The sequence below is a fragment of the Zoogloea sp. genome (assembly GCF_028693495.1).
Lineage (GTDB): Bacteria > Pseudomonadota > Gammaproteobacteria > Burkholderiales > Rhodocyclaceae > Zoogloea.
Genome location: NZ_JAQUVG010000011.1, coordinates 1 through 51,701 on the forward strand (window position 1 = coordinate 1; position 51,701 = coordinate 51,701).

42 protein-coding genes and 3 pseudogenes are annotated in these 51,701 nt (G+C 66.4%); 27 read left to right on the forward strand and 18 right to left on the reverse strand.

The window, feature by feature from the left end; translation table 11 throughout:
• Positions 1-330 (reverse strand): annotated as a pseudogene (locus PHD22_RS03365) (tRNA 2-thiocytidine(32) synthetase TtcA); the annotation flags it as partial.
• Positions 331-391: 61 nt separating this feature from the next.
• A complete protein-coding gene (locus PHD22_RS03370) occupies positions 392-1,141 on the reverse strand; it encodes a pteridine reductase (protein WP_299862285.1) in 750 nt (249 codons plus the stop codon).
• A 131-nt stretch (positions 1,142-1,272) separates the two neighbouring features.
• Here PHD22_RS03370 and PHD22_RS03375 point away from each other — a divergent pair, with 131 nt between their 5' ends.
• Positions 1,273-2,430 (forward strand): SAM-dependent methyltransferase, encoded by a 1,158-nt coding sequence (locus tag PHD22_RS03375; RefSeq protein WP_299862288.1) that lies wholly within the window; start codon positions 1,273-1,275, stop codon positions 2,428-2,430.
• A gap of 80 nt (positions 2,431-2,510) precedes the next feature.
• On the opposite strand, the gene PHD22_RS03380 is transcribed toward PHD22_RS03375, so the two are convergent.
• Positions 2,511-2,729, reverse strand: coding sequence for a hypothetical protein (locus PHD22_RS03380; protein ID WP_299862291.1), 219 nt, complete (start codon positions 2,727-2,729; stop codon positions 2,511-2,513).
• 195 nt (positions 2,730-2,924) lie between these two features.
• Positions 2,925-3,728 carry an alpha/beta hydrolase gene (locus PHD22_RS03385; protein ID WP_299862294.1) on the reverse strand — a complete coding sequence of 268 codons (804 nt, stop codon included), beginning with the start codon at positions 3,726-3,728 and terminating at the stop codon, positions 2,925-2,927.
• Between the two features lie 189 nt (positions 3,729-3,917).
• Here PHD22_RS03385 and PHD22_RS03390 point away from each other — a divergent pair, with 189 nt between their 5' ends.
• Complete coding sequence (locus tag PHD22_RS03390; RefSeq protein ID WP_299862297.1) at positions 3,918-4,115, forward strand: DUF2905 domain-containing protein; 198 nt, start codon at positions 3,918-3,920, stop codon at positions 4,113-4,115.
• Here PHD22_RS03390 and PHD22_RS03395 read toward each other — a convergent pair.
• The 4 genes from PHD22_RS03395 to PHD22_RS03410 form a co-directional block, all read right to left on the reverse strand.
• Entirely contained in the window at positions 4,112-6,124 is a 2,013-nt protein-coding gene (locus tag PHD22_RS03395) for a transglycosylase domain-containing protein (RefSeq protein WP_299862300.1), read from the reverse strand. The two genes, PHD22_RS03390 and PHD22_RS03395, sit on opposite strands and share 4 nt — an antisense overlap.
• 46 nt (positions 6,125-6,170) lie before the next feature.
• Positions 6,171-7,409, reverse strand: a complete 1,239-nt coding sequence (locus PHD22_RS03400; RefSeq protein ID WP_299862303.1) for a multifunctional CCA addition/repair protein — start codon at positions 7,407-7,409, stop codon at positions 6,171-6,173.
• Positions 7,406-8,362 (reverse strand): complex I NDUFA9 subunit family protein, encoded by a 957-nt coding sequence (locus PHD22_RS03405; RefSeq protein ID WP_299862306.1) that lies wholly within the window; start codon positions 8,360-8,362, stop codon positions 7,406-7,408. The genes PHD22_RS03400 and PHD22_RS03405 overlap by 4 nt, the downstream gene beginning before the upstream one ends.
• 69 nt (positions 8,363-8,431) lie before the next feature.
• On the reverse strand, positions 8,432-10,390 hold the full coding sequence (locus PHD22_RS03410) for a lytic transglycosylase domain-containing protein (protein ID WP_299862309.1): 1,959 nt from the start codon (positions 10,388-10,390) through the stop codon (positions 8,432-8,434).
• Positions 10,391-10,448: 58 nt separating this feature from the next.
• On the opposite strand from PHD22_RS03410, the gene PHD22_RS03415 reads away from it, so the two are divergent.
• On the forward strand, positions 10,449-11,054 hold the full coding sequence (locus PHD22_RS03415) for a 5-formyltetrahydrofolate cyclo-ligase (protein ID WP_366520676.1): 606 nt from the start codon (positions 10,449-10,451) through the stop codon (positions 11,052-11,054).
• A gap of 3 nt (positions 11,055-11,057) precedes the next feature.
• On the opposite strand, the gene PHD22_RS03420 is transcribed toward PHD22_RS03415, so the two are convergent.
• Positions 11,058-11,975 carry a hydrogen peroxide-inducible genes activator gene (locus PHD22_RS03420; protein ID WP_299862312.1) on the reverse strand — a complete coding sequence of 306 codons (918 nt, stop codon included), beginning with the start codon at positions 11,973-11,975 and terminating at the stop codon, positions 11,058-11,060.
• 196 nt (positions 11,976-12,171) lie between these two features.
• On the opposite strand from PHD22_RS03420, the gene PHD22_RS03425 reads away from it, so the two are divergent.
• Together PHD22_RS03425 and PHD22_RS03430 are read left to right on the forward strand one after the other, a co-directional pair.
• Positions 12,172-13,674, forward strand: coding sequence for a DegQ family serine endoprotease (locus PHD22_RS03425; RefSeq protein WP_299862315.1), 1,503 nt, complete (start codon positions 12,172-12,174; stop codon positions 13,672-13,674).
• Between the two features lie 170 nt (positions 13,675-13,844).
• Positions 13,845-15,872, forward strand: coding sequence for a TonB-dependent receptor (locus PHD22_RS03430; protein ID WP_299862318.1), 2,028 nt, complete (start codon positions 13,845-13,847; stop codon positions 15,870-15,872).
• 55 nt (positions 15,873-15,927) lie between these two features.
• Here PHD22_RS03430 and PHD22_RS03435 read toward each other — a convergent pair whose 3' ends face one another.
• The 5 genes from PHD22_RS03435 to PHD22_RS03455 form a co-directional block, all read right to left on the reverse strand.
• Positions 15,928-16,263, reverse strand: a complete 336-nt coding sequence (locus PHD22_RS03435) for a P-II family nitrogen regulator (protein ID WP_299862321.1) — start codon at positions 16,261-16,263, stop codon at positions 15,928-15,930.
• A 47-nt stretch (positions 16,264-16,310) separates the two neighbouring features.
• The gene (locus PHD22_RS03440; RefSeq protein ID WP_299862324.1) at positions 16,311-19,412 is read right to left on the reverse strand and encodes a CusA/CzcA family heavy metal efflux RND transporter; all 3,102 of its coding nucleotides are present in this window, start codon (positions 19,410-19,412) and stop codon (positions 16,311-16,313) included.
• Between the two features lie 9 nt (positions 19,413-19,421).
• A complete protein-coding gene (locus PHD22_RS03445) occupies positions 19,422-20,615 on the reverse strand; it encodes an efflux RND transporter periplasmic adaptor subunit (RefSeq protein ID WP_299862327.1) in 1,194 nt (397 codons plus the stop codon).
• Positions 20,616-20,629: 14 nt separating this feature from the next.
• Entirely contained in the window at positions 20,630-21,862 is a 1,233-nt protein-coding gene (locus PHD22_RS03450; protein WP_299862330.1) for a TolC family protein, read from the reverse strand.
• 119 nt (positions 21,863-21,981) lie between these two features.
• The gene (locus tag PHD22_RS03455) at positions 21,982-22,284 is read right to left on the reverse strand and encodes a hypothetical protein (RefSeq protein WP_299862333.1); all 303 of its coding nucleotides are present in this window, start codon (positions 22,282-22,284) and stop codon (positions 21,982-21,984) included.
• Between the two features lie 118 nt (positions 22,285-22,402).
• Between PHD22_RS03455 and PHD22_RS03460 the strand changes: the two genes are divergently transcribed.
• The 5 genes from PHD22_RS03460 to PHD22_RS03480 all read left to right on the forward strand — a co-directional run bounded on the left by PHD22_RS03460 (position 22,403) and on the right by PHD22_RS03480 (position 26,076).
• On the forward strand, positions 22,403-23,524 hold the full coding sequence (locus PHD22_RS03460) for a D-alanyl-D-alanine carboxypeptidase family protein (protein WP_299862397.1): 1,122 nt from the start codon (positions 22,403-22,405) through the stop codon (positions 23,522-23,524).
• Positions 23,525-23,534: 10 nt separating this feature from the next.
• Positions 23,535-23,804, forward strand: coding sequence for a DUF493 domain-containing protein (locus PHD22_RS03465; RefSeq protein WP_299862335.1), 270 nt, complete (start codon positions 23,535-23,537; stop codon positions 23,802-23,804).
• Positions 23,801-24,418, forward strand: coding sequence for a lipoyl(octanoyl) transferase LipB (gene lipB / locus PHD22_RS03470; RefSeq protein ID WP_299862337.1), 618 nt, complete (start codon positions 23,801-23,803; stop codon positions 24,416-24,418). The genes PHD22_RS03465 and lipB overlap by 4 nt, the downstream gene beginning before the upstream one ends.
• 18 nt (positions 24,419-24,436) lie before the next feature.
• Positions 24,437-25,384 (forward strand): lipoyl synthase, encoded by a 948-nt coding sequence (lipA, locus tag PHD22_RS03475; protein WP_299862340.1) that lies wholly within the window; start codon positions 24,437-24,439, stop codon positions 25,382-25,384.
• Positions 25,385-25,530: 146 nt separating this feature from the next.
• Positions 25,531-26,076, forward strand: coding sequence for a glutathione peroxidase (locus PHD22_RS03480; protein ID WP_299862343.1), 546 nt, complete (start codon positions 25,531-25,533; stop codon positions 26,074-26,076).
• Between the two features lie 3 nt (positions 26,077-26,079).
• On the opposite strand, the gene PHD22_RS03485 is transcribed toward PHD22_RS03480, so the two are convergent.
• Positions 26,080-27,117: an adenosine deaminase gene (locus tag PHD22_RS03485; RefSeq protein ID WP_299862346.1), complete on the reverse strand. Its 1,038-nt coding sequence runs from the start codon at positions 27,115-27,117 to the stop codon at positions 26,080-26,082.
• A 209-nt stretch (positions 27,118-27,326) separates the two neighbouring features.
• Here PHD22_RS03485 and PHD22_RS03490 point away from each other — a divergent pair, with 209 nt between their 5' ends.
• The 8 genes and pseudogenes from PHD22_RS03490 to PHD22_RS03525 form a co-directional block, all read left to right on the forward strand.
• A complete protein-coding gene (locus tag PHD22_RS03490) occupies positions 27,327-29,999 on the forward strand; it encodes a GNAT family N-acetyltransferase (protein ID WP_299862349.1) in 2,673 nt (890 codons plus the stop codon).
• 72 nt (positions 30,000-30,071) lie between these two features.
• Positions 30,072-30,815: an SDR family NAD(P)-dependent oxidoreductase gene (locus PHD22_RS03495; protein WP_299862352.1), complete on the forward strand. Its 744-nt coding sequence runs from the start codon at positions 30,072-30,074 to the stop codon at positions 30,813-30,815.
• Between the two features lie 197 nt (positions 30,816-31,012).
• Positions 31,013-33,997 carry an ATP-binding protein gene (locus tag PHD22_RS03500; RefSeq protein WP_299862354.1) on the forward strand — a complete coding sequence of 995 codons (2,985 nt, stop codon included), beginning with the start codon at positions 31,013-31,015 and terminating at the stop codon, positions 33,995-33,997.
• A gap of 132 nt (positions 33,998-34,129) precedes the next feature.
• The gene (gene xdhA / locus PHD22_RS03505; protein WP_299862356.1) at positions 34,130-35,596 is read left to right on the forward strand and encodes a xanthine dehydrogenase small subunit; all 1,467 of its coding nucleotides are present in this window, start codon (positions 34,130-34,132) and stop codon (positions 35,594-35,596) included.
• Positions 35,593-37,911 carry a xanthine dehydrogenase molybdopterin binding subunit gene (gene xdhB, locus PHD22_RS03510; RefSeq protein WP_299862358.1) on the forward strand — a complete coding sequence of 773 codons (2,319 nt, stop codon included), beginning with the start codon at positions 35,593-35,595 and terminating at the stop codon, positions 37,909-37,911. The genes xdhA and xdhB overlap by 4 nt, the downstream gene beginning before the upstream one ends.
• On the forward strand, positions 37,908-38,921 hold the full coding sequence (gene xdhC, locus PHD22_RS03515) for a xanthine dehydrogenase accessory protein XdhC (RefSeq protein ID WP_299862360.1): 1,014 nt from the start codon (positions 37,908-37,910) through the stop codon (positions 38,919-38,921). The genes xdhB and xdhC overlap by 4 nt, the downstream gene beginning before the upstream one ends.
• 64 nt (positions 38,922-38,985) lie before the next feature.
• Positions 38,986-40,287, forward strand: a pseudogene (gene guaD, locus PHD22_RS03520) (guanine deaminase); the annotation flags it as partial.
• A gap of 22 nt (positions 40,288-40,309) precedes the next feature.
• Positions 40,310-40,646 (forward strand): annotated as a pseudogene (locus PHD22_RS03525) (IS5/IS1182 family transposase); the annotation flags it as partial.
• Positions 40,647-40,683: 37 nt separating this feature from the next.
• Here the strand turns inward: PHD22_RS03525 and PHD22_RS03530 are convergent.
• A complete protein-coding gene (locus PHD22_RS03530) occupies positions 40,684-41,421 on the reverse strand; it encodes a pyridoxamine 5'-phosphate oxidase family protein (protein ID WP_299862363.1) in 738 nt (245 codons plus the stop codon).
• A gap of 24 nt (positions 41,422-41,445) precedes the next feature.
• Between PHD22_RS03530 and PHD22_RS03535 the strand changes: the two genes are divergently transcribed.
• Together PHD22_RS03535 and PHD22_RS03540 are read left to right on the forward strand one after the other, a co-directional pair.
• On the forward strand, positions 41,446-42,912 hold the full coding sequence (locus tag PHD22_RS03535) for a PLP-dependent aminotransferase family protein (RefSeq protein ID WP_299862366.1): 1,467 nt from the start codon (positions 41,446-41,448) through the stop codon (positions 42,910-42,912).
• A gap of 120 nt (positions 42,913-43,032) precedes the next feature.
• The gene (locus tag PHD22_RS03540) at positions 43,033-43,773 is read left to right on the forward strand and encodes a hypothetical protein (RefSeq protein WP_299862369.1); all 741 of its coding nucleotides are present in this window, start codon (positions 43,033-43,035) and stop codon (positions 43,771-43,773) included.
• On the opposite strand, the gene PHD22_RS03545 is transcribed toward PHD22_RS03540, so the two are convergent.
• Positions 43,677-43,946, reverse strand: a complete 270-nt coding sequence (locus tag PHD22_RS03545; RefSeq protein WP_299862372.1) for a hypothetical protein — start codon at positions 43,944-43,946, stop codon at positions 43,677-43,679. The genes PHD22_RS03540 and PHD22_RS03545 overlap by 97 nt on opposite strands.
• Positions 43,947-44,154: 208 nt before the next feature.
• Between PHD22_RS03545 and PHD22_RS03550 the strand changes: the two genes are divergently transcribed.
• The 3 genes from PHD22_RS03550 to PHD22_RS03560 all read left to right on the forward strand — a co-directional run bounded on the left by PHD22_RS03550 (position 44,155) and on the right by PHD22_RS03560 (position 47,559).
• Entirely contained in the window at positions 44,155-44,601 is a 447-nt protein-coding gene (locus PHD22_RS03550; RefSeq protein WP_299862374.1) for a GNAT family N-acetyltransferase, read from the forward strand.
• A 1,159-nt stretch (positions 44,602-45,760) separates the two neighbouring features.
• Positions 45,761-46,099 carry a P-II family nitrogen regulator gene (locus tag PHD22_RS03555; RefSeq protein ID WP_299862376.1) on the forward strand — a complete coding sequence of 113 codons (339 nt, stop codon included), beginning with the start codon at positions 45,761-45,763 and terminating at the stop codon, positions 46,097-46,099.
• An 11-nt stretch (positions 46,100-46,110) separates the two neighbouring features.
• The gene (locus PHD22_RS03560; protein WP_299862379.1) at positions 46,111-47,559 is read left to right on the forward strand and encodes an ammonium transporter; all 1,449 of its coding nucleotides are present in this window, start codon (positions 46,111-46,113) and stop codon (positions 47,557-47,559) included.
• Positions 47,560-47,703: 144 nt separating this feature from the next.
• On the opposite strand, the gene PHD22_RS03565 is transcribed toward PHD22_RS03560, so the two are convergent.
• Entirely contained in the window at positions 47,704-48,306 is a 603-nt protein-coding gene (locus tag PHD22_RS03565; RefSeq protein WP_299862381.1) for an XRE family transcriptional regulator, read from the reverse strand.
• 146 nt (positions 48,307-48,452) lie between these two features.
• Here PHD22_RS03565 and purU point away from each other — a divergent pair, with 146 nt between their 5' ends.
• From purU to PHD22_RS03585, 4 genes are all read left to right on the forward strand, one after another.
• The gene (purU, locus tag PHD22_RS03570; protein ID WP_299862382.1) at positions 48,453-49,313 is read left to right on the forward strand and encodes a formyltetrahydrofolate deformylase; all 861 of its coding nucleotides are present in this window, start codon (positions 48,453-48,455) and stop codon (positions 49,311-49,313) included.
• A 20-nt stretch (positions 49,314-49,333) separates the two neighbouring features.
• On the forward strand, positions 49,334-50,575 hold the full coding sequence (locus PHD22_RS03575) for an FAD-dependent oxidoreductase (protein WP_299862385.1): 1,242 nt from the start codon (positions 49,334-49,336) through the stop codon (positions 50,573-50,575).
• A gap of 24 nt (positions 50,576-50,599) precedes the next feature.
• Positions 50,600-50,857, forward strand: a complete 258-nt coding sequence (locus tag PHD22_RS03580) for a sarcosine oxidase subunit delta (protein WP_299862388.1) — start codon at positions 50,600-50,602, stop codon at positions 50,855-50,857.
• The coding region (locus tag PHD22_RS03585) for an FAD-dependent oxidoreductase (RefSeq protein WP_299862391.1) at positions 50,854-51,701 on the forward strand (848 nt) is incomplete at its 3' end. The genes PHD22_RS03580 and PHD22_RS03585, both read left to right, overlap by 4 nt.

Here is a 51,701-nt window from a genome sequence, read left to right on the forward strand (position 1 = left end):
CTCGACGCCGATGGATTCGAAATAGGCCGGAAGCACGTGGTCGGGAAAACCGGGCTGTTTCTGGTCTAGGTTCATCGCAACGATACGGAAATCGATCGGCGCCCGCTCCCGCAGGGCCGTCAGGATGGAAAGGAGCGTGAAGGAGTCCTTGCCACCGGAGCAGCACACCATCACCACATCTCCCTCGGAGATCATGTTGTAGTCACCGATAGCCTCCCCAACCTTGCGCTCAAGAAACTTCTTGAGTTTCAGGAAGGTGTTGGAATGACGGGACTCCTTCTCGGGAGGGAGGCCTGCCCCGGCTGCGGAAGGGCGCACTGCTGTATCCATGATGATCCAATGGCAAAATTATAGTCCGCCCGAATAAACACACCGGCGGATGTTGAAGAATTCAGAGATGGGCGCTGCGCCCGCCGTCCACGGCAATGATCTGCCCGGTCACATAGGGCGCATCAAGAAGCAGGAAGCGCACAGTGCGGGCAATGTCGGCCGGTGAGCCGACCCGCCCGAGAAGCGTGTGAGCCACGATAGCGTCCCGCTCCTCCGGGGAAAACTGGCCATCATCCGGCCATTCAATGGCGCCAGGCGAGACACCATTCACCCGAACCTCCGGGGCCAGCTCCATTGCCAGGGCCCGGGTCAGCCCCAGCAGGCCCGCCTTGGCGGCACAGTACAGGGGGTAGCCTTTCAAGGGACGCTCGGCGTGGATGTCCACGATATTGACGATCGCACCACGGCGGATCTTCAGGTGGGGCGCTACCGCCTGGGACAGGAAAAGGGGCGCCTTGAGGTTGGAGCCGATCAGATCAGTCCAGGCACCCTCGCCAATGTGCCCCAGGGCGGTCGGAAAGAAACTGGAGGCGTTGTTGACCAGCGCATCCAGGGCTCCAAAAGTCTCAAGCACCTCGGCCACAAGACCGGGCAGGCAATCCGTGTCCAGTAAATCGGCCTGAAACACCTGGGCAGAACCGGGGCGCTGACGATTGAACGACTGCACGAGCGCATCAGCGTCCGCTCGCGAGTTGCGGCAGTGGATGGCCAGAAGGGCCCCTGCGCCATGAAGATGCCGGGCAATTTCGGCTCCGACCCGGCGCGCAGCGCCGGTGACGAGAACGACAGGTCCCTGAGAGGAGGTGTTCATGGAATGCCTGGAAGGGTTGGAGAAGCAGACCGTTATGATACGGCGCCATCCCCCTCGACGGTGCACTGCAACGGAAAGGTAGAATGGGACCCTGACCACCCCGGCCCTTCTTCACCGTGTCTTCGCCTGCCATGAAACTGCCCCAGCCCTCGCCAGAAGCCCTCGACCAGAGCGCACGTCTCGTCGCGCGTCTGCGCAGCCTGATCGAAGCCGAAAATGGCTGGATCTCCTTCGCCACTTACATGGCTGAAGCCCTCTACGCCCCCGGCCTGGGGTACTACAGCGGTGGAGCCCGCAAGTTCGGAGCGGGCGGCGACTTCATCACCGCACCGGAACTCACCCCCCTGTTCGGACAGGCCCTGGCCAGCCAGATGCAGCAGATCATGGGTCTGTCCGCGCCTCACATCCTCGAGGCCGGCGCTGGCACCGGACTGCTGGCAGCCGACCTGCTGCTGGAACTAGAGCACCGCGACTGCCTGCCGGAGACTTACAGCATTCTGGAGGTCTCCGCCGAGCTCAAGGAACGCCAGTTCGACACCCTGGCCGAAAAAGCCCCCCACCTGGCCCATCGGGTCCGCTGGCTGGACGGCATGCCGGAACACTTCTCGGGCGCACTGGTGGCCAACGAGGTGCTGGACGTGCTGCCCGTACACCTGATGGCCTGGCGTCCGGAAGGCCTCTTTGAACGGGGCGTGACCCTGGGTGAAGAGGGTTTTGTGTGGGCGGACCAGCCTGCCAGCGGCAGGGTAGCCGAAGCCGCCATGGCCCTGGGGATTCCCTTCCCCTCCGCTGGCGAATACGTCAGCGAACTCAACCTGGCCGGCCGGGCCTGGATTGCCGAATGGGCCGCCCGCATCGACCGGGGCGCCATGCTGCTGGTGGACTACGGTTATCCCCGCGCCGAGTACTACCTGGGCAGCCGCAGTACCGGCACCCTGATGTGCTACTTCCGCCATCATGCCCACGGCGACCCCTTCCTGTGGCCGGGGCTCAACGACATAACGGCCTTCGTGGACTTCACCGCCGCCGCCGAGGCCGGCTTCGAAGCGGGTCTGGACGTGCTCGGTTATACCAACCAGGCAAGCCTGCTGCTGAACTGCGGCGTGCTCGAGTGCCTAGCCCGCCGCGCCCCCGAAGACGGCGTGGACTACATCCGGGCCTCCAAGGCAGTCCAGCGACTGACGGGCCCCCACGAGATGGGCGAACTCTTCAAGGTCATCGCCCTCGGAAAGGGTATCTCCCAGCCGCTGGTGGGTTTCCTGCGGGGAGACCGGCTGCACACCCTCTAGCACCTGGGGCATGACACAGAGGGCCTGCCAGCGCTTGGCCGGCAGGCCCTCCGTCACATCGCCGAGAGGTCCGCAGACCTCTACTCCTGATACAGGTAAACCGCGTTCAGGAAGGCATCTGCATCGGTTGGCACAAAATGCTTCCCGTGACTGGACACAGGAATTTCCTGGAGACCCAGGGCCAGCTCGGGGGGCAGGAGATTGGCGTTGAGGACTTCGTCCCCATAGGCGGCAACCTCGTCGGTCACCGGCTCGCCATAGCTGCGGGCACTGCTTTCCATATCCATGAAGATCACCATTTCGGCCTCCGTCGTGGGGCGGGAAAAAGCTTCCCTTGTTTTTCTTAACGACTGCAGCCTCCGGAAGTTGAGGGGAAGGCCGGCGGAGTATTCCGGTCGTGCTGCCACACAGCGCCGGTCACGCAGCTCCAGCATGCCCCCTCAGAACGCCCAGTGCAGTGAAGGAATGCACAGGCGGCAGCGTTTGGGAGCGTTCTAAAGTCCTTCGAGCTTCAGCCATGCCCGGATCGGGTCGGCCGCCCTGCGCCACTGGGACTCCATCATCATTCCGTGGCCAAGGCCAGGCAGGATCAGGGCCTCCGTATCGTAACGGCGGGCCGTCATGCGGACCTGATCCGGCGGGATCAACACATCATGCTCGGCCCCGAGCACCAGCATCGGCGGCACCTTCATCCGCGACAGGGAGGGCAGGTCAAACAGGGACATGTCCCAGATCGCCCGGTGGGATTCAGGCTGGCAGAGGTGGTAATAACGCTGCAGGCGCTCCATCTCGATCACTTCGTGGAACAGGGCCTGACGCAGCGTCTCCATGTGAGGCTGCCCTCCGCCCATCAGGCGGTTCAGATCCCCGAGCAGATTGGGCCGGGAAAAAGCCAGCCCGAAGGCCGAGCCAAGCAGCCCCTGGGGTGGCACCGACGCCATCAGGACAGCACCGGGCGCTCCGTGCCGCTCCAGATATTTCTGGACCACCATCCCCCCCATGGAATGACCGATCAGCACGGGAGCCACAGGCAGACTGGCCACCACCTCGGCCACGTCGTTCACGTAATCGGCAATCGAGAAGCTGTCCAGATAAGCGCCTCCGCGACTCTTGCCATGACCCGAGAGGGAGACGGCGTAGGCGTGATAACCCTGCTCGGCGAACCAGGAAAGGAAGTACTCGTCCCAGCACCAGGCACCGGTGTACGCCCCATGAACAAAAAGGAGCGGGGTCGCCTGGGCCGCTCCCTCGGGGGAACGATGAATCACTTCGAGCTTGCCGAGACGGGTGCGGTTCATCGGGAGGCTCCCGCTGCGGTGGACAACCGGCGCGGGCTGACGGACTTGGAAATCATGGGCGGTTATGGGACGGGATTTTTGTTGTGGAAAGGAACTTAACCCAGGTGCAGGCGGGAAGAAAGCAGAAAAACTGCAAATGCGCCGGTTTTCGCGGTTAAATCGGTATTTGGATCCTATCGGTACCTTGCAATGCTCAAGTGGTTGCTGGCCATCGTGGTACTGGCGATGATTTCCGGGCTGGGCTCCAGCCTGTCCCCCCGGCGCTGGCGTATCGGATACCTGCCCGGCGACCTGCATTTTCACGTGTTCAGGCGCCACATTCACATTCCCCTCACCAGCACCTTGCTGATGTCGCTGGCCGTCTGGCTGATCGTCCGGAGCTTCTAATTCAGGGGTGCCCGCACCGCAAACACCACGCTGTCGAGCACCCGTCCCTCGCTGGACATCAGCTCCAGCACATGGCGACCCGCTTCAGGCCGCCACCGGACCCGCAGCACCCCGCCATTGCCCGTCGTCCCCGGCAGGCGCTCGCCGTTGAGCCGCCACCAGGCACCGGCAGGGACGTGGGCAGCCTCCAGGGCAATCCGGAACTCCGGATCAACGGCCAGAGGCATCCCATCCACCAGCATGCCATTGGCAGGTACCTGAATGCGCGGCAAGGTCCGGGGAGGGCTCACCCGGTCCACTTCACTGCCCCTGATGAACCATTCCCGACGGGCACTCTCAAGGGGAGGCTCAAAGACAATCAGCGACGACACCACCCCGGGGGGGGGTGCGGGACGCTGGAGCGGCAGGTCGCGGTGAGCCTGGTGCAGCAACTCTTGCCAAAACTGCAGAGCCGACGCAGCCCCTCCCTTCGGAGCGGCCATCCAGAGCACCACCGTGAAGCGCTCGGTGGCACCAGCGATCAGGCTGTCCCGCCCCTCGCCGGCCTGCTGGCGCAGGAGCCAGGGCTGCACTCCGCCTTCCCCATCCGACGGGCTCAGCATGTCGCCGGTGATGAAGGCCGCCTCCGGGCGCAGCAGGCGCCTCGAAGTACGCTCGGGGCCTGGCAGCACCCGTGCCGGTTGCCACTGGCCGCTGCTGGCCAGGCTGCGGTAAAGACTGGCCAGGGGCAACAGGGCCACCTCGGAAGCCACCGTGCGGGCCAACTCCGGATCCACCTGGCGCAGACGCTCGGCCCAGCCCTCCCCCACCATGCGGTAGACCGCCAGGGTCGGTTCAGCCATGCCCTCGGCCAGAGCCCGTCGGGCACTGACCCACAGCCGGTCCTCCGGAGCGGTGGGCGCATGATTGGCGAGGGATTCCTCCAGCAGCGTGGCGGCGGTCAGCAGACGCCTCTCGAGGGCCAGTCCGAATACGAAGGGTGTCAGGAGCCCCCTCGACGGCCGGGGCTGGGCTGCCAGATCGGGGCGCAGACGATCTGCGCCACCGAAATAGGCCACCACCTCCCCCGTATGGTTGTCGAGCACCACGGCGGCCCCATCGGGCGTCCCGGATCGCCTCAGGCTGCTCACCAGGCTGCGCTGAAGCTCTGGGTCGAGCGTCGTCAGCAAGCGCTCCCCGGGATGCCCCAGCAACTGTCTGGCCAGATGAGGCGCCCAGTCCCAGCGCGGCCCCAGATGCTGCCGGTCGAGAGTGGCCTGGGCCAGGCGCTGGGCCTGCGCGCAGGCCCCCGGGGCTCCGATGCGTCCGGCCAGCACGCAGGCCCGGTGGGCCACAACGTCGGACCGGGCATTCGGACCGCGTAGCAGCACCGCCAGCACAAGGGCTTCGGGCCGGCCCAGCTCAGCCGGGGTTTTACCGAAAAAAGCCCGGGAAGCCGCATGAACGCCCTGCAGGTCCCCCCGGAAGGGCGCCAGGTTGAGGTAAGCCTCCAGGATCTGCTCCTTGGTCCAGCGGGCCTCCAAGGCCTGGGCGGCGAGTGCCTGATCCCACTTCTGGCCGATGGAGCGCCGCGGCGCTCCATCCCGGCCCAGGGCGAGCTCCGGATCCAGCAGTCCGGCCAGCTGCATCGACAAGGTGGAGGCGCCACGTTTTCGGTCGTACCACAGGTTGTGCCACAGGGCGGCGACAAAGGCCCGCCAATCCACGCCGGAGTGCTCGTAGAAGCGTTTGTCCTCGGCTGCCAGCAGCGCCTCCTTGAGGGCTGGAGACAGGCTCTGGAGGGCAACCCATTCCAGGCGCCGGACCCGAAGGTTCAAGCGCAGCTCCGACAGGGGAGAGCCATCCCGGCCCAGCAGCACCGCAGAAGACGGAGGGGTACCAGCCTTGACCTCAGCAAAGGCGGGAATGGGCTGGACCGCCCAGGCTCCCGAGGTGAGACACCCCAGCATCACCAGGGGCAGTAGCCTCAGCCAGGGGAGCAGACGGTGAACGGAATACGTCGCGGACATGGGAGACAGCAATTTTATGCCGCCGTCCAGAAGACGCAACGAAAGATTAATCGTGGCGCCCCCCGGCGGCATCCACCTGACCGAGGGCACGCACAGCCCTGACCCGGGCCCCATGGACCTCGGCGGGAATCCGTGATTTGTCCGTCAGTCCCCGGGCAATCGCGCCGGCATCCACCCCCCGCATGGCCGCCAGGGCCGCCAGCAACCGGGCCTGCTGGGGATAGGGGCAGGTCTCGTCGCCGCTCCGCCCCCGGTAGGCGGCGGCACAGGCTGCCAGCATCTGCTGGAAGCGCTCCGGCCGGCGCAGGCCGTCACACCGTTCAATCAGGCCAACCGTGGTTTCCGGCCGCAACTGCAGGGCCTGATGGACGATGCCATGTTCCCGGGCAGTCATCAGGGCCAGATCACGACACTCCGCCGGACACTTGAGACGCTCGCAGACCTGCCGGGCCAGTCGCTCACTGGCCACCTCATGACCGTCGTGGTGGGGTAGCACGTGCTCAGGCGTCACTCCTTTGCCCAGATCGTGAAGCAGGCAGGCAAAGCGCACCGGGAGAGATTCGCCACGGGTCGCCGCCTGATCGAGCACCCGCAGCAGATGGGTGCCGCACTCCCCCTCCGGGTGGTACTGCAGGGGCTGGGGCACCCCGAACAGCCGGTCCAGTTCGGGCAGCAGGCGGCCCAGGGCACCACACTCCCGCAATACCTGGATCATCCTGGAGGGACGAGCCTCCATCAGCCCCTTGGCGAGCTCCTGCCAGACCCGCTCGGGCACCAGGGCATCCACTTCACCCTGGGCCACCATCCCGCGCATCAGCGCGAGGGTTTCCGGTGCCACCGAAAAATCGCTAAAACGGGCCGCAAAACGGGCTAGCCGGAGAATGCGTACCGGATCCTCGGCAAAGGCCGGGCTCACATGACGGAAGATCCGGGCAGTCAGGTCGGCCTGGCCACCGTGGGGGTCCACCAGCACGCCCTCCTCGTCACGGGCCATCGCGTTGATGGTCAGGTCACGGCGGATGAGGTCCTCCTCCAGACTGACCGCCGGATCGGTATGAAAAACGAAGCCCGCATAGCCCGGTGCCGTCTTGCGCTCGGTCCGGGCCAAGGCGTATTCCTCCTGGGTCCGGGGATGCAGGAACACCGGAAAATCCTTGCCCACCGGCCGGTAGCCCCGGGCGACCAGCGCCTCTGGGGTCGCGCCGACGACAACCCAGTCCCGATCCTTCACCGGCAGGCCCAGAAGTTCATCCCGGATGGCACCCCCGACACAGTAGATCCTCATGGCCGGTGGAGCTGATAGCCGGCAAAACGGCAGCGCTTGTTGGCCTTGCCCAGATAGGTGGGAGCGATGGTTTCGAGGGGAGTCGGCGTCCTGCCCCAGGGCTGGGCGGGGCCGCTGGCCACGTTGTCGGCACGCATCGAGCGTACATTGTCCCGGCTCATCAGCGTGACCGGCAGCATTTCCAGGAAGCCCGCCTGCAGCATGGCCAGGCCTTCGGGGAGAGGCAGCACGGGACGACGGCAGCCCGTCAGGTCTCCCACATACTCCACCAGCTCCTGCAGGGTGTACTGGCGGGGACCTGCCATTTCGTAAATCTGGCCGACCGCATCCTCACGCTGCAGGGACTCGGCCACCACATCGGCCACATCCTCCACGTAGACCGGCTGAAAACGGGCCTTCGCTCCGCCCAGGGGCAACAGAGGAAAGCGCCTGACCAGGCTGGCAAAGAGGTTGAGGAAGCTGTCACCAGGCCCGAAGATCACCGAGGGACGCAGGATCGTCCAGGCCATCTCCGGCCCGCTGGCTCGAATGACGGCTTCGCCAGCGGCCTTGGAGCGCTGGTATTCGGAGGGACCATCAGGCCCGGCACCAAGGGCGCTCACGTGGACGATGCGCTGGACCCCGGCCTGGTGAGCCGCCGCAACGATGCGGGTGGGCAGCTCCACATGGGCCCTGGCAAAGTCGGAACCGTAAGGCGCGCCGGAACGGGAGTGCAGGACGCCCACCAGGCTCACCACCGCATCCACCCCCACCATCAGGCGAGCAAGGGTCGCGGGATCAAACACATCCGCCTCGACGACGTCGGCCGTCGGCAGGGGCAGCAGGTGACGGGCCCGGACACGCCGACGGGTCGGGATGAGCAGCTCGATGCCTTCCCGGGCCAGCCGGCTGGCAATGGCAGAACCGACAAAACCGCTGCCACCGATGAGCAGCACCTTACGAATGGAATTCATGACGTTCTCCTCGAGGTTTTCCTGGGCGTTCGGAGTCCAGGAACAACAAAGAATTCCCGTTGGCGCTCCTTATTCGAGTCCCGCCCCCGGAGCGGGGCTGGCATAGCCCGAGAAGTCGCCGTTGCTCGGGGAAATGGTACCCAGACGGGCCTTGAGGGAAGGCGCACGCCCTTCAAGCAGGGCACTGTAGATCACCGCGTTGGCCATCACCTTCTTGACGTAATCCCGGGTCTCGCCAAAAGGAATGGTTTCGGCGTAAATCGCTCCCTCCAGGGGCTTTGCGTCCTTCCAGCGTTTGGCCCGGCCGGGCCCCGCGTTGTAGGCTGCAGAGGCCAGAACCGGGTGGTTGTCCAGACCTTCGAGGACCATCCGCATGTACGTGGTGCCAAACATTACATTGGTATCCGGATCACGCAGCCAGCTCACGTTGTAGCCTTTCATGCCCAGTTTGCCGGCAATCCACTGGCCGGTGGACGGCATCACCTGCATGAGGCCCTGGGCGCCCACGCTGGAACGGGCAGAGGTGATGAAACGGCTTTCCTGGCGCATCAGACCGTACACCCAGGCGGTATCCAGATCCCGGCTGCGCGCATTCGGCTCGATGCGCTCGCGGTGGGGCGTCAGGTAACGCAGGCTGTAGTCGTGTTCATTGCGGGTCCGGTCAGCCGCGTAGATGGCCCGGTCATAGATGCCCAGGTCCTGGGCCAGTTGGGCCGCAGCCAGCAGGAAACGGTCATCCTTGTTGCGCAGGGTCCAGTTCCATTCCCGGATACCCTCGGTGCGCATGTCCAGACGAAGCAGCGCCAGGGCACGCTGCAGGCCCGGCGTCTGACGCACCTGCTCGAGCTCGTCACGGTGGATCGCGCGCGCTTTGCTCGGCAGGGTAAAGACCCGACCAAGTTCTTCGTCAGCGAGGATGGAATAGAAGGTCGGATGGCCGGCGATGCGCTCGAAGGCCTTGCGGGCCCCCTCCCGCTGACCCAGGGCCTGGAGCGCCCTGCCATACCAGTAGGACCAGTCGGGCAGATCCCGCTGGCCCGGAGCCATCGCCTCGACGCCTGCCCGGACCGTCTTCCAGTCGCCAGCCCGCAGCGCTGCGCGGACCCGCCAGGCCGCCTGTTCGTCGCTCATGGGTGTATCACCCGCAGCCTTGAACCACTCATGGGCCTCGGGCTGCAACTTGCTTGCCGCCTGCCACGCAATCTGGCCCAAGGCATAGCTGCGCTCCTCGGCGGAAAAACGCTCATCCAGCCGGGCGTAGCGCAGATAGGCCCCCTTGGGATCATCCCGGGCCACCCGGACCAAGGCGATCAGGGCCAGTTCCCGGCCGGGGCGACTGACCGCAAAGTTGGCAGGCATGCGATCGAGCCAGACTGCAGGATTGCTGCCTGCCCGCTCCAGATCGGACGGCAGGGGGGCCTGCTCGGGAGGCAACCAGGCCGCCACGGCCCTGGCGCCACTCAAGCGCTTGGCCTCCATCAGGCGCCGGACACGCAGCCAAATCTCATCGGGGCTGACCAGCGCTTCCTGAACCAGCGCGCGCAGCACGGGGATGCAGCTCTCGGGTGTATCCACGAGGGAGAACCACAAGGGCCGCACCTCGGCCAGCACCACGGGATCACCACTGCTGATGCGAACCTGGTGCTGATAACACTGGAGATCCTGCTCCGGCTGCTGCAGCTCGGAATACTCGGCGATGAAACGCCCCCACTCATTCCGCTTGCCCAGACCACGCAGCCACTCACCCCGAAGCTTCTCGGCCAGCCAGCTGTCCCGGTTGCGCTCAAGAAAATCCTTCAGGCGGGCCGGATCCGCCTCGTTGCGGGCAAGCTGGCTGGACAGGACCCAGTATTCTGGGTACGGGTCGAGGACGTGCCCCGTGGGCTGGGCCTGGGAGGCCAGGCGCACCCGGTCACCGGCCCGGGCGGCGTCCTTGGCCAGCAAGATGCGCTCATCCCCCGGGTCGCCGCCAGCGGGCATGGCCATCCACAGGACTGCCGCCAACGCGGCCCACAGGCTATTCTTCATCGTCTTGTGTCTTGCCACGCTTCACGCCCCACCAAAAATGCCGCCGGAGAATAGCACAGTGCTGCCCCCTGCCAGCCCCCCGGAAACAGAGATTGCTGCATTGCGCAAACGCCTGCGCCAGGAACGCCTGGCCGCCCGGGAGGCCCTCCCGGCAGAGCAGCGTCAGGAACTAACCCGCCACCTGGAAAAAAACCTCGACGCCCTTCTGGATCACCTGGCGCCCCGTCGGCTGGCCTTCTGCTGGCCGTGGCGGGCAGAGGCTGACCTGGTGGCCTGGGTCAGCCGCTGGCTGGCAGCCGACCCAGGCCGCCAGGCCGCCCTGCCGGTCGTGCGCCAGCCCGGACACACCATGGAATTTCTCGCCTGGGAACCGGATGCCGCGATGGACACGGACCACCATGGCATACCGATCCCTGCAAAGCAGGTGGTGATTCAGCCGGAAGTGGTGTTGGTACCCCTCAACGCCTTCGACGCGGCAGGCTTTCGCCTCGGCTACGGAGGAGGCTATTTTGACCGGACCCTGGCTGCGCTGAGACCCGCTCCGGTCTGCGTGGGGATCGCCTTTGAACTGGCCCGGGCCGCAAGCACCTGGCCGCAGACCCACGACCACCCCATGGACTGGATCGTCACCGAGGGAGGAGCCTGGGCTGCCCAGCGGGACTGAGGGTCAGCGGACGACCGGCCGCACCCCCTGCAGGGGACTGGACAGGATGGCCTGACGGATCACGTCGATGGCGCCACTGCGGGGATAGGTCACCCGCCACGCCAGCGCAATCCGGCGGAAAGGTTCGGGCGCCTCGAAGGGGCGCACGGTCAGGAGTGGATTACCTCCCGGCAACGGGTCGGCGGCGCTGCTGGGGAGCACCGTGACGCCGGCCCCGGTGGCCACCATGTGACGTATGGTCTCCAGGGAGCTGCCCTCCAGGGTGCGCTGCAGCCCTTCGCCGCCGCGGCACAGTGGGCAGACTTCCAGCACCTGATCCCGGAAGCAGTTGCCGGACCCGAGTAGCAAGAGGGGCGCTTCAGCCAGCTGGGTGGCAGAAACGGACTCTTTCTGCTCCCACGGGTGACCAGCAGGAAGCAGCACCCGGAAAGGCTCGTCATAGACCGCCTGAGTCACGATCCCCGGCTCCTCGAAGGGCAGTGCGATGACAATGACATCCAACTCACCGCGCTTGAGGGACTCGGCGAGGCGGGCCGTGTAGTTTTCCTGAATCAGCAGGGGCATCGACGGCGCGGCCGCGTGGACCCGGGGAATCAGATGGGGCAGCAGATAGGGGCCGATGGTGTAGATCACCCCCAGCTTGAGGGGACCGGACAGGGGGTCGCGACCGGCAGTGGCGATTTCCTTGATCTGACCGGCCTCCAGAAGCACCTTCTCGGCCTGGGCCACGATGCGGGCGCCGATATCGGTGATCTTCACATCGGCTGCGCTACGTTCAAAGAGGGTGACGTTCAGCTCGTCCTCCAGCTTCTTGATAGCAACCGAGAGGGTCGGTTGGCTGACGTTGCAGCGCTCGGCCGCATGGCCAAAGTGACGCTCCCGGGCCAGGGCGACGAGATAACGGAGGTCGGTCAGGGTCATGATTCACACCCACAATGACGATAGTGATTAACTATATACACAACACGCCCCCTGCGGGTGTCCGATTTGCCGATCACGCCCGGAGCCCCCTTGCACCGGCAGGGAAAGCCCCCACTTTTGTAATCATTTGTAGGACCGGGGAACAGGACGCTTTCTCCCGCGTCCACCCCCTCCGTCAAGAACCAAGGAGCAACGCATGAAATCTGCCGTGGTCCGCCCCACCCTCGTCTTCTCTGCCCTGTGCCTGGCCCTGGCAGGATGCCTGCAGGAAGAGGGCGCAATCCCCTCCTCCCACGCCGCCAACGGCACATCGGTCGTCGTCCCCGCAGCCCCGGCCGCAGCAGCGCCTCCCAGTGCCAGCCGCTACGGTCTCCCGGACTTTTCCGGACTGGTGGACCAGGTGGGGCCGGCTGTGGTGAATATCAGCGTGACCCAGAAGGTATCGCGGGGTGGCGTGTCCGGCGAAGACCCCCTTGCCGAGGACCCCCTCTACGATTTCCTGCGCCGTTTCGGGGTTCCGGTGCCGGGGATGCCTGGCAACCGGGGCGGGCGGATGCCCGAACAGATCCAGCAGGGGGTAGGTTCCGGCTTCATCGTCAGTCCCGACGGCTACGTGCTGACCAACGCCCACGTGGTCGATGGCGCCAGTGAAGTCACAGTCAAGCTGACGGATAAACGGGACTTCAAGGCCAAGGTGGTGGGTACCGACAAACGGACCGATGTGGCGCTGCTCAAGATCGATGCCACCGGCCTGCCCTTCGTCAGGACCGGCGATGCCGAGAAGGTCAGGGTGGGCGAATGGGTCGTCGCCATGGGCTCGCCGTTCGGCTTCGAGAACACGGTCACCGCCGGCATCATCAGCGCCAAGGCCCGCCGCCTGCCGGACGAAAACTACGTGCCTTTCCTCCAGACCGACGTGGCCATCAATCCGGGCAACTCCGGCGGCCCCCTGTTCAATCTGGCGGGCGAGGTCATCGGCATCAACTCCCAGATCTACTCCCGTTCCGGCGGCTTCATGGGCATCTCCTTTGCGATCCCCATCGATGTCGCCATGAAGGTCAAGGATCAGCTCCAGAAATACGGCAAGGTTTCCCGCGGCCGCCTGGGGGTCAGCATCCAGGGCATGGATGCCGAGCTGGCCCAGAACTTTGGACTCGACAAGCCTGGCGGCGCCCTGGTGGCCAACGTGGAACCCGGATCCCCCGCCGAGAAGGGCGGCCTCCTGCCGGGAGATGTCGTCACCGCCGTCAACGGCCAAAGGGTAGACAACTCCGCCGATCTGCCGAGGATCATTGGCGAACAAAAACCCGGCACAGCCGTACGCTTGTCGGTCTGGCGCGATCGCAAGAGCCGGGAAATCAGCATCACCCTCGGCGAGCAGGCCAGCGAAAGGGCCCTGGCCGCCGCCCCCGAGCGCAAAAGCGAGGGTGGCAGCAGCAAGCTGGGCCTGACCGGGCGGGCGCTGACCGCCCAGGAAGCCTCCCGCCTGGGCGTCCCCGGTGGCATCGTCGTGGAAAACACCAGCGGCCCCTCGGCCAAGGCGGGCCTGCAGTCCGGAGACGTGATCCTCGGCATCAACAACCAGGCCATCACGAGCATCGAGCAATTCCGCAAGTTGCTTGATGCCGCCGGCAACCGCTTCGCTCTGCTGGTCCAGCGTGGTGGCAGCCGGATCTTCGTGGCGGTCCGTCTGTCCTGACGCGCGCGCTCCGGGGAAGGGGCTGTCGGCAGCCGATTCCCCGGAAAGTGATCCAGCACACAGGTTTTCCGTTGCAGCCTGCACGTTGAGACAGAGAACTGCCCCTTATAATCGGGCGCTGGGGTGAGGGAATATTCCGGGAGCACCCCTTCTGTCATAACAAGAAAACCATGCCCCTGCTGCCTCTCCGGTCAGCCAGACGACTGGCTCTGGCCTGCCTGGCGCCATTCCTCTGTACCGTGAGCCATCGCGGCCTGGCCGAGGAGGCTCCGTTTTTCGAGGACCTGCCTACGGTCCTGTCTGCATCGCGCCTGCCGCAGGCCCTCAACGAAGCGCCGGGTGCCGTCACCATCCTCGACCGGGAATTCATTCAGGCCACCGGTTACCGGGACATCGCCCGCCTGCTGCGTCTGGTGCCGGGCATGCAGATCGGCCAGGAGCGCGGCCACTCCCAGTGGGTCACTTACCACGGTCTGGGCAGTGACTACCCCACCGAGATCCAGGTGCTGGTGGACGGTCGGTCGGTTTATTCCCCCAGCGCCTTCGGCGGGGTAGACTGGTCTGCCCTCCCCCTGACCCTCCAGGAGATCGAACGCATTGAGGTTGTGCGCGGCACCAACTCCAATGCCTATGGTGCCAATGCCTTCCTGGGTGTGATCAACATCATCACCCGCCACAGTCACCAGGAGCGGGGAGCCTCCGCTCAGGTAACGGCCGGCAACCGGGGCATCCGCGACCAGCACGCCAGTTGGACCGGGGGGGGCGACGGGCTTGGTGTCCGGCTCTCCGCCGCCCAGTTGCAGGACAAAGGCTTCCAGAACCTGAACGACGATCGCAGCAGCCAGACCGTCACCCTGCGCAGTGACTACCGGCTGAACGGGCTGGACGAAGTGAGCCTGTGGATGGGCTACAACCGGCTCGAACGGGGCATGGGCTATCAAGACTCCCTTTACGGCAACAACGCCGAACGGACGGCAGGCAGCGAGAGTGCCACCTTTCACCTGTCCTGGCGCCGGACCCTGAGCGCCGACGAGGAATGGCTGGTGAATTTTTATCGCAACCAGGAAAACAGCCGGGATCGCTGGCGGGCTGCGGCTCCGGGCTACGCCGACGTCCCCCTGGACCGGAGCCGCTCCAGCCACCGGACCAATCTGGAAATTCAGCACCGCCTGGCCCTGAACGCCCATACCCGCCTGGTCTGGGGCCTGGAGGCCCGGCGTGACCACAGCGATGCACCGGGCCTGTTCGCCGGAGGCAAGCCACCGCGGGCCGAGCTTTACCGGGCCTTTTCCAACCTGGACTGGCGCATCACCCCCAACTGGCAGCTCAACCTGGGGGGGCTCCTCGAGAAGAACGGGGATGTCGTGCCCCAGTTCATCCCCCGGGTCTTCGTCAACTGGCAGGCCGGTCAGGGCCACACCTTCCGGGCCGGTTACGCCCGTGCCTGGCAACAGCGCAATCTCTTTGAACTGTACGGAGACGTACGCGCTTATTCCGGCCCGGGCGAACGTTCCCGCCCGATCGCCTGGCCCTACGTTCCCAACCCAAATCTGCGCACCCCCCGGGTGGACACCGTCGAGGTCGGCTACCTGGGACGCCTGCCCTCCATGGACAGCACCCTGGACATCCGCATCTTCAACGAGCGGATAGCCGATTTCGTGGTCCGGGAGAACACGACTTCCCCGATCGGTGCGCTGGCCATCCCGCTGCCCTCCTCACGGTTCGTGAACCTGGACTCGTCCATCGTGCTGAGGGGGATCGAATACCAGCTCCGGACACGGCCGCGCCCGGGTACCGAGCTCCTGTTCAGCCACAGCCTGATCGACCGGCAAACGGACGACCCCCAGATGAGCAAGCGGGCCGCTCCCTATGCAGCCAGCTTCACCTGGCTGCAGAATTACGGGAACGGCTGGCGCAGCACGGCCAGCCTCCTGCGCATGGGCCCCCTCGCCGGGGGATACGGCTACGTACCCGGCTGCGACTACCTGGCCCGGGCCTACACCAGCCTGGATCTGCGACTTGCCAAAAGCTTCCGGATGGAAGGCCGGCGAGTGGACATGGCCATCAACGGAATCAACCTGGGGGAAAGACACCAGGAGATCGCCGACCGCTCCGAACAGTGCCTGTCCAGGAACATCAGCAAGCCAGCCAACCCTGCGGCAAGCACGGTGTGGCTGTCGGTGGCAGTGGAGCTCTGAGGCTGCCCTGAGGAAAGGGTCGAACGGACCCTTCCTCCTTGCCAGGCGCGAGCCTTCAACTGCTTTCCGTTCCCACCGTCTTGCGGATGAAGAGCGCCTTTTGAACATCGGTCACCCACACCAGGCCGTCACCCGTCTGACCCGTGGTGGCCACCTGAACGATGTGATCCAGGAGGAGATCCACCATCTCATCCGGCGCGATGATCTCCACCCGCACCTTGTCGGTGAAATCGGTAAGCTCCTCCTTGATGTTGTGAGGCACGTGGCGAACGGTCGAACCACAACCCAGTGCCTTGCTGATCGTCATCCCCGGGAAGCCCGGCAGTGCCCGCAGCACTTCCCGTAGACGCGGGATCTTCTGGGGGCGAATGATGGCGCGAATTTCCTTCATGTGCGTGTCCTTCCTTTAAAGGCGGGCCCCTCTGGGACCCGCCTGCATCAGGCTTCGTAGGGCGTATCGTCAAACCACTTATAGAGCGTCGGCAGCACCACCAGGGTCAACAGGGTGGAGGTTATCAGGCCGCCGATCACCACGATGGCCAGGGGGCGCTGGACTTCCGAACCTGGCCCCGTGGCGAAGAGGAAGGGAATCAGGGCCAGCAAGGCCACGGTCGCCGTCATCATCACCGGGCGAAAACGCAGGGTCGCTCCCTGAACCACCGCCTGGGCCTGGGGAATACCCTCGGTCCGGAGGCTGCGGATGTAGCTCACCAGCACCACCCCGTTCAGCACCGCAATCCCCCACAGGGCAATGAACCCCACCGAGGCGGGCACCGAAAGATACTCGCCGGTCACCAGCAAGCCGATCACTCCGCCAACGCTGGCAAAAGGCAGCACCAGGATGATCAGGCTGGCCAGCTTCAGAGAGCCGAAGAGCAGGAAGAGCAGGAAGAAGATCGCCGCCACCGTGACCGGAATGATGATGGTCAGGTGGCCCATGGCCCGCTCCAGATTCTGGAACTGCCCCCCCCACTCAAGATAGTAGCCTTCCTTCAGCTCCACCTTGGCGCCCACAACCTGCTGGAGTTCGGCGACAAAGCCGCCCAGGTCACGATCCTTCACATTGATGGCAACCACCACCCGACGCTTGGCCAGCTCGCGGGAAACCTGGGCAGGACCATCCATCACCTTGATGGAGGCGAGATTCTCCAGGGCAACCTGAGCGCCTCCCGGCGCGCTGACCAGAATGTTGCCGATCTTCTCCACGTTATTCCGGTAGTTCTCAGGCAGACGGACGACCGAAGCGAAGCGGCGTTCGCCTTCATAAATCTCGGTCGCCTGCTTGCCACCGATGGCAGCCTCGATCACATCGTTCACATCAGACACATTGAGCCCGTGACGGGCGATGGCCTGGCGGTCAATCTCGATGGACAAGTACTGCTGCCCGGTCACCCGCTCGACGCGGATGTCGGTCGCCCCCTGGACCGTGGCGGCCACCCGGGCAATCTCGTCGGCCTTCTGCTTGAGCAGATCCAGATCGTCCCCAAAGACCTTCACGGCGACGTCGGAACGGACACCGGTGACCATCTCGTCCACCCGGTCGGAAATGGGCTGGGCCATCACCACCTGGGCCCCCGGCAGCACCTTGAGCTTCTCGCGCATCGCATCGGCGATATCGTCCTGAGTCCAGCCTTCGGGCCACTCCTCCCGGGGCTTGAGACTCACGATGGGAGTCGATTCGTTCTGGCCCTGGGGATCCGCTGGCGACTCACCGCGCCCCACACCGGAGATGGCTGACTTGACGCCGGGGACTTCCATGACCAGCTTCATCGCCTGCATTTCCATGTTGATGGACTCTTCCAGGGAAATGTTGGGTACCCGGTTGATGCCGGGCACCACTGAACCCTCCTTCATTTCGGGGATGAAGGCGGTACCCAGCAACGGAAATACACCCAGGGTGCCCACCAGTAACAGGATGCCGCCGACAACCGTCTTGCGGCTGTTGGCCACTGACCAGTGGAGCATCTTGAGGTATGGCGCCTTGAGCTTGGCGATCAACCAGGTGTCGTGCTCCGCGCCCCCCTTCAGCAGGTAGGACGACAGCACGGGCGTGAGGGTCAGGGACAGGAACAGGGAGACGGCCAGAGCGATGGCAATGGTGTAGGCGAGGGGAGCAAACATCTTGCCCTCCATACCCTCCAGGGTCATCAGGGGCAGGAACACCAGAATGATGATGCTGACCCCGAAGATCACAGGCGTCGCCACCTCCTGAACAGCATCAAAAATGATCCGGGCCTTGCTGTCTCCCCGCTCGTTGGCATGACCCAGGCGGGCGAAGGCGTTTTCCACCACCACCACCGAGCCATCCACCATGAGGCCGATGGCAATCGCCAGCCCCCCCAGCGACATCAGGTTGGCAGAAATGCCATAGTGGTTCATGGCCATGAAGGTCAGCAAAGGCGTGAGGATGAGGGTGGCCACCACGATCAGGCTGGAACGCACATCCCCGAGGAAGAGGAACAGCACAACCACGACCAGTGCGACACCCTCCAACAGCACCTTGACCACCGTCCAGAGCGCTGCATCCACCAGCTCGGAACGATCGTAGTAAGGGACGATCTTCAATCCATCAGGGAGCATGCCTTTGTCGTTGATCTCGGCGACGCGAGTCTTGATGCGGCTGACCACTTCCTTGGCGTTCCCGCCCCGGAGCATCATCACCACACCCCCGACGGACTCGGTGACACCGTTCTTGACCACCGCCCCCTGCCGGACCTCATGGCCGAAGGTCACCTCGGCTACGTCACGCACATAAACCGGCGTACCACCCACCTCCTTGAGCACGATGGCGCCGATGTCTGACAGGCTCTTGACCAGCCCCACTCCACGAATCAGATACTGCTCCGCATACTGGGGCAGGATGCCACCGCCAGAGTTGGCGTTGTTGCGGGCCACCGCCTCGTAGACATCCCGGATGGTGAGCCGGTAGTGGCGCAAACGATCGGGGTTGACCAGCACCTGGTACTGACGGGCATAGCCCCCTTGCGAGTTGATCTCAGCCACACCGGGAATCGAGCGCAGCAGCGGTCTCACCACCCAGTCCTGAACGATGCGGCGCTCGGTGAGCTCCTTTTCGGTCAGCTTGCGGTCACCGTCCTCCGGGTGGTCAAGGGTGTACTGGTAAACCTCCCCCAGACCGGTGGACACCGGCCCCAGCACGGGCACGATGCCTTCCGGCATCCGGCTGCCCACCTCAAGAAGGCGCTCCATGACCAGCTGACGTGCAAAATAGACGTCCGTCTTTTCGGTAAATACCAGGGTGATCAGGGACAAACCCGGCTTGTTGAGGGAGCGCATTTCCTCCAGGCCCGGCAGGCCGGTCATGGAGATCTCGAGGGGTACCGTGACGAAACGCTCCACCTCTTCCGGCGAGCGCCCATTGGCCTCGGTCGCGATCTGGACCTGAACGTTGGTGACATCCGGGAAAGCGTCCACCGAAAGGCGCTGAGCGGCGTTGATGCCAAAGGCAAGCAGCACCACGGCCACCACCACCACCACCAGCCGCTGCTGGAGGGCGGTTCTGACTAGGGATTCGATCATGGCCGGTCCTTACTCCAGTTCCTTGCGCTTGCGCTCGTTGTTCAGGTGAAAGGCACCTTTCACGAGGATGTTCTGCTCGGGCTTGAGGCCGGACAGCACGGCACGCCGGCCATCCATGTCCGGCCCCAGACGCACCTGGGTCAGACGGAACTGGTTGGGGGCGGTTTCAATGAAGACATTGTCGTGATCCGCATCGCGGACCACTGCCTCGGACGGAATCACGATCCGCTCGGTGGGCGCAGCCTGAATCAGCATTGTCGCAAGCATCGCCGGCTTGAGTTTGCGCTCGGCGTTCTCGACCATACTGCGCACCGCGATGGTGCGGGTTTCCGGGTTGACCGTGTCGGATACAAAAATCAGCTTGCCGGTGATCCTGGAGCCTAGGGCCGGCACTTCGATATCAACGGTCTGACCGGCCTTGACCAGTGCAGCCTGCTGCTCCGGCACCTCGGCAGTCACCCACACCCGGGACAGGTCTGCCACCACATAGAGGGCGTCCGCCGGCTGAACCACCTGCCCCTGGGCCACCTGACGCTCGACCACCGTGCCGCCCATGGTGGACACCACGGAGGTCACCGAGTTGATCGCCCCGGTTGTGCCCAGTCGGTTGATCGCGGCAGAAGACATGCCCAACACCCGCAGCTGGTCAGCTGCGCCACGCTGCTCGGCAGAAGCAATCGAGAGCTCGCTTTCCCGGCGCTGCAGTTCGGCCTTGCCGATCACATCCGCGGCAAACAGCTGACGGGCCCGATCCACGCTGCGGGCCTGCAGGTCGGCGTGGGCCCGGGCCTTCAGGTAGGCCAGCTGAGTCTCTCCGAGTTCGGTACTGTTGATCACGGCAAGGCTGTCTCCGACCCGCACCTGCTGACCCAGATGGGCCTGGATCTCGATGACCCGCCCGGTCACAGTGGCGCCGATCCGGGTCACCCGGGTCTGGTCGAAATCCACCTTGCCGGCCACCCGCAAGGTATCCGAGACCTGGGTCTTGCCCGCCGGAAGGACCTTGATCTCGGCACCGAAACTGGGAGGAACGGACACCACCATCGGATCCGGTGGCGCAACCTTTATTTCAGTGCCGACACCTTCGCTGAGGAGAGTGCTGTCGCCGGCAGCCTGCGTGGCGGAGGACTGGGCGGGATCCTTGCAGGCACCAAGGGCGAGGGCAGCCACCAGGGCAGCCAGAGTAATGGGACTGAGCTTCATGGGAATGATCCGGATCATTGAACGGCGCGCAGGCGCTCGATTTCGATGGCAGCCACCCGCAATTCGTAGCGGGCGGCAATGAGTTCGTTACGGGCGGCGCGGAACACGCGCTGGGCATCCAGATAATCAAGGATGCCCCGCTCGCCAAAGCGGTAAGCTGCCTCAGCCACCTTCAGGGCCGCCTCGGCCTCCCGCAGGATGCCGGTTTCAAGGGCCGTCACCTGGGTCTGGGCAATCTCGTACTGACGGTAAGCGTTCTCAAGGGACTGAAGCAGGATCAGCTCCTGGCTGGCCCTGTCGCTGCGGCGCTTGAGCAGCAGGGCGCCTGCCTCAGCCACAGGCCCTCGGCGGCGATCCCACAGGGGCACACTGACCAACACGCCAAAACGACTGTCACGTATTTCCGGATCACGATCTTCAGCCACCCTCAGAGCCAGCTCGGGATGGCGGCGCAAACGCTCCAGTTCGAGCTGCTGCTCAGCCTGCAACACCTGGGCATCCGCTCGCTTGAGCTCCGGATTGCGCGCCAGCACTTCCGCCCGGAGGTCCTCAAGGGCAGGAACCGCCTGGGCCTTGGCAAGGGTGCCATCGACACGAAAACCCTCCGGCAGGCTCGGCCCCACCAGGCTCCGCAGCGCAGCCCTGGCCTGGGCAATGCGCAGGTTTGCGCTCTCCGCCGCCTTCTGGGCATTGAGGAATTCGGTGTCTGCCTTGATCAGCTCATAACGGGGAGCCTCACCCGTATCGACCCGCACCGCCACCCGGGCACGAATCTGCTCAGCCAGGTTCAGATCCTCGCGGGCAGCCTGCAGCTCGGCCTGACGACGCAGCAAGTCATAAAAGCGTGTATCCAGGCGGGCCAGCAGGTCAACCTCCAGGAAGCGCCGCTCAGCCTGAAGTGCGTCCAGGCCGAAGCCGGCGGCACCGATACGGACTTCGCGCTGCCAAGGATTGTCGATACGCTGGGTCAGTTCAAGGCTCTGGACATTCCCGGTGGCTGCACCCGGCACCCGGGCCCGGGAACGACCCGTCATGAACTCCACATCCGGGTTCGGGTAGGCTCCGGCGGTGATGACCTGCGCCTTGCCTGCCTCGACCATCGCCCGGGCGGACTCAAGGGAGGGGTGACTGGCCCGCGCGGCCTCACGCAGGGCCTGCAAGCTGAAGGAGGCATTGGCGTCGGCAGCCAGGACTGGCGAGGAGGCTGTCATGGAAAAGGCGACAGCCAGGAAAAGTTTCCTGAGCATGGAAATCCTCCGGCAGCGTCTTGCGCTGCCTGTTGTTCTGCTGGAATGGGGTGAACGTCGCCGCAGAGACGATCGGGAACAGCCCGGACCTGGACAGGATCCAGGCCGGGACAGCAGCGTCAAGTGCGCCTGGGGGGTGGGGAATGGAGCCGGGGTAGAAAAGACTGCCACTTAGGGAGGGGTTTCTCCGGACGAACATCCAGCAGGAGCCGGGCTGCCATTGGAAAGCGGCTGACGAAGCTGGGCGAATCGAACGGATCCACGTGCTCCAGCACTCCGTTGTATTCGGTGAGCTGGTCCACCTGAACCTGCTCCACCAGCTCGGTGGCAGACTCATAGGCCTCTTCGGCGCACGCCGCCCCTGCCCACAGAAGGACAAGCCAGGCCAGAACCAGCGAGAGGGATCGACGAATCAGGTGCATTGCAACAAGAGGACTGCCTTCACGCCGGGAAGTTCCGCATCCGCTCACAAATTGGAGGAGGCAGGACCGGCAGCCCCATGACTATAATCCGGTTTTCTGCGTTTTGTACCACATCATGCTGCGTCGCATCATCCTGCTCCTGCTGGCCCTGCCAGTCCTGGCCTTTGCCCAGATGACCCCTCCGACCGTGGCTGCCCGTGCCTGGCTGCTGCTGGACGTCAACTCCGGACAAATCCTGACCACCGCCAACCCGGACCAGCGCATCGAGCCGGCATCCCTCACCAAGCTGATGACGGCTTACCTGGCCTTCTCGGCGGTGAAGAACAAGACCATCACCCTCGACCAGGTCGTCCCGGTGTCTCCCCGGGCCTGGAAGGTGCCCGGCTCCAAGATGTTCATCGAACCCAACATGCCGGTCACGGTGGAACAGCTGCTCCATGGCATGATCATCCAGTCGGGCAACGACGCCTGCGTGGCGCTGGCCGAACTGATCGCCGGCTCCGAGGAAAACTTCGCCCAGCTGATGAACCGGGAGGCCAAGCGGCTCGGCCTCAGGAACACCCATTTCGAGAACGCCACCGGCCTGCCCCACCCCTCCCACCTGACCACGGTGAACGATCTGGCCACCCTGGCCAGCGCGATCATCCGGGATTTCCCCGAGTTCTACCCGATCTATTCCATCAAGGAATACAGCTACAACAAGATCAAGCAACCCAACCGCAATCGTCTGCTGTTCATCGACCCCACCGTCGATGGCGTCAAGACCGGCCACACGGACAGCGCCGGCTACTGCCTGATCGCCTCCGCCCAACGCAATGAACGCCGGCTGGTCTCCGTTGTGGTGGGCACCACCAGCGACAGCGTGCGCGCCCAGGAATCCCAGAAGCTCCTGAACTGGGGCTATCTGGCCTTCGATACGGCCAAGCTCTACACCGCCAATCAGGCCGTGCAGGAGTTCCGCATCTGGAAGGGCCAGGAAAACAAGATCAAGGCCGGCTTCCAGAAGGACTTCGTGATGTCCCTGCCCAAGGGAGACGCCGACAAGATCAAGGCCAATGTGGTCAGTCAGCAACCGATCATGGCCCCGGTCAGCAAGGGCCAGCCGATCGCCACGCTGCAGTTGAGCCTGAATGACAAGCCCCTGGGGGAATACCCCCTGGTTGCCCTGGACGACGTGCCCGAAGCCGGCTGGTTCGGCCGCCTGTGGGACGCGATCCGTCTGTGGTTCAAGAGTCTGTGAGGTCTGCACGATGACGGAAGAACGCCAAACCCTCCTCGAGTTTCCCTGCCAGTTTCCGATCAAGATCATGGGCGCCCGGGTGGATGGCTTTGCCCAGACCGTACTGGCAGTCGTGCTCCGGCACGCCCCGGACTTCGACGGTGGGACGATGCAGATGCGCCCCTCGGCCAAGGGCAATTACCTGGCCATCACCTGCACCCTCAACGCCACCTCCCAAAGCCAGCTGGACGCGCTTTACCGGGAGCTCTCGTCCCACCCCATGGTCAAGGTCGTGCTGTGATTGTCCGCCGCCTGGGCCTCGTGCCCTACGAGCCCACCTGGCGGGCCATGCAGGACTTCACCACCGGCCGCACCGGGGAGACGCCCGATGAACTCTGGCTGGTCCAGCATCCGCCGGTCTACACCCTGGGCCAGGCCGGCAAGCCCGAGCACCTGCTCCACCCCACCGGGATCCCCCTGGTAAAAATCGACCGGGGCGGCCAGATCACCTACCACGGTCCCGGCCAGGTGGTGGCCTACCTGCTCCTCGACCTGCACCGGCGCCACCTCAAGGTGCGCGAAATGGTGCACCTGCTGGAGCAGGCCCTCATCGACTGCATCGCCGACTTCGGCCTGGACGCCTGCCGCAAGGACGGCGCGCCTGGCGTGTACATCGGGGGTGACAAGGTCGCCGCGCTGGGCCTGCGGGTACGGAACGGCTGCAGCTATCACGGACTTTCCCTCAATGTCGATATGGATTTGACCCCGTTTACGTGGATCAATCCTTGCGGCTATAGTGGGCTCAAAACAATACAACTCAAGGACTTCGGTGTGACCGAGGGACCCGATGAGATCGCAGAACGACTCCTCGGCCACCTCCGGCAGCATTTCCCCGACGTCCCCCCCTCCGCTTGACCAAAGGACAGCAGCCCCATGGATTCCGAAAGCCGCAAACAACGCGGCGCTGAAAAAACCGCCCGCATCCCCATCAAGATCGTTCCCGCCGAACGCCTCAAGAAACCTGACTGGATCCGCATCCGGCTGGGCGCAGGCGCCGAAGTCGAACGCTTCAACGAGATCAAGGACACCCTGCGCGAGCACAAGCTCCACACGGTGTGCGAGGAAGCGTCCTGCCCCAACATCCACGAATGCTTCGGCAAGGGCACCGCCACCTTCATGATCATGGGGGACATCTGCACCCGCCGCTGCCCCTTCTGCGACGTCGGCCACGGCCGCCCCCTGCCCCTCGACGAGAACGAGCCCGCCAACCTGGCCAAGACCATCGCCGCCATGCGTCTCAACTACGTGGTGATCACCAGCGTGGACCGGGACGACCTGCGCGACGGCGGCGCCGACCACTTCGTGCAATGCATCAGCGCCACCCGCGAGGCCAGCCCCAGGACCACCATCGAAGTGCTGGTCCCCGACTTCCGCGGCCGCATGGAGATCGCCCTGGACATCTTCGACCAGGCCCCGCCGGACGTGATGAACCACAACCTGGAAACCGTACCGCGCCTCTACAAGCAGGCCCGCCCGGGGTCCGATTATGCCTACTCGCTGGAGCTGCTCAAGCAGTTCAAGGCCCGCCACCCGGAGGTGAACACCAAGTCCGGCCTGATGGTTGGTCTGGGCGAGACCGATGACGAGATCCTCGAAGTGATGCGTGACATGCGCGCCCACAACGTGGACATGCTCACCATCGGCCAGTACCTCCAGCCCTCCGGCGGCCACCTGCCGGTGCTGCGCTACGTTCATCCGGACACCTTCAAGATGTTCGAGACCGAAGCCCTCAAGATGGGCTTCAAGAACGCCGCCTGCGGCCCCATGGTGCGCTCCAGCTACTGGGCCGACCAGCAGGCTCACGGTGCCGGCGTGGTCTGAACCGCCGGCATCCTCCGGCCTGCACCCACCCCGCTCCGGCGGGGTGCCTCGTTGACGGCACCAGGGAACTCCCGACGCCTGTGCGTAGTCGGTGGAGGGTGGCCACCTCCGGCCACTCTCCCTGACAGCCAGACAAGGACCCCGACGTGAGCGAATCCCTTTATGCCATCCCCCTCCGGAAGATCGACGGCAGCCCCGCCACCCTGGCCGAACACCAGGGCAAGGTCCTGCTGGTGGTGAATGTGGCCTCGAAATGCGGTCTCACCCCCCAGTACACCGGCCTGGAGCGACTCCACGAAACCTATGCTGCCAGAGGACTGGCGGTGCTGGGCTTCCCCGCCAATGACTTTGCGGGCCAGGAGCCAGGCACGGACGCCGAGATCGCCCAGTTCTGCACCAGCACCTACGGGGTCCAGTTCCCCATGTACGGCAAGGTGGTGGCCACCGGGCCGGACAAGCATCCCCTGTACGCCCGTCTCACGGCGGCACAGCCGGACACCGAGGACCGGGAAGGCATGGAAACGGGCCTGCGCGGCTATGGCATCGAACCCACCCCTCGCCCCGAGGTGCTGTGGAACTTCGAGAAGTTCCTGATCGGCCGTGACGGCCGGGTGCTCCGCCGCTTCGCCCCGGACACCGCGCCGGACGCGGCGAAACTCGTCGAGGCCATCGAGGCGGCGCTGGCCGGCTGAAATTCAGGCAGGCAGCGCCCCGCGCTGCCGGAAAAACCCATCCAGGCGGGCAATCCAGCCCGCCTTTTCCGCGTCCGTCGCAAAGCTCGCCTCGAAGCTGTTGCGAGCCAGCCGGTACCAGGTGGCAGCATCGAAGCCGAAGGCGGCCTGCACCGCGCGGATGTTGTCGTTGAGATAGCCGCCAAAGTAGGCCGGGTCATCGCTGTTGATCGTCACCTTGACCCCCGCAGCGATGAGCCGGGGCAGGCTGTGCTCGGCCATCTCCCTGAACACGCACAGGCGCGTGTTCGACAGCGGGCAGACGGTGAGCGGCACACCCTCGCGGGCCAGCCGGGCGAGCACTTCCGGGTCATCCACCGCGCGCACACCATGGTCGATCCGGTGCACACCGAGGACGTCCAGAGCCTCGGTGATGTACTCGGGCGGCCCCTCCTCACCCGCATGGGCGACCAGAGGCTTGCCCAGCGCCCGGCAGCGGGCAAACAGGCGGGCGAACTTGGACGGCGGGTGGCCGCGCTCCGACGAATCCAGCCCGAAGCCGTGGATCCGCCCGAGCAAGGGCTCCGCTTCGTCCAGGCAGGCCAGGCACTCGTCCTCGCTCAGGTGGCGCAGGAAGCACAGGATCAGGCGGCCGCTGATCCCCCATCGCAGCTGACCCTCGACCAGGCCGTCCTCCAGGCCTCCCAGCAGCGTGGCCAGCGGAATGCCCCGGGCAGTGTGCGTCTGCGGATCGAAGAAGATCTCCGCGTGGATCACCCCGTCGGCGGCGGCCCGCGCCAGGTAGGCCGTCATCAGGTCGCGGAAGTCGGCCCGGGTGCGCAGCACGTCGGCACAGGCGTAATAGAGGTCAAGAAAGCGCTGGAGGTTGTCAAAATCGTAGGCAGCCTGGAGGCTGGCCTCGTCCGGGTAAGGGAGTGTGACTCCGTTGCGCCGGGCCAGTGCAAAGGCCAGTTCCGGCTCCAGGGTACCTTCGATATGGACATGCAGCTCGGCCTTGGGCATGCCGAGGGCCAGTTCAAGGGGTGTAGACACACTCATCATCGCGACTCCTGAAACGGGGAAATTTCCGAAGAGTGTAGGCCCGGCCGGGGGAAAAAAGGAGTCGTCGGGCACACGGCCAGCAGCAACGCTCCGAACCGCCGTGAGTGGAGCCCGCGACTCAGGACAAAACCGCTCTCGTTTTACCTGGATCAAAGCAGCCCGGCCTCACCTCTGCGATAAAGGCAGCCTTACCCTCGCCCCCGACGGATATGCCCCATTACCTGAGCACCCTGTTTGAGCCCGCCTCGATTGCGGTGATTGGCGCCTCCGAAGCACCCCAGTCCGTCGGGCGGGTGATTTTCGGCAACCTGCAGGAGGCCGGTTTCCGCGGTCGCCTCCACGCGGTCAATCCCAAGTACGAAAGTGTCTTCGGCCAGCCCTGCCACCGGTCGGTGGAAGACATCGGCGGCCGGGTCGATCTAGCCATCATCGCCACCCCAGCCCGGACGGTGCACAGCGTCATGGAACAGTGCGGACGCGCTGGCACACGCAATGCCGTGATCATCAGTTCGGGCTTCCACTCCGGCAGCAAGAGCGGCGCAGCCCAGGAAAAGCGCATCCTGGATACCGCCCGCGCTGCCGGGATCCGGGTGCTGGGCCCCAACAGCCTGGGCATCCTGCGCCCGGAGATCGGCCTCAATGCCGCCTTCACACGCATCAGCGCGTCCCCCGGCGAAACAGCCCTGATCTCCCAGTCCGGCGCCATGTGCTCGGTGGTCCTCGACTGGGCCGCCACCAATCAGGTGGGCTTCTCCTCGGTGATTTCCCTCACCAGCGGTACCGACGTGGACTTCGGGGAAATCCTCGATTACCTGATCCATGACAGCAGGACCCGCCACATCCTGCTCTACGTGGACTGCATCCGCAACGCCCGGCGTTTCATGAGCGCGCTGCGCTCCGCCGCCCGGGTCAAGCCGATCATCGTCCTCAAGGCTGGCCGGCATGACACGGGCACCCCGTCAGGCGAGGACGCTTCCGGTAGCGACGCAGTCTTCGACGCCGCCATGCGCCGGGCGGGTGTGGTGCGGGTGCAGAACATCAGCCAGCTGTTCTTTGCCGCCAAGGCCCTGGCCTCCAGCTTCCGCCCCCGGGGCGAGAGCCTGGCCATCGTCACCAACGGCAGCGGTCCAGCCGCCATGGCCGCCGACCGGGCCCTCGACCTGGGCACCCCCCTGGCCGACTTCTCCGCCACGACCCGGGAGGCCCTGGATCGCCTGAGGCCGGGCTGCGGGCGGGGAAGCAATCCGGTGGACCTGGGAGGTGATGCAACCCCGGAACGCTATCGGGACGCCCTGCTGGCCCTGGCCGCCGACCCGGCCATCGCAAACGTGCTGGTGATCCTCTCTCCCCATGCCATGACCGAACCGGTGGAGATCGCCCGAGCGGTGATCGACGTGGCCGGCCAGGTGAAACTCACCATCTGCTGCAGCTGGATGGGAGGCGGTCAGGTTGCGGAGGCCAGGGCCCTGCTGGACAAGGCCGGGATTCCAGCCTTTCGCACCCCGGAAACAGCCATTGAGCTGTTCCACAATGTTTCGCGCTTCTATCACCATCAGCGCCTGCTGCTCCAGACCGCCGGCCAGACCACCGACGCCCACTGGGGCAGTGGCGGCGGCGCCCGGATGCTGGTGGAAGCCCTGCTCAATCAACGGCGCAGCCTGCTCAGCAGCATGGAATCCAAAGCCCTGCTACGCAGCTTTGGCATCCCCACCGCCCAGACCATGGTGGCCCACTCGGATACCGAGGCCCTCTTCGTGGCTGAACAGATCGGCTTCCCGGTCGTGATGAAGATCGACTCGCCCGACGTGACCCACAAGTCGGACGCCGGAGGCGTCCGCCTCAACATCACCCGCACGGAATCTGTCTGGAACGCTTACCACGACATCGTCAAGACCGTGAAGCAACACCACCCGGAAGCCCGCATTCAGGGGGTGTCCATCGAGCCCCACCTGAGCCGTCCCCACGGACGCGAGCTGATGATCAGCATGTTTCGCGATCCGGTCTTCGGGCCGGTGCTCCGCTTCGGTGCCGGCGGGCGGGACGGGGGCATTCTCAGCGACCAGGCCCTGGCCCTGCCACCCCTCAACCCGGTGCTGGCCCGGGACCTGATCGACTCCACCCGAGTCGCCCATACCCTGGACGCCTTCCATGAACTGCCCGCCGTAAACCGCCAGGCCCTCGAGCAGGTCCTGGTGGCCGTCTCCGACATGGTGTGCGAACTACCGTGGATACGGGAGGTGGAAATCAATCCCCTGATCGTGGACGAGGCAGGCGCCATCGCCGCCGATGCCCGCATCCGGATCGATCACGGACTGCCCGCCGGCAGCGACCGCTACGCCCACATGGCCATCCATCCCTACCCGGCCCATCTGGCCCAGGACTGGAAAATGCCCGATGGCCGCACGGTTCGGGTGCGCCCGATCCGCCCGGAAGACGCCGGCCTGCTCCAGGGATTTTTCGACGGCATGAGCCCGGAAACCCGCTACTACCGGTTCATGGAATCCCTCCAGGAACTGCCGGCCAGCCTGATCACCCGCTTCACCCAGATCGACTACGACCGGGAAATGGCGCTGATCGCCATTGCCAGCGAAGGAGGCGCGGAATACCAGGTAGGCAGTGCCCGCTACACCCTGGCGCCCGACGGAGAGTCAGTTGAGTTCGCCCTGGTGGTGGCCGACGCCTGGCAGAAATGCGGGCTTGGGCGGCGCCTGATGGGCGCCCTGATCGACTGCGCCCGCAGCAAGGGCTACCGGCAGATCGTGGGGGACGTCCTCGGCGACAACCCGAAGATGCTGCGGCTGATGCACAGCCTGGGCTTCCATGTGCATCCCCACCCGGAAGAAAGCACCCTGCGGCAGGTCATCAAGCCCCTTCATGCCTGATGTCTTGCGGACAACGGAAGAACTTCCACCGATCCGCCCCGTCAGGAGAAAACCACCATCTCAAGGCCTCCCATGTCCCTGCCCCCTCCCGCACCTCCCCCCGCTCCGGGTGTCGTGAGCCTGTCCAGCCTGCGCGAGGGCTACCAGGCCCTGGTGATCGGCGCAACTGGAGCCATCGGCGGCGCCCTGTTCGCCCACCTGCAGGCGGACCCCCGCTGCCTCGGCGTGACCGGCCTGTCCCGCAGCTCCGACCCTCCGGTGATGCTGGAGGACGAAACCAGCCTGGCCCACGCTGCCAGAGCCCTGCGCAACCACCCCCCATTCCAGCTCGTCATCGACGCCACGGGCGCCCTGAGCCTGGATGGCATGGGCCCGGAAAAGCGCCTGGACGACCTGCAGTCGGAACGCCTGCAGCGCGCCCTGCTGGTCAATGCGGTCGGCCCCGTCCTGCTGCTGCGCCATTTCCTGCCCCTTCTGGCGGGCGGGGAACGGGTGATCTGGGCCAAGCTGTCAGCCCGGGTAGGCAGCATCGAAGACAACCACAAGGGCGGTTGGTATGGCTACCGAGCCGGCAAGGCCGCCCTCAACATGCTGCTCCAGACGGCGGCCATCGAGATCGCCCGGCGGCGCCCCCAGGCGGTAGTGGCCGCGCTCCAGCCCGGCACCGTCCGCTCACCCCTGAGCCGCCCCTTCGTTGGCGATGACGCCCTGGCGCCGGAAGAGTCCGGGCGCCGTCTGCTGGCCGTGCTGGACACCCTTCCCGCCTCCGGACGGGCCCATTTTGTGGACCATCAAGGGCAGAGCATTCCCTGGTGATGTCCGCCCCCGATCGCTACTCGCCCGTGGGTAAGGAGAACCGCACAACGCCCCAAGGGTGACCACGACGAGCCCAACCAGCCTGTTCTGTGCTGTAATGCGGTACACTTTGTCATGGGCAGGCCCCGAACCATGCAGCCTGTCCCGGTTGTGGGCCGATGCCATGGATGCTCCCGGACCACACACCCTGCCAGAGCATGCCAGACACCTCTCCCACACCCCACGCTTTCGCCGACCGGGCCCGTCAGCCCTGGGCCCGCTTCATCCTTCCCCTGCTCGCCCTGTCCCTGATCATCGCCGGACTGGGGACACTGGCCTACCGCTATCTGAGCGAGGAGATCCGCAAGGAAACCCATCGCACCCTGGCGGTGATCACCGAACAGAAACGCCAGCAGATCGAAAACTGGCTCGGGGGCATCCGGATCGATGCCGAACTCTACTTCTCCGGCCACTCCCAGTTCGAGATGCTCTACAGCCACTGGCTGCGGGGCGGGCGCAGGGAAAACGGCACCCTGCTGCGCATGCGGATGCTGATGGACGAGGTCGCTCAGGTGCGCGGCTGGGAAGGTGTTGCCGTCATCGATGCCCGCGGGACACCCGCCTTCGTGATCGGCCAGGCCGCTCCGGAGCGGCATGCGGTCCTGATCCGCGACATCCTCGCCCGGCCCCGCATCCAGCTGGTGGACCTGCACCGCACCGCCCGGGGCGACATCCAGTACGGTGTCCTGGCCCCGATCGGCCAGAGCGGCGCACCTGCCCTGGGGGTCGCCTACATCAGCCTCCGGGCAGACCGCAGCCTGTACCCCCTGGTGGAGTCCTGGCCAGTTCCCACCCGTAGCGCCGAAACCTACCTGGTCCGCCCGGAAGATCAGGCGGTCCGCTTCCTGACCCCCCTGCGTCACCAGCAGGACGCGGCCCTGAACCTGACCCGCAACCTCAACGCGCCCGAATTGCCTGCCGCCCGGGCGGCCTCTGGCAACAAGGGCATCCTTGCCGGAGGACGGGATTACCGGGGCATGAGTGTGCTGGCCTATGCCGCCCCGGTGGCCGGTACCCCCTGGCTGATGATCGCCGAAATGGACGAACAGGAAGCCTACGCAGGCATCCGCACAATGGCCTGGGCCACCGCGCTGGTGATGGGCCTGGGGCTGATCTTCGTCTATTCCGCCGGCTACCTGCTGTGGCGTCGCCAGCTCCAGTCCCAGGAACTCACTGCCCTCCGCGCCCAGCGCTCGGCGGAAGCCCGCTTCCGGGTGGTCTTCGAGCAGGCCCCCCTGGGCGTGGCCCTGCTGGACTCCCGCGACAACCGGATCATCGAAGCCAACTGCCGCTTTGCGGAGATCATCGGCCGCCGCCCGGAAGAAATCCCGGGGCTGGACCCGATGGTGATCACCCACCCGGACGATGTCCCCGTGAGCCGTCGCCAGCTGGGCAGGCTCCACACGGGCGAGCTCCACGACTACGGTCTCGCCAAGCGCTATCTGCGCCCGGATGGCACGGTGGTGTGGATCAACCTGAGCTGCGCCCCGGTTCAGGTGGAAAACGAGGAAACCCCCCGCTACCTGGCCATCGTCGAGGACATCACCGAACGACGGCAGATGGAAGGACGCCTGGAGGAGGCCCGCGCAGCCGCCGAGGCCGCGAACGCCGCCAAGAGCGAATTCCTGGCCCACATGAGCCACGAGATCCGGACCCCCATGAATGCCGTTCTGGGACTGGCCCAGGTACTGGAGCGGGACAACCTGAGCCCGTCCCAGCGAGAAATGGTCGAACGCATCCGGGGGGCAGGCCAGTCCCTTCTGGCCATCCTCAACGACGTGCTGGACCTGTCCAAGATCGAAGCCGGCCAGCTGCGCATCGAACCACGACCCTTCAATCTGGCGGGCCTCCTCGCCAACGTGGACAGCCTGATGGGCCAGGCTGCCCGGGCCAAGGGCCTGACCCTGCACATGGACCTGCCCCCTGCCGGGCTCGGCCTCCTGGTGGGGGATGGCCTCCGTCTGGAACAGATCCTGCTCAACCTGTGCGGGAACGCGATCAAATTCACCGCGCAAGGCGAAGTGGCCGTCGGCGTACGCCAGGTCTCTGGCGATACGGACGGAGTACGCCTGCGCTTCCAGGTCAGGGATACGGGCATCGGCATCGCGCCGGACGCCCTGGAGCGCCTCTTCACGCCCTTCACCCAGGCCGATGCGGGCATCGGCCGGCGCTTTGGCGGCACCGGTCTCGGGCTCTCCATCTGCAAGCGCCTGGTGGAAATGATGGGGGGCCGCATCGGTGTTCAGAGCGATGTGGGTGAAGGCAGCACCTTTTGGTTCGAGCTGCCCTTTGCCCGGGCCCGGAAAGACGCCGTGGCCCCCGCCGCAGTCCCGGCCCCCCCCGGGGCCCGTGGGCCCCGCCTCAGCGGCACCCACGTGCTGGTGGTGGACGACAGCGCCATGAACCGGGACTTGGTGGAGCGGGCTCTCCGGCTCGAAGGCGCGACCGCCACCCTTGCCGCCGACGGCCAGCAGGCCCTGCAGCTCCTGCGGACCCGCCCCGACGGTTTCGACGCCGTGCTCATGGACGTGCAGATGCCGGTCATGGACGGGCTCACTGCCACCCGCCTGATCCGCAGCGAGCTCGGCCTGCTGGAGTTGCCCGTGCTGGCCTTCACCGCCGGGGTCAGGGACGAGCAGCAGGCCGCGGTGCGGGCGGCCGGAGCCAATGACGTGCTGCCCAAGCCCATGGACCTGGAACAGATGACGACCCTGCTGGGCCGCTGGATTTCCCCCCGCGTGCGCCTCCCTGACCTCAGGGCACCGGCGGTTGAAGAAGACGGAGAGGGCATCCCGGCCATTCCCGGCATCGACCAGGCCCTTGCCTGCCAGCGCCTGGGCGGAGACCGGAGCATGTTCCTCAGCCTGCTGGCGCTTTTCATCGAAGACAACGCCCATGCGGCCCAGGATGCCCGCAAGGCACTGGCCTCCGGCGACCGGGAAGAAGCCAGCCGGCGCATGCACACCCTGCGCAGCAATGCCGGCTTCCTGGGCGCACTGGCCCTGATGGACGAGGCAAGACGCCTGGAGCGGGCCATCGAGGAGGGAGAAGACGACCTCGACCCACGCCTGGTCGCCCTCGACCAGCAGATCACCACCCTGATCGATGCCAGCAGTCCCTGGCGGGAAGTCGCCAGCGCCTGAGGTCCAGGGCGGGCTCAACGCACTCACCGCTTTGTTCCGACACCCCTCTGATGCGTGCCTGGCAGCAGCAGGACGCCGCACCATGTGTTAACTTGAACGCTCCCGGCGACACCGGATGAGCGAGGCAGACCCATGAGCGAACGTCCCATCCATTTCTATTTCCGTGGCACGGTACAGAGGATCGAAGGGGTTTCTCCCACCCGCACCCTGCTCCAGTACCTGCGCGAGGATGTCCATGTCACGGGCACCAAGGAAGGCTGCGCGGAAGGAGACTGCGGTGCCTGCACCGTGGTACTGGGCGAAAAGGTGGGCGACGCCCTGCAGTTGAAGGCGGTGAACGCCTGCATCCAGTTTTTGCCCACCCTGGATGGCAAAGCCTTGTTTACGGTCGAAGACCTGACCCGCCTGGGCGAGCGGACGGCGCAGCTTCACCCGGTCCAGCAGGCCCTGCTGGACACCCATGCCTCCCAGTGCGGGTTCTGTACGCCGGGCTTTGCCATGTCCCTGTTCGCCCTGTACGAGAACAACCCGGCCTGCCCGGACAGGGCCAGCATCTGCCATGCCCTGGATGGCAACCTGTGCCGCTGTACCGGCTACCGCCCGCAGGTGGACGCACTTCCCGCCGCCTATGCCCGGCCCCGGCCGCACCTCGACCGGCAAGCCGTACTGGCTGCGCTGGACCACCTGGCGAGCCTGCCCAGCCTCGAATACCGCGCCCACGGCCAGCGCTTCACGGCCCCCAGGACCCTCGCCGAACTCGCCACCGCCCGCCTCGCCCATCCGGAGGCCCGGCTGCTGGCCGGCGCCACCGACGTGGGACTGTGGGTCACCAAGCAGTTGTGGCAGCTGGACGCGCTGATCTACCTGGGCGCCGTGGCCGAACTGAAGATCATCACCCGCGACCCGGCCGGTGGCCTCGTCATCGGCGCCGGCGCGAGCCTCACCGATGCCTTCGCCGCGCTGAGCGCCGCGGAGCCCGCCTGGACGGAGCTGGCCTGGCGCTTCGCCTCCACCCCGGTGCGCAACGCCGGCACCCTGGGCGGCAACGTGGCCAACGGATCTCCCATCGGCGACAGCATGCCCGGACTGATCGCCCTGGGCTCTCACATCGTGCTGCAGCAGGGCGAGCGGCTGCGACGCCTGCCGCTGGAGGACTTCTACCTCGCCTACCAGAAGACCGCCCTCGAAGCGGGCGAATTCCTCCGCGCGCTGGAGATCCCGCCCACCCCCCCCGGCCGGGTCTTCCGCACCTGGAAGGTCTCCAAGCGTAGCGACCAGGACATCTCCGCCGTCTGCGGCGCCTTCGCCCTGCAACTGGCCGATGGGGTGATCCACAGCGCCCGCATCGCCTTTGGCGGCATGGCTGGTACCCCCCTGCGCGCCCGTGCCACCGAAGCCTTCCTGACCGGCAGGACGTGGAGCCGGCTCAGCCTGGAGGAGGCCGCCCGGATACTGGCCAACGAATTCACCCCCCTGGACGACCTGCGCGCCTCCGCCGCCTATCGCCGCCGCGTCGCAGCCGGCCTGCTGATGCGCCTGTGGCTGGAGCAGGACGGCAGCGCCCCGGCCCGTCTGGCCGACCTGGAGGCTCTGACATGAGCGCCCCCGACCGCATCCCGCCTACCAGCGCTGGCGCCGGCCTGCCCCACGAGAGCGCCCACCTCCATGTGACCGGTCGCGCCACCTATGTGGACGACGTGCCGGCTCCGGTGGGCACCCTGCATGCCGCCCTCGGTCTCTCGAACCTCGCCCACGGCCGGCTCTTGTCCCTGGATCTGTCCGCCGTCCGCGCGGCGCCCGGGGTTCGGGCAGTGATCACCGCCGCCGACATTCCCGGCCTGAACGACTGCGGCCCGGTCAGGCGCGACGACCCGATCCTCTGCGCTGGTGAGATCCTCTTCCACGGGCAGCCCCTGTTCGCCGTGGCCGCCGACAGCCACGAGCAGGCCCGCCGTGCCGCACGCCTCGCCCGGGTGGAGGCGGAACCCCTACCCGCGCTGCTGGATGCCGAATCCGCAGCCGCAGCCAAATCCTGGGTACTGCCACCGGTGCGCGTGCAAAAGGGCGACACGGTCACGGCGCTGGCCTCAGCCCCCCACCGGCTACAGGGCACCGTTCGCCTGGGGGGGCAGGAGCACTTCTACCTGGAAGGCCAGATCGCCTGCGCCCTCCCCCGGGAAGATGACACCCTCCACCTCCTCACCTCCACCCAGCACCCCACCGAAATGCAGCATGTGGTGGCCCGGGCCCTGGGCTGGCGGATGCATCAGGTGAGTGCCGAATGCCGGCGCATGGGAGGCGGCTTCGGCGGCAAGGAGAGCCAGTCCGCCCAGATCGCCTGCGTGGCAGCGGTGCTCGCCGTCCGGACCGGACGGCCCGTCAAGCTGCGCCTCGACCGGGACGACGACATGCGCATCACCGGCAAGCGCCACGATTTCGTGATCGAATACGAGGCCGGCTTCGGCGAGGACGGCCAGATCCACGGCCTGAAGCTGGTCCTGACCTCCCGCTGCGGCTTCTCCGCCGACCTCTCCGGGCCGGTGAACGACCGCGCGATCTTCCACGCGGACAACGCCTACTACCTGGACGCCGTGGACATCCTGAGCCTGCGCGGCCTCACCCACACCGTCTCCAACACCGCCTTCCGGGGCTTTGGCGGCCCCCAGGGCATCTTCGCCATCGAGACGGTGATCGACGACATCGCCCGCCACCTGGGCCGCGACGCCCTTGACGTGCGTCGCATCAACTTCTACTGGGACAGCCACGGCGACACCCGCAACGTCACCCATTACGGCATGCAGGTGGAAGACAACGTGATCCACCCGCTGGTGACCCAGCTGAGCGCCCGCAGCGACTACAGCGTCCGCCGGGCCGCCATCGACGCCTTCAACGCGGCAAGCCCGGTCATCAAGAAGGGCCTGGCGCTCACCCCCGTGAAGTTCGGCATCTCCTTCACCGCCACCTTCTACAACCAGGCTGGCGCGCTGGTCCATGTGTACAACGACGGCACCGTGCTGGTGAGCCACGGCGGCACCGAGATGGGCCAGGGCCTGTACACCAAGATCCGCCAGATCGTCGCCCAGGAGTTCGGGCTGTCGGTCGATGCAGTCCGTCTGTCGGCCACCGACACCAGCCGGGTGCCCAACACCTCCGCCACCGCCGCCTCCAGCGGCACCGACCTCAACGGCAAAGCCGCCCAGGCCGCCTGCCAGGCCATCCGCCGGCGCATCGCAGGCTTCGTCGCCGGGCGCCTGGGCGTGGAGAAAGATGCAGTGGTGCTGGCCAACGGCCGGGTCAGCGCACCCGGCTTCGACGCACCATTCGCGGCGGTGGTGTCGGACGCCTACCTGGCCCGCGTCCAGCTGTGGGACGCTGGCTTCTACAAGACCCCCAAGATCCACTACGACCCCGCCACGATGCAGGGGCGGCCCTTTTACTACTTCTCCTACGGCGCCTCGGTGAGCGAGGTGGCCATCGACACCCTCACCGGCGAATCGAAAGTGCTGCGGGTGGACATCCTTCACGACGTGGGGCGCAGCATCAATCCGGCCATCGACATCGGCCAGATCGAGGGCGGCTTCATCCAGGGCATGGGCTGGCTGACCACCGAGGAGCTGGTTTATGCCAGCGACGGCGGCCTCGCCACCCATGCCCCTTCCACCTACAAGATCCCCGCCGTCTCGGACCTGCCCCGGGATTTCCGCGTCGCCCTGTTCGACAACGCCAACATGGAGGACAGTATCCACCGCGCCAAGGCGGTGGGGGAGCCGCCACTGATGCTGGCGATGTCGGTCTTCTTTGCCCTGCGCGACGCGGTGGCTGCGGCCCTCGGCCCCGGAGCCCGCCCCGCCCTCGACGCTCCGGCCACACCAGAAGCCATCCTGAAAGCCCTGCACGGAGGAACCCTGTCATGAACGACTGGCTCTTCACCCTGGCCGCCTGGCTGGCCGACGGTCAGCCCGCCGTGCTCGTCAGCGTCGTGCGGACCAAAGGCTCCACCCCCCGGGAGGCGGGGGCCTCGATGGTGGTGAGCCAACGAGCCACGGCCGGTACCATCGGCGGCGGCCACCTGGAGTGGCTGGCCACTGGCGCCGCCCGGGAGCTGCTGCTTCAGGGCGGTGTTCCGCAGCTGATGCACCTCCCCCTCGGGGCATCCCTGGGCCAGTGCTGCGGCGGTACGGTCTGGCTGGTACTGGAACGGCTCACGCCGCAGGAGGCTCCCCTGTGGCATCTGCGGGCGGAATCGGTGGCTGCCGGCAACACCCTCCAGCGTCGCCTGGTCTCGGGAGATGAGAGCAGCCTGTGGTCCCTGGATGAGGATGAGCCCCTCCGGGGAGCCGCGCTGCGCTTCTGGTCCGACGGTGGCCACTGGCAGTTCGAGCAGAAGATGGTGACCCCGCGTTTTCCGGTACTGCTGTTCGGAGCGGGACATGTCGGGGAAGCCATCGCCCGCGCCCTGGCGCCCCTGGGAGCCCAGGTGTGCTGGGTGGATGATCGGGAGGGCGCCTTTCCGGCAGCCCTGCCCCGGGGCATCACCCCCATCTCCAGCGACACCCCCGGGGCTGAGGTTCGCACCGCGCCCGCAGGCAGCTGCTTCCTGGTGCTCACCCACAGCCACAGCCTGGACTTCGAGCTGTGCGAGGCGATCTTCGCACGCCAGGACTTTGCCTATTTCGGCCTGATCGGCTCCCGCACCAAGCGGGCCAGCTTTGAGCACCGGCTGCTGGCCCGGGGCCTGGCACCGGCCCGGCTGGCCGACCTGACCTGTCCCATCGGCCTTCCCGGCATCCGCAGCAAGGAGCCCGCAGTGATCGCCGCCTCGGTGGCGGCCCAGCTGCTGCAGGTACGCGAGACCCGCCTGGCCCTCGCCCGGGCGACCCAGCCGCTTGCGCTCCCCTGCCTCCTCTCCGGAGCCCGCCCATGAAAACCTCACCGCCCCCCTTCAACGACTTGCCCGGCAGCACACCCAGGCAGCCAGCGGAGGCCCTGTGAGCCTGCCAACCCGCCACATCCTGGTCCGCGGCCAGGTTCTCCACTTCCTCAACGATCCCGGCCCCACGGATGACCCCGGCGCCTGGGAGTTCTTCGACGACGGCGCCCTGTGGATCGCCGATGGGCGGATCCGGGCGGCCGGCCCCTGGCCGGCCATCTGCGCCGACCTGCCGCCGGACGTGCGCCACACCGCACACCTCCATGACTACCAAGGCAAGCTGATCCTGCCCGGTCTGGTGGACACCCACCTCCACTACCCCCAGGCCGGCATCATGGGCTCCTACGGCCGCCAGCTGCTCGACTGGCTCAACGACTACACCTTTCCCGCCGAAGCCCGCTTTGCCGAGCGGGCCGTAGCCGAAAAGACCGCCGCCTTCGTGGTGGACCGGCTGCTCGCCCACGGCACCACCACCGCCTCGGTATTTGCCACGGTCCACGCCCATTCGGTGGATGCCTTCTTTGAAGCGGCCGAAACCCGCCAGCTGCGCATGCTGTGCGGCAAGGTGCTGATGGACCGGAACTGCCCCGCGGCCCTGCAGGACACCCCGGCCCGTGCCCGGGAAGACAGCCAGGCCCTGATCGAACGCTGGCACGGCAAGGGCCGTCTGGGCTACACCCTCACCCCGCGCTTCGCCCCCACCTCATCGCCGGCTCAGCTGGCGGTGGCCGGAGAACTGCTGGCCTCCCGTCCCGACCTCCACCTGCAGACCCACCTGGCCGAGAACCGGGCCGAAATCGCCTGGGTTGAACACCTCTTCCCGGAACAGCCCAGCTACCTGGGCGTGTATGAACACTTCGGGCTGGTCGGACCACGGACGATCTTCGGCCACGGCATCCACCTGTCCAAGGCGGAGCGGCAGCGCATGGCAGCCGCCGGAGCCGCCGTTGCCTTCTGTCCCACCTCCAACGCCTTCCTCGGCAGCGGCGCCTTCGACTACGCCGCCAGCACCGCCGCCGGCCTGCGCGTGGGCCTCGCCACCGATGTGGGCGGCGGCACCGGCTTCAGCCTGATCCGCACCCTCGCCCACGCCTACGAGGCCAGCCAGACCCACGGCACCCCCCTATCCGCCCTGCGCGGCTGGTATCTCGCCACCCTCGGCGGCGCCCGCGCCCTCTACCTGGACGACCACATCGGCAACTTCCAGCCCGGCCGCGAAGCCGACTTCACCGTACTCGACTGGACCGCCACCCCCGAACTCGCCTGGCGCATGGACAGCACCCGCAACCTGGCGGAAAGACTGTTCGCGCTGATGATCCTGGGGGATGAGAGATGCGTGGAGGCGACGCATGTAATGGGGGAGAAATGCACCTCGAGCGACAAGAAAACAACCGTGAGCTGATGGGGGGCAAACCCAAGCCGGCACGGGTGGTTTTTGAGGCCATCGTGTTTGTCCTGCGCACCGGCTTGCCGATGGAAAGCGCTTCCTGGAATGGGAGAAAGCGGGCTTCTTCGAGGCGCTGTGGCGTGCCGGGCTGGCGGAGTACGATGAGTTGGAAGGCATCGCCTGGCGCTGACAAAGTATCGATGGGGCGATGATCAAAGCACCGGAATGATGTGACGCAGTTGGAGGCGGTGCTCGCGGCCATTCAGGTCAAGCGTCCAGCGCCGCCGAAACGGCGCTCGAACCACCTGGCGCACGCTGCGGGGCGCCAGGGCGGGCAAGCGCCCGCCCCGCGCCTAGCAGCGAGGTCGGTCAGCCATCGCCGTTATCGGCCGGACCGCGCCGCCCGCCGATGAAGGCAGGCGCCAGCGGTGGCAGCTTTGCAGCACAACCGGCCTCGGGCTGCAGTGGCCCGGCCCCCAGGGCCACCGGCAGCACGCCAGCCCACACCGGGATCGCCATGTCCTCGTCGGCGTCCTCCGCGCCCCAGTTGCGGATCTTGGCCACCGCCTCGTCGAGGGCGATGCGCAACAGGCGCGTCCCCGCCAGCTCAGCCGGCGACGGCGGACGCACCTGCGCCGCGCGGCCCGGGCTGACGTGCTCGACGAAGGCCCGAAAAGCCGCCGCCTTGGCCGTCGGGTTGTCCTCGGCCTCGAAGCGGCCGTAGATCGCCACCGAGCGGTAGTTCATCGAGTGACGGAAGGCCGAGCGGGCCAGCACCAGCCCGTCCAGGTGGGTGATGCTCACGGCGCATTCGTGCTCCAGCAGGGTCTGGACGAGGCGCGAATTGTTGGCCCCGTGGATGTACAGAAAATCCCCCTCGCGCCAGCAGGCCATCGGCAGGCAATGCACGCTGCCGCCCTGGTTGAAGGCGATCTGGCAGACCAGCGCCTCGTCGATGATGGCTCGGATCGTGCCGGCATCATGGTGGGCCCGCTGGGGTCGGCGGCGGACTTCGGTGCGTGTGGTGTGCGACGGCGAGGGCATGACGTGCTCCTTGAAAAGTGAGCCTCCAGCATAGCCGCGTCGTGGCACCATCCATGGAACCACCCCGCAGCGCCTGCACGGAGCCAGATGTCCCTCGAACTCGACCTCATCCTCGCCGTCCTCGACGACGCCCCGCCCGCCGGCGAGGCGCGCCAGCTGCGCCTATACCAGACGCTCAAGGCCGCCATCCTCGACGGGCGCCTGCCACCGGGCGCCCGCCTGCCCGGCAGTCGCCAGCTCGCCACCGACCGGCGCATGGCCCGCAACTGCGTGCTGTTCGCCTACCGGCTGCTGCTGGCCGAAGGTTTCGTGGAGGCCGATCGGGGCGGCACCCGGGTGGCCGCGCTGCCGCTGGGCCAGCCGGGTGCCGCGGCGGGGGCGCCGGCCGGCGCAGCCGACATGCTGTCGCGCCGCGCCCGCGGGCTGCCGCCGGTGCAGCGCGGCGAGAGCCTGCTGCCCTTCGCGCCCGGCGTCTCCGACCTCAACGCCTTTCCGTGGCGCAGCTGGGCGCGCTTCCTGCAGCAGGCCTGGGGCGAGGTGAGCGCGCGCCAGCTGGCCGACGCCGAACCCGGCGGCGAGCCCGAGCTGCGCCGGGCGGTGGCCGGCTTCCTGTCGGCCCGGCGCGGGGTGGCGTGCACGCCGGAGCAGGTCTTCATCGTCGCCGGCGGGCAGGTCGCCGTCGACGCCTGCGCCCGCCTGCTGGCCGACGACGGCGACACCGCTTGGCTCGAGAACCCCTGCTACGCGCCGGCCCGCAACGCCATGCAGGCCGCCGGCCTGAAGATCGTCGACGTGCCGGTGGACCACGACGGCATGGCGCCCGACCCGGCGCTGTGGCAGGCCGCCCCGCCGCGCCTGCTGTTCGTCACCCCATCGCACCAGTATCCGCTGGGCAGCGTGCTGAGCCTGGAGCGCCGGCTGGACTTCCTGCAGCGGGTGCAGGCGGGCGGCGGCTGGCTGATCGAGGACGACTACGACAGCGACTTCAACCACGCCCAGCCCGGCGCCCGGCCGCTGCCGGCCATCCAGGGCCTGCGCCCGGACGCTCCGGTGGTTTATGTGGGCACCTTCAGCAAGCTGCTCTACCCGGGCCTGCGCATCGCCTACATGGTGGTGCCGCGCTGGGCGGCGGCCGGGCTCGGCGAGGCGATCCGCAGCCTCTACCGGGGCGGCCAGGCCGTCGAGCAGCGGGCCCTGGCGCACTTTCTGGAGAGCGGGCAGCTCACCCGCCACCTGCGCCGCATGGGGCCGATCTACCAGGCGCGCCAGCAGGTGCTGCGCAGCGCGCTGGCGGCCCATTTCGGCGACGCCTGCCCGGTGCTCGGCGGGCAGGCCGGGCTGCATCTGGTGCTGCGCCTGCCGGACGGCCCGCCCGACACCGCAGTGGCCCGGGCGGCCTGGGCGCAGGGCGTGGCGGCTCGCCCCCTGAGCGCCTACTACGCGGGGCAGGCTGGCGCCAACGGCCTGCTGCTCGGCTACGGCATCGCCGAGGAAGCGCGCATCCCCGAGCTGGTCGGCCGGCTGGCGCAGGCACGCAGAGGGTTAATGGGCTGAGAGACTGAAGGGCCTGGCTCAACCGCTGCCCACCGCCGCAGCGGGCGGGCGGCCAGCTCGGCCAGGGCAGCGGCGAGCCGGGCCAGACCGGGCGACGAGGCCAGCCTGGGGAAGGTCAAGGTGGGTGGTCTGGAGGTGGACACCAGCAAGATCGGCAAGGTCGATGGGCTGACCCTCACCGATGCCCTGCGATTGCTGCATGAGCACGCTGGCCAGCCGGTGGCGCTGATCATCGACGAAGCCCAGCACGTCCTCACCAGCAAAGCCGGTGAGGCGGCCATGACGGCCCTCAAATCGGCCCGTGACCAGCTCAACCAGCCCGGCGTGGTGAACCTGATGCTGGTGATGTCGGGCTCCGACCGCGACAAGCTTCTGCACCTCGTCAACACAGCCGGCGCGCCGTTCTACGGTTCGCAGATCCAGCGCATGCCGCCCCTGGGGCCCGACTTCATCGCTCACATCGCCGCCCTGATCGAAGCCCAGCGGCCAGAACTCAAGCCGGTGGATCAGGCCCTGCTGCTGCAAGCCTTTGAAGTGTTCGGGCATCGGCCCCAGTTCTTCATGGCCGCCCTGGGCCAGATCCTCAGCCCGCTGGCAGCCCTGAGTAGGCGCTTCGAGGTGGGCTTGCTGGGGGCCGCGCAGCACCAGCAAGCCCAGATGGACGCGGACTACCTCGGGCTCAAGCCCACCGAACAAACCGTGCTGTGGCGCATGCTGGAGCAGGGCCCGCGCTTCCGCCCCTACGACGCCGAGGCGCTACGCTTCTACCGCGACAAGACCGCCCACCCCGTGAACGCACCCCAGGCCCAGCGGGCCCTGGAAGCCCTGCACCAGCGCATGCCTGCCCTGGTGTTGAGGTAGCGTACGTTCTCGTGGTTGTGGGGCGGCACCACCGGGACGACGCGGGTCACCGGCATGCCGGCCTTCACCAGCTCGTCCTTCTTGCGCGGGTTGTTGCTGAGCAGATGCACCGAGCGCACGCCCAGGTGCTTGAGGATCTCGGCGGCGCAGTCGAAGCTGCGCACGTCTACCATCTGGGACACCATCGTGGCCGAAGGCAAGGAGATGGGGCATCATGCCGTGCTCCTTCAAGGCCTGCGAAGAGTGCGGCGTGCGCCCCCCTCATCGATACCGCCGGCCACGGCCGGATGGGCATCGGCAGCGGCGTGGTGCATGACTCGGTAGACACCGACGAGTGGGCCGAATGCTGGCTCAAGGCACGCTTCCTGAGCGGGCTCGCCGATGAGCCGGGCGTATCATCGGACCTCGCCAAAACCCCACCCGGGAGCCTCCGTGATCGACTACCGCATTGACACCCCGCTGGCGCTTGCCGACATCCTCCGCGTGCTGGACGCCTCCGGCATCCAGCGCCCCACCCACGACAGCGCCCGCATCGGGCGGATGTTCAAAGCCGCCGACATCGTCGTCTCGGCCTGGTCGGGCGACACCCTGATAGGCCTGTGCCGCGCGCTCACCGACTTCAGCTACTGCTGCTACCTGTCCGACCTGGCGGTGGACCAGGCCTTCCAGCGCAGGGGCATCGGCAGCGGTCTGGTGGAGCGGCTGCGGGCCGCCCTCGGCGACGAGGTTTCCATCGTGCTGCTGTCGGCGCCGGCGGCGATGGGTTATTACCCCGGGCTGGGCTTCGCGCCGGCGGGCAACGCGTTCGTGCTGAAGAGGACGCGCTAATCCTGATCGGCGAATTTGCCACTGCTGTTTTGCCTGCGCACATCAGGTGCTCGATGGCGCTGGGATCGTCGTCCGATCCGGTGTTTTTGTTCGCTGATGGAGACCAACGGCTTTCCGTTGTTTGGCGTTTCGCTGGCCGGGTCGCGCCCCGGCGGGCGCCCTGCTTTCTTGCTTCGCCAAGAAAGCAGGCAAAGAAGGCGACCCTGCTTCACCGGTCGTCGGCTACGCCGCCGACTCCCCTGCTCTGCTCGGCGGTTCAGAAGGGGCTTTGAGCAGACACCGAGCCTTTACTGAAGCGGCTTGTGTAATCAACGAGCCAAACCGCGCCCCGATTTGCTATGGCTAGGTCACCGTCATCTGTGGAGTTTTTGCGTGGCTTGCAGCTGCGTTGTTGTGGTTTTGTAGGGGCGACCTCAGTCGCCCTCAGCCGGAAAAATCAGGGTAGATCCCGGGTTTTACCTCCGCGGGCGACTGAAGTCACCCCCACATAAACCGGCCCCATCCACATAAACCTTGCATCGCACAAGGTGCAGCGTCGGGTTGATGCATTTCCACCTTTCCGCTTTTCGCTTTTCCGCCGATCCCACCTTACCGCCCTGCAACGCTCGGTGACTCCGAAAAGCCCCTTCCGAGCCGCCGAGCAGCACAGAACCCGGCGGGGATGTCCGGCGCGGCTGTTTGAGCCCGCGTAGCGGGCGAGTTCCGCGCCGGCCGCCGGGGGCGAGCAGCGCAGGGAAGTCCTCTGATCAAGCAACGCTTGAGCAGAGGACCGGTGAAGCGGGGTCGCCTTTCTTGGTTACTTCTTTGGCGACGCAAAGAAGTAACACGCCCGCCGGGGCGGGACCCGGCCAACGAAACGCCAAACAACGGAAAGCCACTGGTCTCCATCAGCGAATCGCAATCCATCCGCACACCGCAGTCCCCACCACTTTTGGTGCCTCCCCCTACCCCACCGCCGCGTTTTGGTGCAGGAATCCAGCCCCCCTGCGCCCTAAACCCTTGATTTGCTGCAGCGCACGATCTGGCATGCTTCGTGCACCACAAAAGGAAACTTTTTTTCCTTTTAATGCAAATCGGGAGGTAACGGAAATGACAGTTCACCAGCACGGAATGCCGGTCGGGCAGATGCCTGCCGGCGGTATGTATGGAGCGGCGCGCCATGAAACTGATTAGCGCAATCATCAAGCCGTTCAAGCTCGACGAGGTGCGGACGGCCCTCAACGTGGTCGGGGTGCAGGGCGTGACCGTGACCGACGTCAGGGGCTTCGGGCGCCAGAAGGGCCACACCGAACTGTACCGGGGCGCCGAATACGTGGTGGATTTTCTGCCCAAGGTGAAGCTCGAGGCCGCGGTCCCCGACGCGCTGCTCGACGAGGCCATCGCGGCCATCGAAAAGGCCGCCGCCACCGGCAAGATCGGCGACGGGAAGATCTTCGTCATCGATCTCGAACAGGCCATCCGCATCCGCACCGGCGAGACCGGCGGCGAAGCCCTCTGAGGAGAACTCCCATGAAACGCTTATTCGTTTTTGCGACCCTGCTGCTTGCGATCCTGTTCACCGCCCCGGCGTGGGCCGAGGAGGCTCCCGCGGCCGCTGCGGCCGTCACCGCCGTGGCTGACACCGCCGCAGCCGCCGCTCCGGCGGCGCCCGTCCCCAACAAGGGCGACACAGCCTGGCTGATCACCGCCGCCCTGCTGGTGGTGATGATGGCCATGCCGGGCCTCGGCCTGTTCTACGGCGGCATGGTCCGCACCAAGAACATGTTGTCGGTGCTGATGCAGACCATGGTGGTGTTCTGCCTGCTCGGCGTGCTGTGGGCCGCTTATGGCTACAGCCTCACCTTCACCGACGGCAATGCCTTCATCGGCGGCTTCGACAAGCTGTTCATGAAGGGCGTGACGCCGGACAGCGTGGTGGGCACCTTCACCAAGGGCGTGGTGCTGCCGGAGTACATCTTCGCGGCCTTCCAGCTGACCTTCGCGGCGATCACCCCGGCGCTGATCGTCGGCGGCTTTGCCGAGCGCATCAAGTTCTCGGCGGTGCTGATCTTCGCGGTGCTCTGGTTCACCTTCTCCTACATCCCGATGGCCCACATGGTGTGGTACTGGGCTGGCCCGGATGCCTTCACCTCCGCCGAGGCGGCCGAGAAGGCGGGCGAGTTTGCCGGCTTCCTGTTCAACAAGGGCGCCCTCGACTTTGCCGGCGGCACCGTGGTGCACATCAATGCCGGCATCGCGGCGCTGGTGGGTGCGCTCGTGATTGGCCCGCGCATCGGCTACCGCCGCGAATCGATGCCACCCCACAGCCTGACCATGACCATGGTCGGCGCGTCGCTGCTGTTCGTCGGCTGGTTCGGCTTCAACGTGGGCTCGTCGATGGAAGCCGGCGCCACCGCGGGCCTGGCCTTCTTCAACACCCTGGTGGCGACCTGCGCGGCGACGGTTGCCTGGACGGTGGCCGAGGCCCTCCTCAAGGGCAAGCCGTCAATGCTGGGTGCAGTCTCCGGCGCAATCGCCGGCCTGGTGGTAATCACCCCGGCCTGCGGCCTGGTGGGGCCGATGGGCGCCATCGTCATGGGCTTCCTGGGCGGCATCGTGTGCTACTGGGGCGTCAATGGCCTGAAGCGCATGCTGGGCGTGGATGACAGCCTCGACGTGTTCGGCGTGCATGGCGTCGGCGGCATCCTGGGGGCCCTGCTCACCGGCGTATTCGCCTCGCCGGAGCTGGGCGGCGCCGGGGTGTGGGACTACGTGGCGAACGCCCCTGGCGTCTTCGACATGGGCAACCAGATGATCGCCCAGGCCTGGGGCGTCGGCACAGCGGTGCTGTGGTCCGGGGTCGTATCGTACGTGGCCTTCAAGCTGATCGACGTGACCATCGGCCTGCGGGTCAGCCCCGACGACGAACGGGAGGGGCTGGACATCACCACCCACGGCGAATCGGCCTACCACACCTGAGCCGGGGGCCCTGGCCTGCGATGGTGGCCGTGCAACGCCATCACCGCAGAGCCCGCGGCGACCAGCCAGCGCTGCACGGCCCCGGTGCCCGACCGGCCACCGGGGCCGTGTCATGTCCGGGCCTGTGCCCGGTGGGCGCGGGCGTCAGGCCGCGTCGGCGGCGTTGGGATACATCAGCACGCTGAGGAAACGGATCGGGCAGCGGGTGAGCTTCTCGGGGCCATGGGGAATGTCGGCCCGGAAGGTGAGCGAATCGCCGGGAGTGAGCACGTAGGTGTTCTGCCCGTGGCGGTACTCGATCTCGCCTTCGAGCATGTAGATGAACTCGGTGCCCGGGTGCTCGAAGATCGGGAAGGTCTCGGACTCGTGGTCGATGGTGATCAGGAAGGGCTCGAAGACCTTGGTCGGGCCCTGGTCGTAGGCCAGCAGGTGGTAGGTGTGGCCCTTCTTGGTGCCGCGCCGCACCACCTCCATCCCCTCGCCGCTCTTGACCAGCTGGGCGCTGCCGTCGCGCACGTCGTAGCCGCGGAAGAGGGTCGCGATGGAGACGCCCAGCGCCGCCGCCAGGCGCGACAGGGTGTCAAGGCTGGTGGCCGTCTGGGCGTTCTCGATCTTCGACAGCATGCCCCGGCTGATGCCCGCCAGGTTGGCCACGTCGGCGATGGTCAGGCCGTGTTTCTGGCGCAGGTCGCGGATCGTGTTGCCCAGGTAGCGCTCCAGGCTGCCGGAATTATCGGCGTCACTCATGGGTTTTCTCCCCTGAAAAACGATGTCGGAATTATTGCACAGACGGCACGTGTTTCACCCCAGGAAAAATAGTTGACTTGCTGCATTGCAAGATGCACCATGTGCAACATTAGTTCTTCACATGAACTTTCGACGGAGTTGAACCCATGCCATCGAGTCGTCGTTACACCCTCTCCCTGTCCTGCCCCGATCGGGTCGGCATCGTGGCCGCGGTGAGTAGTTTCCTCGCCAGCCACCAGGGCTGGATCACCGAGGCGAGCCACCACGCCGACGCCGAAGCGAAGCACTTCTTCATGCGCCAGGAGATCCTCGCCGACTCCCTGCCCTTCGGCATCGACACCCTGCGCGACAAGTTCGCCCCCATCGCCGCCGAGTTCGCCATGGACTGGCGCATCAGCGACTCCGCCCGCAAAAAACGCGTGGTGATTCTGGTCTCCAAGCAGGAGCACTGCCTGTACGACCTGCTGGCCCGCTGGCAGGCCGACGAGCTGAACATCGAGATCCCCTGCGTGATCTCTAACCACGAGACCTTCCGCGGTTTTGTGGAATGGCACGGCATCCCCTTCCACCACGTGCCGGTGACCCCCGACAACAAGCCCGCCGCCTACGCCAAGGTGGCCGACCTGTTCCGCGAGGCCGAGGGCGACGTGATGGTGCTGGCCCGCTACATGCAGATCCTGTCGTCCGAGCTGTGCGAGAGCTACCCGGGCCAAATCCTCAACATCCACCACAGCTTCCTGCCCAGCTTCGTCGGCGCCAAGCCCTACCACCAGGCCTACACCCGCGGCGTGAAGCTGATCGGCGCCACCTGCCACTACGTGACCAGCGAGCTCGACCAGGGCCCGATCATCGAGCAGGACGTGATTCGGGTGGACCACTCCGACGCCCCGGACGACCTGGTGCGCTACGGCAAGGACATCGAGAAGGCGGTGCTGGCCCGAGGACTCCGCTACCACCTCGAAGACCGGGTGCTGGTGCATGGCAACAAGACCGTCGTTTTCCGCTAACCGCCACTGAGGACTCCACCATGCCCTGGCGACTGCTGCGCTTCGCGCTCAACAAGAAGCATCCGGAACCCCGGATGTTCACCCACCACGACAAGCTCAAGTCGAGCTACGACGTGGTGATCATCGGCGCCGGCGGGCACGGCCTGGCCGCCGCCTACTACCTGGCCCGCGACCACGGCATCACCAACGTCTGCGTGCTCGAGAAGGGCTACATCGGCGGCGGCAACACCGGCCGTAACACCACCATCATCCGCTCCAACTACCTGACCCCCGAGGGCGTCAAGTTCTATGACGAGTCGGTGAAGCTGTGGCAGGACTTGTCCACCGAGTTCGACCTGAACCTGTTCTACGCCAACCGCGGCCACTTCACCCTCGCCCACACCGACTCGGCCCTGCGCACCATGCGCTGGCGTGCCGAGGTGAACAAGCACTACGGGGTCAATTCGGAAGTCGTCGGCCCCGAGGCGGTGAAGGAAGCCGCCCCGATGATCGACCTGTCCTGCGCCGGCCACGCCCCGATCCTCGGCGCGCTGTACCACGCGCCCGGCTCGGTGGCCCGCCACGACGCGGTGGCCTGGGGCTACGGCCGCGGCGCCGACCAGCGCGGCGTCGAGATCCACCAGCAGACCGAGGTGCTCGGCATCGACGTGCAGGGCGGCAAGGTCAAGGGCGTCAAGACATCCCGCGGCTACATCGCCACCAACAAGGTGCTGTGCGCGGTGGCCGGCTCCACGCCGCGCATCCTCAAGATGGTGGATGTCAAAACGCCGCTCTACATCCACCCGCTGCAGGCTATGGTCAGCGAGCCGGTCAAGCCCTGGCTCGACCCGATCCTGGTGTCCGGCAGCCTGCACGTCTATATCAGCCAGTCGGCCCGCGGCGAGCTGGTGATGGGCGCCTCCCTCGACCCCTACGAGCTGCACGGCACCCGCTCGACCCTGGACTTCGTCGAGGGCCTCAGCACCCACATGCTCGAGATGTTCCCCTTCCTCTCCAACGTGAAGGTGATGCGCCAGTGGGCCGGCATGGCCGACATGACGCCCGACTTCGCCCCGATCATGGGCAAGACCCCGGTGGAAGGCTTCTACCTGGATTCCGGCTGGGGCACCTGGGGCTTCAAGGCCACCCCGGTGTGCGGCAAGACCATGTCCCACACGCTGGTCAATGACACGCCCCACCCGCTGATCACCGGCTTCTCCCTCGAGCGCTTCCGCAATTTCGCCCTCACCGGCGAAAAGGGCGCGGCGAGTGTAGGCCACTGAGTCGGTCACTGAGAGGAAACCGCCATGAAGATCCTGACCTGCCCCCTCAACGGCCCCCGCCCCGTCTCCGAGTTCTTCTACTGGGGCGAAGTGCGCCCGATGCCCGAGCCCACCACCGCCAGCGACGACGAATGGGCGGACTACGTCTTCAACCGCAACGGCGCCCCCGGCGTGAAGCGCGAATGGTGGTGCCACACCCCCAGCAACACCTGGTTCATCGCCGAGCGGGACACCGAGAAAGACGTCGTGCTCAAGACCTACTTTTACCCGGGAGAAGAATGATGCGATTGCCCGCCACCAGCGGTGAGTGGATCGACCGCTCCAAGCCCGTCGAATTCAGCTTCGAAGGCCGGACCTTGAAGGGCTACGCCGGCGACACCATCAGCTCCGCCCTGTGGGGCGCCGACGTGCGCGTGCTCGGCCGCAGCTTCAAGTACCACCGGCCGCGGGGCGTGCTGTCCCTGGCCAACCACGACACCAACGCCCTCCACCAGTGGGGCGACCAGCCCAACCTGCGCGCCGACGTGACGCCCCTCGTGGCCGGCATGACGCTCACCGCGGTGAACACCTTCGGCGGCCTGGCCGAAGACAAAGGCCGCTTCCTCGGCAAGATAGCGCGCTTCCTGCCGGTCGGCTTCTATTACAAGGCCTTCCACACCAAAAAGCTGTTCCCGATGTGGGAGCGCATGTTCCGCGCCATGACCGGCCTCGGCGCGGTCGACCTGGCCAGCCCCCCACGTATCACGCCCAAGGCCTACGACTTCTGCGACGTGCTGGTGATCGGCGCCGGCCCCTCCGGCCTGTCCGCCGCCCTGGCCGCCGCCGCCCAGGGCGCCCACGTGGTGGTGGTGGACGAGAACGCCCGCCCTGGCGGCAGCGCCGGCTACCAGCTCGGCAACGACAGCGGCCGCCGCCGGCTGCTGGCCGAGCTGCTGACAAAGATCGCCGCCGAGCCGCGCATCCGCGTGCTCACCGGCACCTACGCCGCCGGCTACTACAAGGACCACTGGATTCCGCTGGTCAGCGCCGACCGGATGCTGAAAATGCGTGCCGGCAGCGTGGTAGTGGCCAGCGGCGCCTTCGAGCAGCCCGCCGTCTTCCGCAACAACGACCTGCCCGGCGTGAT

Excerpts from the sequence above, each read along its gene's own strand:
- PHD22_RS03465 (WP_299862335.1), top strand. The coding sequence starts at position 23,535 with ATGACGGAAGAACGCCAAACCCTCCTCGAGTTTCCCTGCCAGTTTCCG.
- PHD22_RS03395 (WP_299862300.1), bottom strand. The coding sequence starts at position 6,124 with ATGTCCGCGACGTATTCCGTTCACCGTCTGCTCCCCTGGCTGAGGCTA.
- PHD22_RS03545 (WP_299862372.1), bottom strand. The coding sequence starts at position 43,946 with ATGGTAGACGTGCGCAGCTTCGACTGCGCCGCCGAGATCCTCAAGCAC.
- PHD22_RS03430 (WP_299862318.1), top strand. The coding sequence starts at position 13,845 with ATGCCCCTGCTGCCTCTCCGGTCAGCCAGACGACTGGCTCTGGCCTGC.
- PHD22_RS03390 (WP_299862297.1), top strand. The coding sequence starts at position 3,918 with ATGCTCAAGTGGTTGCTGGCCATCGTGGTACTGGCGATGATTTCCGGG.
- PHD22_RS03490 (WP_299862349.1), top strand. The coding sequence starts at position 27,327 with ATGCCCCATTACCTGAGCACCCTGTTTGAGCCCGCCTCGATTGCGGTG.
- PHD22_RS03375 (WP_299862288.1), top strand. The coding sequence starts at position 1,273 with ATGAAACTGCCCCAGCCCTCGCCAGAAGCCCTCGACCAGAGCGCACGT.
- PHD22_RS03445 (WP_299862327.1), bottom strand. The coding sequence starts at position 20,615 with ATGAAGCTCAGTCCCATTACTCTGGCTGCCCTGGTGGCTGCCCTCGCC.
- PHD22_RS03535 (WP_299862366.1), top strand. The coding sequence starts at position 41,446 with ATGTCCCTCGAACTCGACCTCATCCTCGCCGTCCTCGACGACGCCCCG.
- PHD22_RS03380 (WP_299862291.1), bottom strand. The coding sequence starts at position 2,729 with ATGGTGATCTTCATGGATATGGAAAGCAGTGCCCGCAGCTATGGCGAG.
- PHD22_RS03425 (WP_299862315.1), top strand. The coding sequence starts at position 12,172 with ATGAAATCTGCCGTGGTCCGCCCCACCCTCGTCTTCTCTGCCCTGTGC.
- PHD22_RS03560 (WP_299862379.1), top strand. The coding sequence starts at position 46,111 with ATGAAACGCTTATTCGTTTTTGCGACCCTGCTGCTTGCGATCCTGTTC.
- PHD22_RS03410 (WP_299862309.1), bottom strand. The coding sequence starts at position 10,390 with ATGAAGAATAGCCTGTGGGCCGCGTTGGCGGCAGTCCTGTGGATGGCC.
- PHD22_RS03405 (WP_299862306.1), bottom strand. The coding sequence starts at position 8,362 with ATGAATTCCATTCGTAAGGTGCTGCTCATCGGTGGCAGCGGTTTTGTC.
- PHD22_RS03440 (WP_299862324.1), bottom strand. The coding sequence starts at position 19,412 with ATGATCGAATCCCTAGTCAGAACCGCCCTCCAGCAGCGGCTGGTGGTG.
- PHD22_RS03455 (WP_299862333.1), bottom strand. The coding sequence starts at position 22,284 with ATGCACCTGATTCGTCGATCCCTCTCGCTGGTTCTGGCCTGGCTTGTC.
- PHD22_RS03580 (WP_299862388.1), top strand. The coding sequence starts at position 50,600 with ATGAAGATCCTGACCTGCCCCCTCAACGGCCCCCGCCCCGTCTCCGAG.
- PHD22_RS03565 (WP_299862381.1), bottom strand. The coding sequence starts at position 48,306 with ATGAGTGACGCCGATAATTCCGGCAGCCTGGAGCGCTACCTGGGCAAC.
- PHD22_RS03555 (WP_299862376.1), top strand. The coding sequence starts at position 45,761 with ATGAAACTGATTAGCGCAATCATCAAGCCGTTCAAGCTCGACGAGGTG.
- PHD22_RS03385 (WP_299862294.1), bottom strand. The coding sequence starts at position 3,728 with ATGAACCGCACCCGTCTCGGCAAGCTCGAAGTGATTCATCGTTCCCCC.
- PHD22_RS03495 (WP_299862352.1), top strand. The coding sequence starts at position 30,072 with ATGTCCCTGCCCCCTCCCGCACCTCCCCCCGCTCCGGGTGTCGTGAGC.
- PHD22_RS03450 (WP_299862330.1), bottom strand. The coding sequence starts at position 21,862 with ATGCTCAGGAAACTTTTCCTGGCTGTCGCCTTTTCCATGACAGCCTCC.
- PHD22_RS03370 (WP_299862285.1), bottom strand. The coding sequence starts at position 1,141 with ATGAACACCTCCTCTCAGGGACCTGTCGTTCTCGTCACCGGCGCTGCG.
- PHD22_RS03575 (WP_299862385.1), top strand. The coding sequence starts at position 49,334 with ATGCCCTGGCGACTGCTGCGCTTCGCGCTCAACAAGAAGCATCCGGAA.
- purU (WP_299862382.1), top strand. The coding sequence starts at position 48,453 with ATGCCATCGAGTCGTCGTTACACCCTCTCCCTGTCCTGCCCCGATCGG.
- PHD22_RS03485 (WP_299862346.1), bottom strand. The coding sequence starts at position 27,117 with ATGATGAGTGTGTCTACACCCCTTGAACTGGCCCTCGGCATGCCCAAG.
- PHD22_RS03400 (WP_299862303.1), bottom strand. The coding sequence starts at position 7,409 with ATGAGGATCTACTGTGTCGGGGGTGCCATCCGGGATGAACTTCTGGGC.
- lipA (WP_299862340.1), top strand. The coding sequence starts at position 24,437 with ATGGATTCCGAAAGCCGCAAACAACGCGGCGCTGAAAAAACCGCCCGC.
- PHD22_RS03420 (WP_299862312.1), bottom strand. The coding sequence starts at position 11,975 with ATGACCCTGACCGACCTCCGTTATCTCGTCGCCCTGGCCCGGGAGCGT.
- PHD22_RS03550 (WP_299862374.1), top strand. The coding sequence starts at position 44,155 with ATGAGCCGGGCGTATCATCGGACCTCGCCAAAACCCCACCCGGGAGCC.
- xdhC (WP_299862360.1), top strand. The coding sequence starts at position 37,908 with ATGAACGACTGGCTCTTCACCCTGGCCGCCTGGCTGGCCGACGGTCAG.
- xdhB (WP_299862358.1), top strand. The coding sequence starts at position 35,593 with ATGAGCGCCCCCGACCGCATCCCGCCTACCAGCGCTGGCGCCGGCCTG.
- xdhA (WP_299862356.1), top strand. The coding sequence starts at position 34,130 with ATGAGCGAACGTCCCATCCATTTCTATTTCCGTGGCACGGTACAGAGG.
- PHD22_RS03500 (WP_299862354.1), top strand. The coding sequence starts at position 31,013 with ATGCCAGACACCTCTCCCACACCCCACGCTTTCGCCGACCGGGCCCGT.
- PHD22_RS03435 (WP_299862321.1), bottom strand. The coding sequence starts at position 16,263 with ATGAAGGAAATTCGCGCCATCATTCGCCCCCAGAAGATCCCGCGTCTA.